The sequence below is a fragment of the Tabrizicola caldifontis genome, from assembly GCF_004762095.1.
In the GTDB taxonomy this organism is placed as follows: domain Bacteria; phylum Pseudomonadota; class Alphaproteobacteria; order Rhodobacterales; family Rhodobacteraceae; genus Tabrizicola; species Tabrizicola caldifontis.
This window is the reverse complement of the sequence record NZ_SIJH01000001.1, coordinates 1-55,739: the sequence shown is the minus strand read 5'-3', so window position 1 is coordinate 55,739 and position 55,739 is coordinate 1. Positions and strand designations below refer to the sequence as shown.

General features: G+C 65.2%; 52 protein-coding genes and 1 tRNA gene (1 of these 53 running past the window's edge). 24 read left to right on the top strand and 29 right to left on the bottom strand.

Features of this window, described 5'->3' with window-relative positions; genetic code table 11:
- Positions 1-1,710: the 5' portion of a S8 family serine peptidase gene (locus tag EYB42_RS00265; protein WP_167850863.1), read on the bottom strand. 504 nt of this gene lie to the left of the window's left edge; only the first 1,710 of its 2,214 coding nucleotides appear in the window; the start codon lies at positions 1,708-1,710; its stop codon lies off the left edge, out of view.
- A 179-nt stretch (positions 1,711-1,889) separates the two neighbouring features.
- On the opposite strand from EYB42_RS00265, the gene EYB42_RS00260 reads away from it, so the two are divergent.
- Together EYB42_RS00260 and EYB42_RS00255 are read left to right on the top strand one after the other, a co-directional pair.
- A tRNA-Arg gene (locus tag EYB42_RS00260) sits at positions 1,890-1,966 on the top strand.
- Between the two features lie 284 nt (positions 1,967-2,250).
- On the top strand, positions 2,251-2,934 hold the full coding sequence (locus tag EYB42_RS00255) for a D-lyxose/D-mannose family sugar isomerase (RefSeq protein ID WP_135446943.1): 684 nt from the start codon (positions 2,251-2,253) through the stop codon (positions 2,932-2,934).
- 50 nt (positions 2,935-2,984) lie between these two features.
- On the opposite strand, the gene EYB42_RS00250 is transcribed toward EYB42_RS00255, so the two are convergent.
- From EYB42_RS00250 to kynU, 3 genes are all read right to left on the bottom strand, one after another.
- On the bottom strand, positions 2,985-3,881 hold the full coding sequence (locus EYB42_RS00250) for a L,D-transpeptidase (RefSeq protein WP_135446941.1): 897 nt from the start codon (positions 3,879-3,881) through the stop codon (positions 2,985-2,987).
- A 181-nt stretch (positions 3,882-4,062) separates the two neighbouring features.
- A complete protein-coding gene (locus tag EYB42_RS00245) occupies positions 4,063-4,455 on the bottom strand; it encodes a RidA family protein (protein ID WP_135446939.1) in 393 nt (130 codons plus the stop codon).
- Positions 4,455-5,651 carry a kynureninase gene (gene kynU / locus EYB42_RS00240; RefSeq protein WP_135446937.1) on the bottom strand — a complete coding sequence of 399 codons (1,197 nt, stop codon included), beginning with the start codon at positions 5,649-5,651 and terminating at the stop codon, positions 4,455-4,457. Before kynU ends, EYB42_RS00245 begins: the two co-directional genes overlap by 1 nt.
- A 214-nt stretch (positions 5,652-5,865) precedes the next feature.
- On the opposite strand from kynU, the gene EYB42_RS00235 reads away from it, so the two are divergent.
- From EYB42_RS00235 to EYB42_RS00220, 4 genes are all read left to right on the top strand, one after another.
- On the top strand, positions 5,866-6,258 hold the full coding sequence (locus tag EYB42_RS00235; RefSeq protein WP_240783895.1) for a methyltransferase family protein: 393 nt from the start codon (positions 5,866-5,868) through the stop codon (positions 6,256-6,258).
- Between the two features lie 112 nt (positions 6,259-6,370).
- Positions 6,371-7,942: a Re/Si-specific NAD(P)(+) transhydrogenase subunit alpha gene (locus tag EYB42_RS00230; RefSeq protein ID WP_135446934.1), complete on the top strand. Its 1,572-nt coding sequence runs from the start codon at positions 6,371-6,373 to the stop codon at positions 7,940-7,942.
- Positions 7,943-7,952: 10 nt separating this feature from the next.
- Positions 7,953-9,386 carry an NAD(P)(+) transhydrogenase (Re/Si-specific) subunit beta gene (locus EYB42_RS00225; RefSeq protein WP_135446932.1) on the top strand — a complete coding sequence of 478 codons (1,434 nt, stop codon included), beginning with the start codon at positions 7,953-7,955 and terminating at the stop codon, positions 9,384-9,386.
- Positions 9,387-9,820: 434 nt separating this feature from the next.
- The gene (locus EYB42_RS00220) at positions 9,821-11,101 is read left to right on the top strand and encodes a DUF3422 family protein (RefSeq protein ID WP_135446930.1); all 1,281 of its coding nucleotides are present in this window, start codon (positions 9,821-9,823) and stop codon (positions 11,099-11,101) included.
- A 126-nt stretch (positions 11,102-11,227) separates the two neighbouring features.
- On the opposite strand, the gene EYB42_RS00215 is transcribed toward EYB42_RS00220, so the two are convergent.
- Positions 11,228-12,571 (bottom strand): NAD(P)/FAD-dependent oxidoreductase, encoded by a 1,344-nt coding sequence (locus EYB42_RS00215; RefSeq protein ID WP_135446928.1) that lies wholly within the window; start codon positions 12,569-12,571, stop codon positions 11,228-11,230.
- Between the two features lie 142 nt (positions 12,572-12,713).
- Positions 12,714-13,880 carry an acetylornithine deacetylase gene (gene argE, locus EYB42_RS00210; RefSeq protein ID WP_135446926.1) on the bottom strand — a complete coding sequence of 389 codons (1,167 nt, stop codon included), beginning with the start codon at positions 13,878-13,880 and terminating at the stop codon, positions 12,714-12,716.
- A 241-nt stretch (positions 13,881-14,121) separates the two neighbouring features.
- On the opposite strand from argE, the gene EYB42_RS00205 reads away from it, so the two are divergent.
- From EYB42_RS00205 to EYB42_RS00185, 5 genes are all read left to right on the top strand, one after another.
- A complete protein-coding gene (locus EYB42_RS00205) occupies positions 14,122-15,144 on the top strand; it encodes an ABC transporter ATP-binding protein (protein WP_135446924.1) in 1,023 nt (340 codons plus the stop codon).
- The gene (locus EYB42_RS00200) at positions 15,137-16,192 is read left to right on the top strand and encodes an ABC transporter ATP-binding protein (protein WP_135446922.1); all 1,056 of its coding nucleotides are present in this window, start codon (positions 15,137-15,139) and stop codon (positions 16,190-16,192) included. Before EYB42_RS00205 ends, EYB42_RS00200 begins: the two co-directional genes overlap by 8 nt.
- Positions 16,189-17,892, top strand: a complete 1,704-nt coding sequence (locus EYB42_RS00195) for a peptide ABC transporter substrate-binding protein (RefSeq protein ID WP_135446920.1) — start codon at positions 16,189-16,191, stop codon at positions 17,890-17,892. Before EYB42_RS00200 ends, EYB42_RS00195 begins: the two co-directional genes overlap by 4 nt.
- Positions 17,893-17,992: 100 nt before the next feature.
- Complete coding sequence (locus tag EYB42_RS00190; protein WP_135446918.1) at positions 17,993-19,000, top strand: ABC transporter permease; 1,008 nt, start codon at positions 17,993-17,995, stop codon at positions 18,998-19,000.
- Positions 18,993-19,904, top strand: a complete 912-nt coding sequence (locus EYB42_RS00185) for an ABC transporter permease (RefSeq protein ID WP_135446916.1) — start codon at positions 18,993-18,995, stop codon at positions 19,902-19,904. The genes EYB42_RS00190 and EYB42_RS00185 overlap by 8 nt, the downstream gene beginning before the upstream one ends.
- Positions 19,905-19,923: 19 nt before the next feature.
- Here the strand turns inward: EYB42_RS00185 and EYB42_RS00180 are convergent, their stop codons facing one another.
- The 4 genes from EYB42_RS00180 to alr form a co-directional block, all read right to left on the bottom strand.
- Positions 19,924-20,358 carry a paraquat-inducible protein A gene (locus tag EYB42_RS00180; protein WP_135446914.1) on the bottom strand — a complete coding sequence of 145 codons (435 nt, stop codon included), beginning with the start codon at positions 20,356-20,358 and terminating at the stop codon, positions 19,924-19,926.
- Between the two features lie 91 nt (positions 20,359-20,449).
- Entirely contained in the window at positions 20,450-21,196 is a 747-nt protein-coding gene (locus EYB42_RS00175) for an ABC transporter ATP-binding protein (protein WP_135446912.1), read from the bottom strand.
- Positions 21,193-21,969, bottom strand: coding sequence for an MlaE family ABC transporter permease (locus tag EYB42_RS00170; RefSeq protein WP_135446910.1), 777 nt, complete (start codon positions 21,967-21,969; stop codon positions 21,193-21,195). The genes EYB42_RS00175 and EYB42_RS00170 overlap by 4 nt, the downstream gene beginning before the upstream one ends.
- The gene (gene alr / locus EYB42_RS00165) at positions 21,966-23,015 is read right to left on the bottom strand and encodes an alanine racemase (protein ID WP_135446907.1); all 1,050 of its coding nucleotides are present in this window, start codon (positions 23,013-23,015) and stop codon (positions 21,966-21,968) included. Before alr ends, EYB42_RS00170 begins: the two co-directional genes overlap by 4 nt.
- A gap of 114 nt (positions 23,016-23,129) precedes the next feature.
- Between alr and EYB42_RS00160 the strand changes: the two genes are divergently transcribed.
- Positions 23,130-25,016: a heavy metal translocating P-type ATPase gene (locus tag EYB42_RS00160; protein WP_135446905.1), complete on the top strand. Its 1,887-nt coding sequence runs from the start codon at positions 23,130-23,132 to the stop codon at positions 25,014-25,016.
- Between the two features lie 238 nt (positions 25,017-25,254).
- Here EYB42_RS00160 and EYB42_RS00155 read toward each other — a convergent pair whose 3' ends face one another.
- The 7 genes from EYB42_RS00155 to EYB42_RS00125 all read right to left on the bottom strand — a co-directional run bounded on the left by EYB42_RS00155 (position 25,255) and on the right by EYB42_RS00125 (position 33,450).
- Positions 25,255-26,034 carry an L-fucose dehydrogenase gene (locus tag EYB42_RS00155; protein ID WP_135446903.1) on the bottom strand — a complete coding sequence of 260 codons (780 nt, stop codon included), beginning with the start codon at positions 26,032-26,034 and terminating at the stop codon, positions 25,255-25,257.
- Between the two features lie 145 nt (positions 26,035-26,179).
- Positions 26,180-27,688: a replicative DNA helicase gene (locus EYB42_RS00150; protein WP_394346475.1), complete on the bottom strand. Its 1,509-nt coding sequence runs from the start codon at positions 27,686-27,688 to the stop codon at positions 26,180-26,182.
- 218 nt (positions 27,689-27,906) lie between these two features.
- Entirely contained in the window at positions 27,907-28,584 is a 678-nt protein-coding gene (locus tag EYB42_RS00145) for an orotate phosphoribosyltransferase (protein ID WP_135446901.1), read from the bottom strand.
- 84 nt (positions 28,585-28,668) lie between these two features.
- Positions 28,669-29,709 (bottom strand): dihydroorotase, encoded by a 1,041-nt coding sequence (gene pyrC, locus EYB42_RS00140; RefSeq protein ID WP_135446899.1) that lies wholly within the window; start codon positions 29,707-29,709, stop codon positions 28,669-28,671.
- Positions 29,710-30,024: 315 nt separating this feature from the next.
- Positions 30,025-30,915 (bottom strand): phosphoadenosine phosphosulfate reductase, encoded by an 891-nt coding sequence (locus EYB42_RS00135; RefSeq protein ID WP_135446897.1) that lies wholly within the window; start codon positions 30,913-30,915, stop codon positions 30,025-30,027.
- 175 nt (positions 30,916-31,090) lie between these two features.
- Complete coding sequence (locus tag EYB42_RS00130; RefSeq protein ID WP_135446895.1) at positions 31,091-32,125, bottom strand: glycosyltransferase family 2 protein; 1,035 nt, start codon at positions 32,123-32,125, stop codon at positions 31,091-31,093.
- Positions 32,126-32,229: 104 nt separating this feature from the next.
- Positions 32,230-33,450 (bottom strand): acyl-CoA dehydrogenase, encoded by a 1,221-nt coding sequence (locus tag EYB42_RS00125; protein WP_135446893.1) that lies wholly within the window; start codon positions 33,448-33,450, stop codon positions 32,230-32,232.
- A gap of 89 nt (positions 33,451-33,539) precedes the next feature.
- Between EYB42_RS00125 and EYB42_RS00120 the strand changes: the two genes are divergently transcribed.
- The 6 genes from EYB42_RS00120 (at position 33,540) to EYB42_RS00095 (ending at position 41,116) form a co-directional block, all read left to right on the top strand.
- On the top strand, positions 33,540-34,418 hold the full coding sequence (locus EYB42_RS00120; RefSeq protein WP_135446891.1) for a LysR substrate-binding domain-containing protein: 879 nt from the start codon (positions 33,540-33,542) through the stop codon (positions 34,416-34,418).
- Positions 34,419-34,466: 48 nt separating this feature from the next.
- Entirely contained in the window at positions 34,467-35,372 is a 906-nt protein-coding gene (locus EYB42_RS00115) for an AAA family ATPase (RefSeq protein ID WP_135446889.1), read from the top strand.
- 2 nt (positions 35,373-35,374) lie between these two features.
- Positions 35,375-36,625, top strand: coding sequence for a vWA domain-containing protein (locus EYB42_RS00110; RefSeq protein ID WP_135446887.1), 1,251 nt, complete (start codon positions 35,375-35,377; stop codon positions 36,623-36,625).
- Between the two features lie 145 nt (positions 36,626-36,770).
- Positions 36,771-39,038 (top strand): OmpA family protein, encoded by a 2,268-nt coding sequence (locus EYB42_RS00105; RefSeq protein WP_135446885.1) that lies wholly within the window; start codon positions 36,771-36,773, stop codon positions 39,036-39,038.
- 96 nt (positions 39,039-39,134) lie between these two features.
- Entirely contained in the window at positions 39,135-40,121 is a 987-nt protein-coding gene (locus EYB42_RS00100; RefSeq protein ID WP_135446883.1) for an XdhC family protein, read from the top strand.
- Complete coding sequence (locus EYB42_RS00095) at positions 40,121-41,116, top strand: molybdopterin-binding protein (RefSeq protein WP_135446881.1); 996 nt, start codon at positions 40,121-40,123, stop codon at positions 41,114-41,116. Before EYB42_RS00100 ends, EYB42_RS00095 begins: the two co-directional genes overlap by 1 nt.
- A 49-nt stretch (positions 41,117-41,165) precedes the next feature.
- Here EYB42_RS00095 and infC read toward each other — a convergent pair whose 3' ends face one another.
- Positions 41,166-41,852, bottom strand: a complete 687-nt coding sequence (gene infC / locus EYB42_RS00090) for a translation initiation factor IF-3 (RefSeq protein WP_240783894.1) — start codon at positions 41,850-41,852, stop codon at positions 41,166-41,168.
- 66 nt (positions 41,853-41,918) lie between these two features.
- Between infC and EYB42_RS00085 the strand changes: the two genes are divergently transcribed.
- Positions 41,919-42,368 carry a hypothetical protein gene (locus tag EYB42_RS00085; protein WP_135446879.1) on the top strand — a complete coding sequence of 150 codons (450 nt, stop codon included), beginning with the start codon at positions 41,919-41,921 and terminating at the stop codon, positions 42,366-42,368.
- 84 nt (positions 42,369-42,452) lie between these two features.
- Here EYB42_RS00085 and EYB42_RS00080 read toward each other — a convergent pair whose 3' ends face one another.
- The 5 genes from EYB42_RS00080 to EYB42_RS00060 all read right to left on the bottom strand — a co-directional run bounded on the left by EYB42_RS00080 (position 42,453) and on the right by EYB42_RS00060 (position 46,469).
- Positions 42,453-43,283, bottom strand: coding sequence for a ferredoxin--NADP reductase (locus EYB42_RS00080; RefSeq protein ID WP_135446877.1), 831 nt, complete (start codon positions 43,281-43,283; stop codon positions 42,453-42,455).
- A 62-nt stretch (positions 43,284-43,345) separates the two neighbouring features.
- Entirely contained in the window at positions 43,346-43,747 is a 402-nt protein-coding gene (locus tag EYB42_RS00075) for a DUF934 domain-containing protein (RefSeq protein WP_135446874.1), read from the bottom strand.
- Positions 43,744-44,496 (bottom strand): phosphoadenylyl-sulfate reductase, encoded by a 753-nt coding sequence (locus EYB42_RS00070; protein WP_135446873.1) that lies wholly within the window; start codon positions 44,494-44,496, stop codon positions 43,744-43,746. Before EYB42_RS00070 ends, EYB42_RS00075 begins: the two co-directional genes overlap by 4 nt.
- The gene (locus tag EYB42_RS00065) at positions 44,486-46,156 is read right to left on the bottom strand and encodes a nitrite/sulfite reductase (protein ID WP_135446870.1); all 1,671 of its coding nucleotides are present in this window, start codon (positions 46,154-46,156) and stop codon (positions 44,486-44,488) included. Before EYB42_RS00065 ends, EYB42_RS00070 begins: the two co-directional genes overlap by 11 nt.
- Before the next feature lie 7 nt (positions 46,157-46,163).
- Positions 46,164-46,469 carry a DUF2849 domain-containing protein gene (locus tag EYB42_RS00060; RefSeq protein WP_135446868.1) on the bottom strand — a complete coding sequence of 102 codons (306 nt, stop codon included), beginning with the start codon at positions 46,467-46,469 and terminating at the stop codon, positions 46,164-46,166.
- 142 nt (positions 46,470-46,611) lie between these two features.
- Here EYB42_RS00060 and EYB42_RS00055 point away from each other — a divergent pair, with 142 nt between their 5' ends.
- Positions 46,612-47,073, top strand: a complete 462-nt coding sequence (locus tag EYB42_RS00055; RefSeq protein ID WP_135446866.1) for an Lrp/AsnC family transcriptional regulator — start codon at positions 46,612-46,614, stop codon at positions 47,071-47,073.
- 261 nt (positions 47,074-47,334) lie between these two features.
- Here the strand turns inward: EYB42_RS00055 and EYB42_RS00050 are convergent, their stop codons facing one another.
- The 6 genes from EYB42_RS00050 to ssb all read right to left on the bottom strand — a co-directional run bounded on the left by EYB42_RS00050 (position 47,335) and on the right by ssb (position 51,686).
- Complete coding sequence (locus EYB42_RS00050; RefSeq protein WP_135446864.1) at positions 47,335-48,516, bottom strand: cytochrome P450; 1,182 nt, start codon at positions 48,514-48,516, stop codon at positions 47,335-47,337.
- On the bottom strand, positions 48,516-49,448 hold the full coding sequence (locus EYB42_RS00045; RefSeq protein WP_135446862.1) for a DMT family transporter: 933 nt from the start codon (positions 49,446-49,448) through the stop codon (positions 48,516-48,518). Before EYB42_RS00045 ends, EYB42_RS00050 begins: the two co-directional genes overlap by 1 nt.
- Before the next feature lie 59 nt (positions 49,449-49,507).
- Positions 49,508-50,248 (bottom strand): triose-phosphate isomerase, encoded by a 741-nt coding sequence (gene tpiA / locus EYB42_RS00040; RefSeq protein WP_135446860.1) that lies wholly within the window; start codon positions 50,246-50,248, stop codon positions 49,508-49,510.
- 82 nt (positions 50,249-50,330) lie between these two features.
- Complete coding sequence (locus EYB42_RS00035; RefSeq protein WP_135446858.1) at positions 50,331-50,690, bottom strand: HesB/IscA family protein; 360 nt, start codon at positions 50,688-50,690, stop codon at positions 50,331-50,333.
- A 60-nt stretch (positions 50,691-50,750) separates the two neighbouring features.
- A complete protein-coding gene (locus tag EYB42_RS00030; RefSeq protein ID WP_135446856.1) occupies positions 50,751-51,104 on the bottom strand; it encodes an SUF system Fe-S cluster assembly protein in 354 nt (117 codons plus the stop codon).
- Between the two features lie 69 nt (positions 51,105-51,173).
- Positions 51,174-51,686: a single-stranded DNA-binding protein gene (gene ssb / locus EYB42_RS00025; protein WP_135446853.1), complete on the bottom strand. Its 513-nt coding sequence runs from the start codon at positions 51,684-51,686 to the stop codon at positions 51,174-51,176.
- Positions 51,687-51,936: 250 nt separating this feature from the next.
- Here ssb and EYB42_RS00020 point away from each other — a divergent pair, with 250 nt between their 5' ends.
- From EYB42_RS00020 to EYB42_RS00005, 4 genes are all read left to right on the top strand, one after another.
- Positions 51,937-52,527 carry a lytic transglycosylase domain-containing protein gene (locus EYB42_RS00020; RefSeq protein ID WP_135446851.1) on the top strand — a complete coding sequence of 197 codons (591 nt, stop codon included), beginning with the start codon at positions 51,937-51,939 and terminating at the stop codon, positions 52,525-52,527.
- Between the two features lie 350 nt (positions 52,528-52,877).
- Positions 52,878-53,768: a metal ABC transporter substrate-binding protein gene (locus EYB42_RS00015; RefSeq protein ID WP_135446849.1), complete on the top strand. Its 891-nt coding sequence runs from the start codon at positions 52,878-52,880 to the stop codon at positions 53,766-53,768.
- Positions 53,769-53,775: 7 nt separating this feature from the next.
- Complete coding sequence (locus EYB42_RS00010; protein ID WP_135446847.1) at positions 53,776-54,636, top strand: manganese/iron ABC transporter ATP-binding protein; 861 nt, start codon at positions 53,776-53,778, stop codon at positions 54,634-54,636.
- 154 nt (positions 54,637-54,790) lie between these two features.
- The gene (locus tag EYB42_RS00005) at positions 54,791-55,624 is read left to right on the top strand and encodes a metal ABC transporter permease (protein WP_135446845.1); all 834 of its coding nucleotides are present in this window, start codon (positions 54,791-54,793) and stop codon (positions 55,622-55,624) included.
- The last annotated feature ends 115 nt before the right edge of the window (positions 55,625-55,739 follow it).

The following is a 55,739-nucleotide window of genomic DNA, read 5'->3' as shown; positions in this document are numbered from 1 at the left end:
CAAGAGCTTCACCCCCATCTCGATGCGCGTTGCGCCGTCAGTCAGGGCTCGGCTCAGGCTGAAGCCGGCGGTCTGCGATCCTTCCGTCGGCAGCAGGATCGATGCTCTGGCAGTGCCATCCGGCGTGGTCAGGGTTGCCACGGGTCCGGCATGGGCGGCAAAGGGGGTGGCCAGCGCGGCGGGTTCGGCCATCCGTTCTGCCGTAAGGTTGCCGCCAAGGCCCTGCGCCAGCAGCCGACCTGCCTGTGCCCCGGGCCGTGCACCCGAAGCCAACGCAGCGCCGGGCATGACGAAACCTGCAGCCAGCGCATCGCGCACCCCGACCTCGGTTCCTGCCAGAGACCGTTCCACCGCATCGCCAAAGGCACTGCCGGTCCGCAGCGGCGGCGTGTCTGTGTGCAAGGCCATTCCGTTTGCCAGCGGCAGCGTGACCGCCCCGATCGGCCGCAGCGCGGCCTCGATATCCAGGAAGCCATGGCCGTAGATCACCGAATAATCCTTGAAGAACCCGGCGGCTAGTTCAACGCGATCATCGGCCGCGAAGCCGCTGAACAGGGTATCGGCCGAGGCAAGCAGCCGCACACGCAACTGGTGCGGTGTCAGGTCGGGGAAGGCTTCGGCCAGAAGGGCCAGCGCGCCTGCAACCTGTGGTGCGGCAAAGGACGAGCCAGTGGTTTCGTCATAAATCGCCCCGCCATAGACCGCTGCATCCCACGAGCCGTCGGCCACGATGCACCAGCGCGCCGACTGGTAGCAGGGCGAAGACAGCAGATGCACCGACGTCACATCCCCATCCAGCGACACGGTCGGCACGCCGTTGGCCACGGCCAGCCAGCCGGCTTCGAACTCTGGCCGCAGCCAGGGCAGGCCATCCATGATGCCGGATCCGCCGGTGTCCGCGTTTGCGACAGCGAAGACGACCACCCCTTCGGGGTCGGGGCCGGGGCGATTGACGGCATAGGCGTGCAGCGTGTTGTAGTAGGCCGCCCCGTCCGGGCCGGCGAAGGCCGCGTTGAAGCCCGACTGGTCGGCGGAAAGACCGCCATAGCCCCACGAATTGTTCCAGGCCACGGCCTTGGCAGTGATCGCCGCCTGGCCCAGTTCGCTCAGCTTGGTCCACTGTCCAGGGTCGCCGTAGTAGCCGAAGATCGCTGTCGCCCCCGGCGCGGTGCCGACAAAGTTCGGCGAAAATCCAAGCGCCACCGAGGCGACCGAGGTGCCGTGTTCGTCGTCGTAACAGACCGATGGTCCGCAGACGACCGCCGGCCCGTTTGACACGACGGTGACGCGCCCGGCCAGGCTTTCATGCGTGGCCGAGATGTGGCTGTCTGATATCGCGATCACCTGGCCTGTCCCGGTCAACCCTGCGGCATGTGCAAAGGCCGCCCCGGAAGAACGCAGGGGCTGGTTCGTGGCACCGGCAGGCACGCCGGGGTCGATGAACTGACGCAGCCAGGCGATTCCGGCACCGTTGTCGTATTCGGGCCGGGCCAGCAACGCCGCGAGACTGGCCGTCACCGCCGCTTCGTCGAACAGGTAGCCACGGCTCAGCAGCGAAATGGCGATGGGTGGTGGGGCTGCGAAGTCGGGCAGATACGCGGACAGGTCTGTTCCCCCGTCGCCGCCCCCGCCACAAGCGGCCAGAAGGGCAAGGCTGGAGAAGGAAAGCGGCAGTGCCGGGGCGCGCAGGATGCGAGGCAGCAGGGGCACGGAATATTCCTCAGGGTCGCTTGTGCGCCTTACTGCGCAATTCTGAAGAGATTCGGTCAAGAGCCCGATGCCCGATGCGCCCGCTCTGTCGCCACGGCGGGCGCTTTGGCAACAGACGGCTCTGGTCAACGCCGATTGCCGTTGAAACCGCCGTAACGTTCCGCTAAAGACCAGCGCAGGCACCCGTAGCTCAGCTGGATAGAGTGCTGCCCTCCGAAGGCAGAGGTCACAGGTTCGAATCCTGTCGGGTGCGCCATAAAATCAATGACTTGGCTGGAATAGCAGGGTGCGGGTCCGCCAAGGACTGCTGCCTGATCCTGCGGCATGTGCGAACGCTTTCCGGCGTCGTCGCGCACCCTGAGCAGCCCGGAAGGGACAGAGCGACCTCTGTGCTTTGCGTGGCCCGGCGGCAGACCCTGAGGCTCTGCCAGAACCCGGACTGGAGGTGCTTCACCGTGTTGCGGCGGCAGATGGCCCGCCTTGGGTGACAAGCTCTGCGAAATGGGGTCATCTTTCCGTGCGAATCCGTGAGAGGAAAAGATGAAACGATCCCGCATCAACGACATCATGCGCGCCGCAGACGAGATGATCCGCAGCCACGGCTTTGTCCTGCCGCCCTTTGCCTACTGGACACCCGACGAGTTCAAGGCCCGGAAAGAGGTTGCCCGCGCCCTGATCGATGCGCGCTGCGGCTGGGACATCACCGATTACGGCCAGGGCCGCTTTGACGAGATGGGGCTTTTCCTTTTCACGCTGCGCAACGGGCGGCTGGCCGACCTTAAGCGCGGCGGGGGCATGTGCTACGCGGAAAAGTTGCTGATCAGCCGCAAGGACCAGCTGTCGCCTATGCACACCCATGTCATAAAGGCCGAGGATATCATCAACCGCGGCGGCGCGACTCTGGTGATCGAACTTTACGGTTCGGACGACCTGGGGCGCTTTGCCGAGGACCGGGGCGGAACGGTCTTTTGCGACGGTATCGCGCGGTCTTATGGCCCGGGCGAGAAGCTGAAGCTGGCACCGGGTGAAAGCGTCACGCTGATGCCGGGTGACTGGCACGCCTTCTGGGGCGAAGGCGGCGACGTGCTGATCGGCGAGGTCTCGACCGTGAACGACGATCTGACCGACAATATCTTTGTCCAGCCCATCGGCCGCTTCGCCGATGTGGACGAGGACGAGCCTCCGCTGCACCTTCTGGTCAGTGACTATGATCGCTGGCTGTAAACGATGGGGGGCGCCCATGGCGCCCCCGTTTCATGTCTTCGGGTCGCGGATCAGTTCTCGGGCGCGGCAGGCGGGCAGACACCGTCGGTCAGGGCCGTTGCGCAGGCCGGTGCAGGGGCCGGCGCCGCAGCCGGGGTAGCCGCGGGGGTGCCGCCACCTGTGGCGATGGAAGGCGGCGGCAGGATGGTCAGCGCCGGCACCGCATTCGGCGGGATCACCGGCGCGGGCTTCGGCGTCTCGGCCTTCTTCGCCGGGGCCGGGGGGTTGGGGATGTAAAGGCCCTTCGGCATTTCGCCGTTCGCCGTCAGCACGATCACCTTTTCGCCGCCCTTCAGTCGGCCGTAGAGATCGATCACGTCCTGGTTGATCATGCGGATGCAGCCGGAAGAGGCATTGCGGCCGATCGACTGCCATTCCGGCGTGCCATGGATGCGGTAACCGTAATCCTTGCCGCCCGAAGTCAGATAGATCGCGCGCGCGCCCAGCGGATTGGTCGGCCCGCCCGGCTGGCCATTCGCCCATTTTGCCAGCTTCGGATCACGGGCAATCATCTCTTTCGGCGGGGTCCAGGTCGGCCAGGGTTTCTTGTCGGCGACGATCGCCTCTCCCGACCATTCGAACCCGGCCCGGCCCACGGAAATGCCGTAGCGGATTGCCTTGTTCTTGCCAGTCACGAAATACAGCAGTCGTGTCTTGGGGTTGATGATGATCGTCCCCGGCGCCTGATCCGTTTCATAGGTCACCACCTGCCGGCGGTGGCTTTCCGGGATCTGATCGACCGGCAGGGCCGGGATCTGGATCCCGGCATCCATCGTGGCGACATAGACGTTCTCTTCGGGCTTCGGCAGGTTCTGGTTCGAGGCCGAAGGGCTGATCGTCGGATCGACGCAGGCTGCCATGGCAATCAAGGCAAGGGCTGCGGGCAGGACCATCAGCCTGCGGGTCATGGAAATGTCAGTCTGGCGCATAAGGCACTCGCTTTCTTGCCCGCAGGCATCGGGCCTCCGGGAAACAATGTAGTGACGGTAACTTGGCCGTGAGGTTCCGTCAAACGGTGCATGGCCCCGGTCTGGATCACGGGCGCGTGAAATCCGGCGGAATTCGCGGCCAATCGGGAATTCCCCGGCCCTACCCGGCGGCTACCGCATCGACCTCGACCAGCAACGCCGGCGAAGCAAGGCCTGCCACGATCAGCAGAGTCGCCGCCGGAGGCGGCGCATCGCCCACCCATAAATCGCGCCGCGCGCGGTAGGTGGCCACCGCATCCGGGCTGTTCTCTGTCAGGTAGACGGTTATCTTCATCAGGTTGTCTCGCCCCATGCCGACCGCGGCAAGCGCCCGGTCAACATTGGCCAGGGCCACGTCCAGCTGCGCGGCCAGACCCACGGCCAGGGTGCCGTCGGGGTGGATGCCGATCTGGCCGGAAATCTCCAGCCGTCGGGTCGCGCCCTCGGCCAGCGCGATCTGGCTGTAGCGCGATGCGGGCTTCGGCATGGTCTCGGGTGAAAGGTGCCGGATCATCAGGTCACCGCCGCACGTTGCTTGAATTCTGGCCTGTCCCAGGTGCCGTAGTCCAGTATCCTTGTCAGGACATTCACCGCACGGGCCACGTCATCTTCATCGACGTAAAGGGGCGTGAACCCGAAGCGCAGGATGTCGGGGGCGCGGAAATCGCCGATCACCCCCTCGGCGATCAGCGCCTGCATGATCGCATAACCTTCGGGGTGGCGGAAAGACACCTGGCTGCCGCGCATCAGATGCGACCGGGGGGTGGCCAGTTGCAGCATCGGCGCGCGGCTTTCCACCCCCTTGATGAACTGGTCCTGGAGCCGCAGCGACTGGGCATGAACCTCATGCAGATCCACATCCTCCCATATCTCCAGCGCCGCCTCGAGGGCGGCCATCTGCAGGACCGGAGGCGTGCCGACCCGCATCCGCTCGATCCCCTGGCCGGGGCGGTAGGACAGGTCGAAGGCGAAAGGCGCCTCGTGCCCCAGCCAGCCCGAAAGGGCAGGGCGCGCAGCGTCGGCATGGCGCGGGGCAACATAGATGAAGGCCGGGCCGCCGGGGCCGGAGTTAAGGTATTTGTAAGTGCAGCCCACGGCGAAATCGGCCCTGGCGCCGACAAGATCGACGGTGATTGCGCCCGCGGAATGGGCCAGATCCCATACGGTTAGCGCGCCAAGTTCATGTGCGCGCCGGGTGATGTCGGCCATGTGATGCCGCCGCCCGGTGCGGTAATCGACCTCGGTCAGCATGACCACGGCGACGCTTTCGTCGATGGCCGACATCACCTCTTCGGGGGCAACGGTCTTCAGCCGGTATTGGCCGCCCAGTGTCCGGCACAGGCCCTCGGCCATGTAGAGGTCGGACGGAAAGTTGCCGGTATCCGACAGGATGACCCGGCGCTTCGGGTTCAGATCCAGTGCCGAGGCCAGCGCCTGATAGACCTTGATCGACAGCGTGTCGCCCAGAACCACCGTGCCGGCCTCGGCCCCGATCAGTCGGGCGATCCGGTCGCCCAGCATCCGCGGCTGCGCCATCCACCCGGCGTGGTTCCAGCCGCGGATCAGCATCTCGCCCCATTCGTTGCGCACCGCCGCATCCACCCGTGCCGGCACCGTCTTGACCATCGGCCCCAGTGAGTTGCCGTCCAGATACACCACACCTTCGGGCAGATGGAACTGGGCCTTCTTGGCGGCGAAATCGATTGGCATCGGCGGTCTCCTCTTCATCACCCGTTATCCGCTCTGTCGTGGCGAAAGCCAAGTGCTGCCGCATCGGGCAAGGGAAAGGCGGCTTGCGCCTCGCCCGGCGCTCTGTCTAGATCGCGGCCGGAGGACCTCCCGTGCGCGCGATCCTGTCCGAGATCGACATCCCGCCGACCTGATCCCGCCGACCTGGCTGGCGCTGCATGTGGCGGCGGCCTGGGTGCTGTCGTTGGTGTCGCCCGCTGTCCTTGGTGACGCGGGGGCGGCAGCGGGAAAGGTTCTGGTGTTACTGGGCGCGCTAATCATGGCCGCCGCAGTGACGCAGATGGCGCTGAGACGGACAACCGTCATTCCGCGCCGGATGCCCTCGACGCTGGTCACCACGGGGCTGTTCAGTTTTTCGCGCAATCCAATCTATCTTGCAGATGCAATCATCCTTCTTGGTGCCATCCTGTGGATGGATGCGATCCTGGCGCTGCCGCTGCTGGCAAGCTTCACCTGGCTGATCCAGACGCGCTTTATCATTGAGGAAGAGGCCCGCCTGACTGCTGCCTTCGGCCCCGAGTTCGGCCTGTGGGCGGCCCGGACCCGGCGTTGGCTGGGGCGAAAATGACGCGGGGCGCGGCGGAAGAACTGGGGTTTGAAATATTGTTGCGCGGTGATAAGTGGTCGCGTCAATTTATGACTCGGGGCGGGACACCAGCCCAGGCAAGCGGGGGAAAAGTGTGAAGATCGGAGCGTTGACGGAAATCTTCCCGGGGGAAAACCGGGTGGCTATGACGCCGGATTCGGCTGTGCAACTGGCAAAGCTGGGCCATACGACCTGCATCCAGTCCGGGGCAGGGGCTAAGGCCGGGTTTTCGGATGCTGCCTATGCCGCTGCTGGCGTCGAGGTGCTGCCTGATGCAAAGGCGGTGATTGCAGCGGCGGACGTGATCGTCAAGGTCAGGGGTCCGGATGCAACCGAACTCGCCACGCTTCAGGACGGTCAGACTCTGATCAGCTTTTTCTGGCCCGCGCAGAACCCCGACCTGCTGGAGGCGGCAGCAAAGAAGAACCTGACCGTGGTTGCCATGGACATGGTGCCCCGCATCAGCCGCGCGCAGAAGATGGATGCGCTGTCCTCGATGGCGAACCTCGCGGGCTATCGCGCGGTGATCGAGGCGGCGAACAACTTCGGTCGTTTCTTCACCGGCCAGGTCACGGCGGCCGGCAAGATCCCTCCTGCCAAGGTGCTGGTGGTCGGAGCAGGCGTTGCCGGTCTTGCCGCGATCGGGGCGAGCGTCAGCCTCGGCGCGATCACCCATGCCTTCGATGTGCGCCCCGAGGTGGCCGAACAGATCGAATCGATGGGCGCGAACTTCGTGTTCCTCGAATTCGAGCCGACCCAGGACGGGGCGGCCACGGGCGGCTATGCCGCGCCTTCCAGCCCCGAGTTCCGCGAAAAGCAGCTGGCCAAGTTCCGCGAGCTGGCGCCCGAGATGGACATCGTCATCACCACCGCCCTGATCCCGGGCCGGCCGGCGCCGAAGCTGTGGACCGAGGACATGGTCAGGATGATGAAGCCGGGGTCAGTCATCGTGGACCTCGCGGCGGAACGCGGTGGCAACTGCGACCTGACGGTGCCGGATCAGCGGATCGTCACCGACAACGGCGTCATCATCATCGGCTATACCGATTTCCCCAGCCGGATGGCGACGCAGGCCTCGACGCTTTATGCCACCAACATCCGGCACATGCTGGCGGATCTGACGCCGAAGAAGGACGGGATCATCCTGCATAACATGGAGGATGACGTGATCCGCGGCGCCACGGTGGCGCACATGGGGGCGGTGACCTATCCGCCGCCGCCGCCCAAGGTGCAGGCCATCGCCGCGGCAAAGCCCAAGGAAAAGCCGAAGGAACTGACGCCCGAGGAACGCCGCGCGCAGGAGGTCGCGGCCTTCAGGGCGCAGACCCGGCAGCAGGTCTTGCTTCTTGCGATCGGCGGCGGGCTGATGCTGCTGGCGGGGCTGTATGCTCCGGCCAGTTTCATGAGCCATTTCATCGTCTTCGTGCTGGCGGTCTTCGTCGGCTTCCAGGTGATCTGGAACGTTTCGCATTCGCTGCATACGCCGCTGATGGCGGTGACGAACGCGATCTCGTCGATCATCATCCTCGGCGCGCTGATGCAGATCGGCTCGGGGTCGTTCCTCGTGATCCTTCTCGCCGCGCTGGCGGTCTTCATGGCCGGGATCAACATCTTCGGCGGCTTCCTTGTCACCCGGCGCATGCTCGCCATGTTCCAGAAGTCGTAAGGGGACAGACATGGCTTACGGATTCACCACTGCGGCCTATGTCGTCGCCGCTGTTCTCTTCATCCTCTCGCTCGGGGGGCTTTCGGGCCAGGAAAGCGCCAAGCGCGCGGTCTGGTATGGCATCGTCGGCATGGCGCTGGCGGTCGCGGCCACGCTTTACGGCCCCGGCGCGGGCCTGTGGTGGCTGTCGGTCGTCCTGATCCTGGCCGGCGGCGCCATCGGCTGGGTCGTGGCGCAGCGCGTGCAGATGACCGAGATGCCGCAGCTTGTCGCCGCGATGCACAGCCTTGTCGGCCTTGCGGCGGTCTTCATCGGCTTCAACACCCACATCGAGCTGATCCGCATCGCCGGACTGGACGAGGCCGCCCGCGCCGCGCTGACCGGCTTTGCGGGGACCATCGCGCATAAGACCGGGGCCGAGGTGACGATCCTGAGGATCGAGACCTTCCTCGGCGTCTTCATCGGCGCAGTCACCTTCACCGGATCGGTCATCGCCTTCGGCAAGCTCGCGGGCAAGGTGGACAGCAAGGCCACCAAGCTGCCGGGCGGGCATCTGCTGAACGCGGGCGCGGCGCTCTTGTCGCTGGTCCTGCTGGTGGTCTATCTGCAATCCGGCTCTACCCTCGCGCTGATCGTGATGACGCTGGCGGCCTTCTTCATTGGCTACCACCTTATCATGGGGATCGGCGGCGCGGACATGCCGGTCGTCGTGTCGATGCTGAACAGCTATTCGGGTTGGGCGGCGGCGGCCATCGGCTTTTCGCTTTCGAACGATCTTCTGATCGTGGTGGGGGCGCTGGTGGGCTCTTCGGGTGCGATCCTGTCCTACATCATGTGCAAGGCGATGAACCGGTCCTTTATCAGCGTGATCCTCGGCGGCTTCGGCAACAGCACCGGCCCGGCGATGGAAGTCACGGGCGAACAGATCGCCATCGACGCCGAGGGCGTGGCCGCGGCGCTGAACGATGCGGACAGCATCATCATCGTGCCGGGCTACGGCATGGCGGTGGCCCAGGCGCAGCAGTCGGTGTCCGAACTCACCCGCAAGCTGCGCGCCAAGGGCAAGAATGTCCGCTTCGCCATTCACCCGGTCGCGGGGCGTCTGCCCGGGCACATGAACGTGCTTCTGGCCGAGGCCAAGGTGCCCTACGACATCGTGCTGGAAATGGACGAGATCAACGAGGACTTCCCCGAAACCGACGTGGCCATCGTCATCGGGTCGAACGACATCGTGAACCCGGCCGCGCAGGAAGACCCGAACAGCCCCATCGCCGGCATGCCGGTGCTGGAGGTCTGGAAGGCCAAGCAGGTGATCGTGTCCAAGCGCGGGCAGGGCACCGGCTATTCCGGCATCGAGAACCCGCTGTTCTACAAGGAGAACACGCGGATGTTCTACGGCGACGCGAAGAAAAGCATCGACAGCCTCTTGCCATTGATCGACTGATTCACGCAGGCCGGGCCTTCTGGTCCGGCCTGCACGCGCAGGGGCACAAACCTTTCCGACAATCACAGCTGACCAGATGCGGTGACCTGGCCGCAAGCCACCCCTCGTTCATCACGTCAGTCCCTTTGGTGGATATTTGTCGGTTTTGGATCGGGCAAACATGCCAGGGGCCAAGCCTTCAGCTTGCTCAGCCTCCCGGAGCGCTTCTGCCGGGGTCGTCTTGCCAGGCCAGGAATTCCGCCTGACGCAATTGAATTCCGCCTGACGCAATTGTCGTTGGATCCCCAAGCGTCAGCTTGCTGCGGGCCTCGGCCCTGCCTTTCCGCAGAGCGAAATTTGCAACACCTCGCCGGCATACCCTTGTATTCCGGCATTTTTCTGGAAAGCGTGCCAAGTACGGCCTACCTGTCACGCCGACCTGTTCGAGAAAACCGATGCCGATCGCCGACCATCCCCTGCGTTATGCCACCGTCAATGAACTGCACGCCAGGCCCTTTCCGGCGTTGCAGGTGCCATCGACCGCAGTCTATGTCGCGATCAAGGAGCCGGTTCAGGCGCACAACCGCGACCGGCAGAAGGATCTTGCCCATCTTGTGGCGCTGCTCGACCGGCACGGAAGCCAGCATCCCCAGCCCGGCGCCACCCATTTCCAGGGTCCGATCGGCCGCGCAGAGCTGAAGTGGGAAAGCCACACCGAATTCGTCACCTATTCCGCCTTTTCGCGCGGGCTGTCGAAGCGCCCGTTCGATCCGGCCGATGCCGAGGTGCTGCCCGAGGACTGGCTGGCCCAGGCACCCGGCAAGCGGCTGACTTCTGTCATGATCCGCATCGCGCCATTGCCTGCCTCGGACGCCGAGCTTCTGGCCCAACTGGACGAATGGTTCGTGCCCGAAAGCCTTGCCGTGTCCCGGGTGGTGGATGGCGCCGCCGTGATCGCGGGCGACTTCCGCATCGACCCGGCGGGTCACATGCGGTTTGCCGTGTTCGTGCGACCCGGCACAGGCCCGCGCCGTGTCGGCCGGATCGTGCAGCGCCTGTGCGAGATCGAAACCTATCGCGCGATGTCGATGCTGGGCTTGATGCGATCACGCGACCTGACGGCGCGGCTGAATGCACTTGATCCGCGCTTGTCGGCCCTGGTGTCGGGCCTCGACAATGCCGAACCTGCCCCCGAGGCGGCGCTGCATGACCTGCTTTCCATTTCGGCGGAACTGGAAAGCCTCGCCGTGCAGTTCTCGTTCCGCTTTGGGGCGACGGCGGCCTATGAGGCGATCGTGAACCAGCGGATCGAGGTGCTGCGCGAGCAGCGGATCGAGGGTCGGCAGACCTTTGGCGAATTCATGATGCGTCGTTACGACCCTGCCATGCGTACCGTGAAATCGGCCGAGGGGCGTTTGAAGGCCATGGCAGAGCGGGCAGAGCGGGCGGCAGAGCTGTTGCGCACCCGGGTGGATGTGGAACGTTCGGCGCAGAACCAGAAGCTTCTGGAATCGATGGACCGGCGGGCCGACCTGCAACTGCGGCTGCAACGCACGGTCGAGGGGCTTTCGACCGTGGCGATCAGCTACTACGCCGTCAACCTGATGGCCTACCTGCTGGAACCTTTGGCTTATCGGTTCGGCATCAGTCATGGCGCGCTCTTGTCCGGGCTGGTGCCAGTCGTGGTTCTGGGGGTCTGGCTGATGATCCGCCGCATCCGACATCACCTTAGCTAGGCCGACTGGGGCCCCCGCTTTGCCCCGTCTGCACCGGACCGGCGAGGAGTGAATAAGCCACCGAAGCGCCCGTGTGTTGCCGCGGGCCGGATGGTCAGCATATAGGGCGGGATTTCTGCCAGCGTCTCAGAGGCTTGGGCCTGGCGCAATCCTGGTGCCATCGGTGAACCGCTGGAACCGGAACCGCGACAGATCGTGGCCGACGTGGCCACCCGTCACCAGGTCGGCCACCACGCGCCCCATGCCCGGCCCGATGCCGAAGCCATGCCCGCTCATTCCCGTGGCGATCGTCAGGCCGGGAATCGGGCCATGGTCCACCACCGGCACGACATCGGGCATCGTGTCGATCATGCCGCCCCAGGCCGTGCGCAGCTTTGGCCGACCGAGTCCGGGAAAGGCGCGGGCAAAGGCGTCCTGCACCCGTCCCAGCGTGCCCAGGTTCGGCGCGGGGTTCAGGATGCGCATCGCCTCGAATGGGGTCGGCTGATCCTCGGCCCAGCGGCGGGGGGTGCTCCAGGCATCAGGAAAACCCTTCGGCGCACGCAGGCGGAAGCTGGACGATCGCCATTCCTTCTTCAGGATCGGTGTGTATACCCTGAACGATCGGAAGGCGTCGGGGCCGATGAAGAAGTCATGCTCGGCTCCTCCCGGCGCGATGGAATATCCCCCGTCCGCGCGCCGGCGAAAGGCGAAGTCGTCGTCGGCAGCGTTGCCGGGGAAGATCTCGGGCAAAGGTTCCGTGGCGGCGACCGAGGCAAGCACGGACAACTGCGGAATACCGATGCCGTGCCTGGCAAGGAACAGTCGCGACCACGCGCCCGCGACAACCACCACATGGTCACAGGCGACCCGGCCTGCCTCGGTCACCACACCGGCAACCCTGCCTGCTGCCAGGTCAAGGGCGCGAACCGCGCAGGCTTCCCGGATCGCCACCCCCATTTCGGCAGCGCGTGCGGCCAGCGCGGGAACAGCGGTCCATGGCTCGGCGCGGGCATCCGAAGGGGTGTAGATCGCTCCCTTCCAGGGGGCCACGGCACCCTTGAGCAGCGCTGCCGTCTCTGCCCCCGTCAACAGCCTGGTGTCGAGCTGGTGCGCCCGCGCATGATCCATCCAGGCCGCGAAGCCCGCCATTTCGCGTTCGGTCTTCGCCAGATACAGAACGCCGGTCTGCCGGAAGCCAAGCGCTTCGCCCATCTCGTGCGAAAGCGATTTCCAGATCGACAGGCTTTCCACCATGATCGGCAATTCGCCCGGATCCCGGCCCTGCTGGCGCACCCAGCCCCAGTTGCGGCTAGACTGTTCGCCGGCGATCCTGCCCTTTTCCAGCAGCAGGACGGAATAGCCCTTACGGCGCAGGAAGAAGGCCGTCATCACCCCAATGACACCGCCGCCGATCACCACGATATCGACACGTGGCGGCAAGGGGGCGGCAAAGCGGACAGGGTTTGCGTCGGTGATCGGGAAGGTCATGGCTCAGGATCTGCTGCAAGGTCCCCGCCGGTCCATCCGTCTTGCACAAATGGGGCAGGGCGGCGCGGGGCGACATGCGGTGCGCGACACCGCAGGGATAGACGTATCCGGTGCCCCTGCTGGGGTGGGGGGCGGAATGGCGTCATGCCAGCGCCTCGAGAAGCCGCTCCATGAACTGCTGGCCGGCCTCGAATTGGCTGATTTCAAGGTATTCATCGGGCTGATGTGCCTGGGCGATGTCGCCGGGGCCGCAGATGACGGCAGAATAGCCCGCCTGCTGGAACTGGCCGGCTTCAGTGCCATAGCTGACAACGCCGGTCGCGTTGTCGCCGGTAAGGCGGCGGACCAGGGCTTCTGCCTCGCCGTTCCTTTCGGGTTGCAGTCCCGGGACGCCGAAGAAGCGATCCAGGTGAATCGCAGCCTCGGGGCGGACCTTTCGCATCGCGGCCTCGATCTCGCGGACCCTTGCCTCGAACCGCGCCTCCCAGTCGGGGATCGACTCGCCCGGCACCACGCGCATCTCGACGGAAAAGTGGCAGTCGGCCGCCGTGATGTTGTGGGCCGTGCCTCCCCGGATCATGCCGACATGCAGCGTGGTGAAGGGCGGGTGAAAGGCGGCGGCCAGCGGCGTCGGCGTACGGGCCTGAAGCTCGGCGTTCACATCGTTCAGCCAGTCGATGAGCCGCGCCCCCTCCATGATCGCCGAGACGCCGTAGGGCAGCAGCGAGGAATGCACTTCATGGCCTTTCACATGCACATGATAGCCGGTGCCGCCCTTGTGCCCGGTGATCAGCCCCATGCGGCTGGGTTCGCCGATGATTGCGGCGCTGCCTTTCGGTACCACCTCCTGCATGGTGCGGATCATCGGCGGTGCACCGGTGCAGCCCACCTCCTCATCATAGGAAAGCGCAAGTTGCAGCGGCCGGCTTACGCCGCGGCGCTGCGCCTCGACCAGCGCCCGGACGGCCAATGCGACAAAGCCTTTCATGTCGCAGGTGCCGCGGCCATAAAGCCGCCCGTCACGTTCGCTGACCGTCCAGGGGTCGGTGGTCCAGCTCTGCCCGTCCACCGGCACCACGTCGGAATGGCCCGATAGAACCACGGCGCCTGCCTTCCATGGCCCGGCATGGGCAATCAGCGCGGCCTTCCGGCGGTCCTCGTTCCAGTGCCGGAAGCAGCGAACGCCGTGGCCTGACAGGTAACCCTCCAGCCAGTCGATAAGCCCGAGATTCGAATCGCGACTCACTGTCGGAAAGCTGACCAGCCGGTCAAGGATCTGACGCGACGTCAGTACCTGCATTTCGGGCATCGACACTTTCCCCAGATGTTGTGGCCAGCCTGTCGTCAGCCCCCGGAACTGTCAATATCTGGCGGAATGACCGGCAAATCGGTCAATCTGCCGGCAAGCTGCTGTGGAATCGCACGGCGAAACGGGATTGATAGAGTGCGGGAAATCGGGAACAGTGGCCCGAAGTGGCGGCAACCGAAAGTTGTCGATCCCAAAAAAGACGAACAAAAACAAGAACGAAGACGACACGGGGGAGCACTTGATGGCCGAAGGGGCCGCGCCAGTCCTTGACGTCAGGGGCCTTAAGACGGTTTTCCGCACCCGCGGGGGCGAAATCCATGCCGTGAACGACGTCAGCTTCCAGCTCAGGCGCGGCGAGCTTCTGGGCGTCGTGGGTGAAAGCGGCTCGGGCAAGTCGGTCACGATGATGTCGCTGATCCGGCTGCTTCCGTCGCCGCCGGCAGACATCCGCAAGGGCGAGGTGCTGCTGAACGGGCGGGATCTTCTGAAGATGTCGCCCGAGGCCCTGCGCGAAGTTCGGGGTGCGAGGGTCGGTTTCGTATTCCAGGATCCGATGACAAGCCTGAATCCGGTTTTCACTGTGGGCGACCAGATCATGGAGCCCCTGCGAGAACATCTGGGCATGACCAAGGAGATGGCCGAACGTCGGGCGGTGGAGCTTCTGGAGCTGGTCGGCATCCCGGACGCGCGGAAACGGCTGAAATCCTACCCGCACCAGTTTTCCGGCGGCATGCGCCAGCGGGTGATGATCGCCATCGCGCTGGCTTGCGACCCGGACGTGCTGATCGCTGACGAACCGACTACGGCGCTGGATGTGACGATCCAGGCGCAGATCCTGGAACTGGTGAAGGATCTTCGGCAGAAGCTTGGCATGGCGATCATCTGGATCACGCATGACCTGGGCGTGATTGCAGGCATCGCCGACAGGGTGATGGTGATGTATGGCGGGCAGGTGGTGGAACAGGCCCCGGTGGGCGAACTTTTCGCCAATCCGCAACATCCCTATACCCGCGCGCTTCTTCAGACTATCCCCAGGATCAATGGCCCGCGCGAGACGCGGCTGAAGGTGATCGAGGGCCAGCCGCCGATCCTCAGCGCACCCCTTGCCGCCTGCCCGTTCCGGGCCCGCTGCGAATATCGGCATGATGCTTGCGACCGGATGAACCCGGCGCGGCGGCCGGTGGATGGCCGCCCGGTGGGGCAGGGCCACGATGTCGCCTGCCACTGGCAGGCCCCCGCGCGGGTGGAGGCGGCCCATGCTTGACACGCGCCCGGCCCCGCTGGTCCAGGTCGAGGACCTGCGGATGTATTTCCCGATCTATACCGGGATACTGCGCCGCCATACTGGCAACGTGAAGGCGGTGGACGGGGTGAGCTTCTCGATCCAGGCGGGTGAGACCCTTGGTCTGGTTGGCGAGTCCGGCTGCGGCAAGTCTACCGTGGGCCGGGCGATGCTGCGGCTTTACGAACCCACCGGCGGTCGGGTGGTGATCGACGGCGACGATGTTGCGCATCTGCCACCCGAAGCCCTGCGCCGCAAACGCCCGACGATGCAGATGGTCTTTCAGGATCCGCAGGCCAGCCTGAACCCGAGGATGACGCTGGCGCAGATCATATCCGAGCCGCTGGACGAACACACCGACTGGTCGCGCGACAAGAAGATCGAGCGCGTGCACGAGCTGATGGACCAGGTCGGTCTGAACCGCCGCTTCATCAATCGCTATCCGCACGAATTCAGCGGTGGTCAGCGCCAGCGCATCGGCATCGCCCGGGCCTTGGCCCTGAACCCCAGGTTTATCGTCTGCGACGAACCGATCGCCGCGCTGGACGTGTCGATCCAGGCCCAGGTGGTGAACCTGCTCGAGGATCTGCAGGACCGGCTGGGGCTGACCTACCTGTTCATCAGTCACGACCTATCGATGGTTCGCCACCTGGCCGACCGTGTGGCGGTGATGTATCTCGGCCGGATTGCCGAACTGTCGCCCTCGGCCGACCTTTACGCCCGCCCGTTGCACCCCTATGCCGAGGCGCTGTTGTCGGCGGTGAACGAACCCGACCCGGCAATCGCGGCGCGGCGCAAGCGGATCATCCTGAAAGGTGACGTGCCTTCCCCGGCCAATCCGCCCGTCGGGTGCAATTTCTGCACCCGCTGCCCGAAGGTCATGGACATCTGCCGGCAGGTGAAACCCGATCTGGTCGAGGTCGAACCTGGCCGTCTGGTCGCCTGCCATCTTTTCGAAAGCCGACAAGCCGCCGGGACTACCGGCGCACCCGAGGCAACAGAGCGCAACCAACAAGGAGTGTCGCAATGAAACTGAGAACCGCCCTTCTGGGCGCCGCCGCTGCGGTGGCCTTCGCCCCCGCTGCCTTTGCCGAGCGCGGGGCCGACGGTCATGTGAACGTGCTGTATTGGCAGGCGCCTTCGATCCTGAACCCCTACCTCAGCTCGGGCACCAAGGATGTGGAAACCGCCTCGCTGGTCCTTGAGGGCCTGGCGGGCTTTGACGACAAGGGCGTGGTCTTCCCGCGTCTGGCCGAGTCGATTCCGACCGTGGAGAACGGCGGCATCACCGAGGATCTGACCCAGATCACCTGGAAGCTGAAGCCGGGCCTGCTGTGGTCGGACGGCACGCCCGTAACCTCGGCAGACGTCAAGTTCACCTGGGAATACTGCACGCATCCGGAAGGCGGCTGTGCCCAGGCCGCGCGCTATGAAGGGATCGAAAGCATCGAGACCCCGGACGATCTGACCATCGTGATCAAGTTCTCTGGCCCGAAGCCAAACCCCTACCAGGCCTTCGTGGGGGGCACCTCGCCCATCCTTCAGAAGGCCCAGTTCGAGAACTGCCTTGGCGCTGCAGCCTCGACCTGCACCGAACAGAACTTCAAGCCGATCGGCACGGGGCCCTTCGTCGTGACCGACTTCAAGGTGAACGACACCGTCAGCCTGGCGGCCAACCCCAACTATCGTGACCCGGCCAAACCGGCCTTTGCGACCATGACCGTAAAGGGGGGCGGCGACGCCGTGGCGGCTGCCCGTGCCGTACTGGAAACGGGCGAATTCGACTATGCCTGGAACACCCAGATCAACCCGCAACAGCAGGCGCAGATGTCGGCTGCCGGCAAGGGCGTGCTGCTGAACGGCTTCGGCACCCTGGTCGAGCGGATCGAGATGAACTTGACCAACCCCGACCCGGCCCTGCCGGAAGGTGAGCGTTCAACCACCAAGCATCCGCATCCGTTCCTGTCCGACATCCGCGTGCGCAAGGCCCTGTCGATGGCGATCGACCGGCAGATCCTGGTGGACATCGGCTATGGCAGCGCGGGTCGCCCAACCTGCAACCTGGTACCCGCGCCCGAGATGTTCGCGTCGGACAACACCGAGTGCATCCCGCAGGACATGGAAGGTGCCAAGGCGCTGCTGGAAGAAGCGGGATGGACCGACACCAACGGCGACGGAATCCGCGACAAGGACGGTCAGAAGCTGCGCATTCTTTACCAGACCTCGACCAACCCGGTCCGGCAGGACTTCCAGGCGGTCATCAAGGACTGGTGGACGGAACTGGGCGTGGAAGTCGAGCTGAAGAACATCGACGCCTCCGTGTTCTTCGGCGGTGACCCGGGCTCGCCCGACACCTTCCAGAAGTTCTATGCCGACGTCGAGATGTATGCCAACAACTTCGACGGCACCGATCCGGAACCCTATCTGGCACAGTACAAGTGCGACAAGATCCCGGGCCCGGAAAACCAGTGGCAGGGCGAAAACATCAACCGTTTCTGCGACCCTGCGTATGATGCGCTGGTGGATGAACTGGCGAAGACATCGGCCATGGAAGAACGCGCAGCCATTGCCAAGAAGCTGAACGACATGCTGACCAAGGATTCCTATGTCGTGGTCCCGCTGGTCGATCGCGGCCGTCTGTCGGCGGCCTCGAACACGCTGGGCGGCGTGGTCCTGAACACCTGGGACACCGAATTGTGGAACGCCCAGGACTGGTTCCGCGTGAAATGATCCTAACCTCGGGCGGGTCATCGACCCGTCCGGCCGGCGGGGGCCCCGGGGCTCCCGCCACCCTCTTTGCCGCTAGACTGCTGACCCGAGGCGCCCGCCCATGCTCACCTACACGCTGAGACGGCTTCTTTTGGCCATCCCGACGCTTCTGCTGATCAGTCTCGTCATCTTCCTGCTGGTCGATCTGGCCCCCGGATCGCCTGCCTCGGAAATCCCGCTGACCGTGCCGCCCGAGGTCCGCGCCAAGATCCTCGAGGCGCTGGGGGTGAACGAGCCGGTCCACATCCGCTATCTGCTGTGGCTCAAGCAGTTCTTCTGGGTGGAACCTCTGAACGGTTTCGACGCGATCTTCGGAACACATTACGCCGAAGGCATGCAGCGCATCATCAGCTACCAGAGCCGCAGCCCGGTCTTTCCGCTGATCGGCGAACGCCTGCCGCAGACCCTGACGGTCATCGGTACCGCCTATCTGGTCGGCGTGCTGATCGCCCTGCCGATCGGGATCTATTCCGCCTACCGGCAATATTCGCTGTTCGACCAGTTCGGCACCATGTTCGCGATGATCGGCTTTTCGGTGCCGACCTTTTTCACCGGCACGCTTTTCATCATCATCTTCGCGGTCTGGCTTGGCTGGTTCCCCACGAAATACAACACCACGCTGGTCGTGACCGACTGGGCAAGCTTCAAGGAACAGCTGCGCCAGATGGCGATGCCCGTGATGGTTCTGGGCCTTGCCAATGCCGCAGCGATCAGCCGCTACATGCGGTCCTCGATGCTGGAAAACATGAGCCAGGATTACGTCCGCACCGCGCGCGCGAAGGGGATGAGCGAAAGGACCGTCGTGCTGAAGCACGTCCTGCGCAATTCGCTGATTCCGGTCGTTACCGTCATCGCGCTGGGGATCCCGTCGATCTTCGGTGGCGCGATCATTACCGAGAACCTCTTCGGCGTGAACGGCATCGGCTCGGCGCTGATCCAGGCGATCCGCGGCAATGACCTTCCCATGGTTCAGACGCTGGCCTTCATCTTCGCAATCCTGATCGTGACCTTTAACCTGATTGCCGATCTTCTCTACGGCATGCTCGACCCGAGGATCCGCTATGACTGACACCGATCTTGGGGTGCCCCCGCCGGAATCGCTTCGGGCCGCGGTCTGGGCGCAGTTCCGCAAGCACCGCGGCGCGGTGTTCGGGCTGGTGGTTCTGACACTGCTGATCATCTTCTCGGTGGTGGGACCGCTGGTCTGGTCGCCCGAGAAGCTTTCGGTCGTCGAGGCGCTTAAGTCGAAGAACCTCGGCCCCAGTCTCGTTCATCCGATGGGCACCGACCAGCTGGGCCGCGACCAGATGCAGCGGATGATGGCCGCGGGACGCGTCAGCCTTGCGGTGGGCTTTGTCGCCATGGTGATCGCTATCTTCCTTGGCACGCTGATCGGCGTGCTGGCGGGGTATTTCAAGCGGCTTGACGGGCCGCTGATGCGCCTGACCGACATGTTCCTGGCGCTGCCGCTGATCCCGCTGTTGCTGGTCATGGTGATGCTTTTCCGCGATCGCATCGCCGGGGTTCTGGGGCCCGAGATGGGCGCCTTTGTCCTGATCGTCAGCGCCATCGGCATCACCAGCTGGATGCAGGCAGCGCGGATCGTGCGCGGCGAGGTTCTGGCGCTGAAAGAACGGGAATATGTGCTTGCCTCGCGGTCGATCGGTGCGCGGCCGTTCCGGGTGATCCTGCGCCACATCCTGCCGAACGTGGTCTCGCCGGTCATGGTGGCGGCGACGCTGGGCGTGGCCGAAGCGATCATCACCGAAAGTGTGCTCAGCTTCCTCGGCCTTGGCTTCCCGCCTGACTTCCCGACCTGGGGTCGGCTGCTTTACGAAGGGCTCGACTACTTCCAGTATTACCCGGAGCGGGTGATCTTCCCTGGGCTCGCGATCTCGCTCACGGTGCTTTCGGTCAATTACATCGGCGACGGACTGCGCGACGCGCTGGACCCGCGGATCCGAGGCAGGTGATGCCGGCGCACACCGGGCCTCAGTCCCGGCGTGAGCCTCGTTCGGTCTGCCATGCGATGAGGATGGACCCCAGGATGCACCCGGTGAACAGGTAAAGACCCCAGGCGGTTTCGACCGTCACATGGCCCGCACCCTTGGCGATGACGATGTAAAGTGAGACCAGGAACACTTCGGCCATGGCAAGTTTGCCAAGGATCTCCAGCGCCGGCAGCAGCCGCGGAGACAGGAGTTCCCAGTGCAGCAACGCCAGGCCGATCGTTTTTATGTAGGGGGCAAAAACAGCAAGGAAGGTCACGATCAGCGCGAAGGCCGGGTCGGACCGCCATAACGATTGCAATCCGGTCACGACCGAGATCTCGTCCATCCCGAAGACAGGCAGAAGCGCTGCGCGCAGAAGCGGCGCGAACCAGGCCACCGGGAACAGAATCAGCAGGGCAAGGTTGAAGTATTTCAAGGCGGGTCTCCCATGGCTGCCGTTGCACCGGGGCTTTCACACCCCTGGACCCCTGTGGGATATCTGGGCAGAGAGGAAGGGGCGGGTGGGGTCAGCGGATGCTTTCGATCGGCCCCTCCGCCCGGCCGTGGATGAACTGCTGCACATAGGGGTCTGGCGTCGCGTCCAATTCGCTGACCGGTCCGGTCCAGCGGATCACGCCGCCGTGCAGCATTGCCACGTTGTCGGCAATCGCGCGGACCGAGGACATGTCATGCGTGATCGTCATCGCGGTCGCCCCCATCTCGACCACGATCTCGCGGATCAGATCGTTGATGACGCCAGCCATGATCGGGTCGAGGCCGGTGGTCGGTTCGTCGAAGAAGATGATCTCTGGCTCGGCTGCGATGGCGCGGGCAAGGCCCACGCGCTTCTGCATGCCGCCTGAAAGTTCGGCAGGGTAGAGGTCGGCGGTCTCGGGCTTCAGGCCGACGCGGCGCAGCTTCTCGATCGCGACCTCGCGAGCCTGGGCTTTCGGCAAGGCATTCGCGCCGCGAATCAGCCGGAAGGCAACGTTTTCCCAGACCTTCAGCGAATCGAACAGAGCGCCCCCTTGGAAGAGCATCCCGAAGCGCGAAAGAAAGGCGTCGCGGTCGCCCTTGGTCACGTCCTGTCCGTCCAGAGTGATCGTTCCGCTGTCGGGGCGCACGAGGCCAAGGATGCATTTCAGAAGGACGGACTTCCCTGTGCCCGAGCCGCCGATGATCACCATCGAGGTGCCCGAGGCGATGGTGAGGTTCACCCCCTGCAAGACGCGGTTCTGGCCGAACCGTTTGTGGACATCGCGCAGCTCGATCATGAGGTGAAGAAGATCTCGGTCAGCACATAGTTCGATGCCAGGATCAGCACGCTGGCCGAGACTACTGCCGATTTTGTCGCCCGGCCCACGCCTTGAGCGCCGCGGGCCGAGTTCATGCCATGGTAGCAGCCCATCAGCGCGACGATGAAGCCGAAGACCGCGCCCTTGACCAGGCCCGAGCCCACATCCCAGACCTCGAGAAAGTCGGCGGTGTTCTTCAGATAGGTGGCCGAGTTGAAGTCCAGCCGCATGATCCCGACCAGCCAGCCGCCCATGATGCCGATGGCATCGCCCACCGCGACCAGCACCGGCATTGCAATGGTCGCAGCGACCACGCGGGGGACGGCCAGATACTTCAGGGGATTTGTGGACAGTGTCACCAGCGCGTCGATCTGTTCGGTAACCTTCATCGTGCCGATTTCGGCCGCAATGGAGGAGGCCACGCGCGCAGCCACCATCAACCCGCCGAGGACCGGGCCAAGTTCCCGCGTCATGCCGATTGCGACGATGCTTGGGACCACCGATTCCGCGTTGAACCGCGCGCCGCCGGCATAGATCTGCAGGGCCAGGGCGCCGCCGGTGAAGATCGCCGTCAGCCCGACCACCGGTAGCGAGAGCCAGCCGATCTGCAGCAGCGCCAGCCCGAATTCCCGCAGATAGTAGGGTGGGCGCAGGATGTGACCCAGAACCTGCGCGGTGAACAGCCCGACACGGCCGACCGCTGCAAGCGCCTCGAGGACCGGGCGGCCGATGGCGCCAAGGATTGCCGTCATGCGCCGCGCTCCTGCCAGCGACGCTGATAGCGCGGGCCAAGCGCGGTCAGAATTTCATAGCCGATTGTGCCAGCCACATCGGCAAGGCCATCTATCGTCTGGTTCGGACCAAGGATGTCAAGGCTGCCGGGCACTTCGCGCAGATGGGTGACATCGACGGTGATCGCATCCATCGACACGCGGCCGACCACGGGGCAGGGCACATCGCCATCCCAAAGCTGCACCCGGTTCGACAGGGTTCTGGGCAGACCGTCCGCATAGCCCGCTGCCACCGTGGCAATGACCGAAGGGCGATCGGCAATCCAGGTGCAACCGTAACCGACCGCCTCGCCCGGTTCGACCGTGCGGGTCTGGATCACCGGCAAGGACAGGCTGACAACGGGGTGTGCCGCAGCGTAGGGAAGCCCGCCATACAGCCCGATGCCGGGGCGCGTCAGGTCGAAATGCCAGCGCGGACCCAGCAGGATGCCCCCCGTCGCAGCCAGGCTGCGGGGCAGGCCGGTGCCGTCGGTCATCTGATGAAAGACGCGCAACTGCGCTTCGTTCAGCGGATGGTCAGGCTCGTCTGCGCAGGCCAGATGGCTCATCAGCAGTTCCGGGCCGGCCTCGACCAGGATCGATGCCACCGCCTGCCATTCCTGCATCTCGACGCCAAGACGGTTCATCCCGGTGTCGAGCTGCACCCCGAAGGGATGGCCAGGCAGCGCCTCGAGATGCCTCGTGATCTGCTCGAGGCTGTTCAGCATCGGCGTCAGATCCAGGTCGTGGATCATCTCGGTGTCGCCCGGGCAATGCCCCGAAAGAACCGCGATCTGCGGCCCCGGGCCTAGCGCCTGCCGGACGGCGGCGCCTTCTTCGGCGTAGGCCACGAAGAACCGCCGCGCCCCGGCCCGGGCCAGGGCACGCGCGACGCGCGTTACCCCCAACCCGTAGGCATCGGCCTTCACCACCGCAGCCGTCTGCACGCCCTGTCCGGTCATCCGGTCCAGCGCCCGCCAGTTCGCGGCAATGGCATCAAGATCAATCGTCAAGGTCGCGGTTGCCATGCCGGCTGTTTCGACCGGCAGGCTGGCGTGGTCAAGCGGAAAGAACCGGCCGGGCGGCACCTTGCGCTTTCTCTTGCCACGGGCAACTCTGCCGCCGAGCGGAGGGCAAGCAGCATGGCCAGCGAATCCGAACCACATGACGAAGCCGGCCTCTGGCTCACGGTGCTGTGCTGGATCGGTCTGGCCGTTGCCGCACTGGATGCCTTCCTGCAACCCCTTCCGGCCGGCCTGACCTGGGCAGCACTGGCGCTGGCCTACCTGACCGGTGGGGTGCCCGCTGCACGATCGGCCCTGGGCGATCTGTGGCAGAACCACAGGCTGGACATCGACCTTCTGATGGTTGTCGCCGCCTTGGCCGCGGCGGCCGTGGGGGCTGCGCTGGAAGGGGCCGTGCTGCTGGCGTTGTTCTCGCTGTCCAACACGCTGGAACATCGCGCCATGGGCAAGGCCCGACGTGCAGTCGAGGCGTTGATGCAGCTGCGCCCCGAGTTCGCCCTGCGCGAGGGGCCGGACGGCGTGACCGAGGTTCCTGTCGAAACCCTTGTCCCCGGCGACCGCGTCATCCTGCGCCCCGGCGCGCGGGTGCCGGTGGATGGCCGCGTCCTTGTCGGGACCGGTCATCTTGACGAAAGCACCGTCACCGGGGAATCGGAACCCGTGCGCAAGGCGCCCGGCAGTCCGGTGCACGAAGCCACGGTCAACCTGGACGCTATCCTGACGATCGAGGTCATCCGCAGCCTTGCTACCTCGACAGTGGCGCAGATGATCCGCCTGGTGACGGAGGCACAGGCGATGCGTTCGCCCTCGGAACGATTTTCCGACTGGTTTGGCCAGCGCTACACCATCGCAGTTCTAGGGGGCTCGATCCTGGCTTATTTCGGCTTCCGGCTGGCCGGATACGACAGTGGCGATGCACTTTACCGCGCGGCCACCGTACTGGTTGCCGCCAGCCCGTGTGCCGTGGTGATCTCGGTTCCTGCGGCGATCCTTTCCGCCCTTTCTGCTGCTGCTCGGGGCGGGGTGCTGTTCAAGGGGGGCGCCGCGCTGGAGGGCCTGGCAGAGGTGAAGACCTTCGCCTTCGACAAAACCGGCACGTTGACCACCGGTCGCGCTGGGGTGACCGGAGTGGTTGCGCTGGAGGGATCCGAGCACGACTTCCTGGCCCTTGCCGCCGGGCTCGAGGCGCACTCGGAACATCCGATCGCAGGGGCGATCCGGGCCGAGGCGGCAGCGCGCGGCATCACCCCTGCCGAGGTTTGGGATGTGCGCGCCCATCCCAGCGAAGGCATCACCGGGCAGGATGCGGAAGGCCCGCTATGGGCAGGAAATGCCCGCATGCTGGCGGCCATGGGCGCCACTCTGCCGGCCCGACTGTCCGGCATGGCAGATGGGTCCGAGACCCTTGTTGTCGTGGGCCGCGGGGCCAAGGTGCTGGGCGCGCTCACGGTTGCGGACGAGGCGCGCGAAACTTCGGCCGAGGCGGTCGCGGCCCTGCGCGAGGGTGGGGCGAGCATCCTGATGATGACCGGCGACCGGGCCGAGGTCGCCAGCCGCATTGGCAATGGGCTGGGTCTGCGGGCAGAGGAAATCCACGCGGCGCTGCTGCCCGCAGACAAGGTGGCTCTTGTCGATCGTGCGGCCCAGCGGGGAAGGGTGGCCTTCATCGGTGACGGGGTGAACGATGCCGCAGCCCTTGCCCGTGCCGATGTCGGCGTGGCGATGGGGGTTGCGGGCAGCGAGGTCGCGCTTCAGGCGGCCGACGTGGCGCTGATGGCCGAGGATCTGCGCAAGCTTGCCGCCGCCCGCAGGCTTGCGCTGCGCACGGCGCGCGTCATCCGGCAGAACCTGACACTGGCGCTTGGCGCGATGGTGCTGCTGGTGACCGGCAGCCTTTTCTTCGAACTGCCGTTGCCGCTTGCCGTTATTGGCCACGAAGGCGGCACGCTGCTTGTGGTGCTGAACGGTCTGCGCCTGCTTGCCGACCCGATCCGCGTGCGCTGAAATGCCGGCCTCGCGGGGCAGGGCCCGGCATCTGCTGTCTCATCCTGCGGTGCGGCGTGGATGGCCGCCCCCGCGTCCTGCCCGATCCGAAATTGACAGACCGGGTGACCGCGCCCTGCGCCTTCCCTTGTGTCGAGATTGAAGGAAATCCGGCGAAAGGTGGAGCCGCGATAAAAGCAATTTCACCCCAGAACGAACAATTATCATTGAAAAAATCGATACTCTGCCGTCCGATCTTCTATCGCCCGAGCGCCCGGTCCAGATGCACGTATCCGCCATCGACGAACAGCCATTGCCCGGTGGTATGGCTGGCCTTGTCGGAAAGCAGGAAGACGACTGTCGCCGCGATCTCCTCTGCCGTGGTCATCCTCTGGCCAAGCGGGATCCGTGCGGTGATCAGGGCCTCCTGACCGGCCGGATCATCGAAAGAGTCCAGCCATTTGCGATACATTGGCGTCATCACCTCCGCAGGGATCACCGCATTCACGCGCACGCCATCAGGTGCAAAGGCCGCCGCCCATTCCCGCGTCAGCCCAAGCTGGGCAGCCTTGGCCGCCACATAGGCCGATGTCCGGCCCTGACCCGTCAGCGCCGTCTTTGAGGAGATGTTGACGATGGACCCCTTGGCGGCCTTCAGATCACCCAGCGTCAGATGGGCAAGCGTATAGTAATGCACCAGATTCTGATCCAGTGACCGCCGGAAGGCCTCTGGTCCGGCCTCAAGCCCAACCCCGTCATTTGTGCCGGCATTGTTCACCAGCCCATCAATCCGTCCGTAGCGCGCGCGCACCTCTGTCACTGCCCGCCGGCAGTCCTCATCCCGTGACAGATCGGCCAGAATGACATGAGCGTTGGGCTGCAATTCCTTGAGTTCCGAAAGGAAATCTGTCTCTGGCTTGCGCCGGGCCAGGATCGCGGGCACCGCACCCTCTGCCGCCAGCGCCCGACTGATCGCCCCGCCAATCCCCGCGCCGCCGCCAGTGACGATGACCACCTTTCCCGCAAGACCCAGATCCATTCCCACCTCCTGTTTTCGTCAGACTGGCGAAATGGTTGCGAAAGGCAAGATGCAAACGCCTGCGCACTTTCTGCCGTCTTCTCAGACTGTTAGAGCCACCACTTGACCGACGGTTGGGTGAGGTCGGCGATGAATTCCGGAACTTTCAGAAACCACCCTCCGACCCGCCAGACCCCTGCCACGGCTTCGCCAGGTTGCCGAACCGGGTGAACCGGCCCTCGAAGGACAGCTCGACAGTCCCGATCGGACCGTGGCGCTGCTTGCCTATGATGACCTCGGCCTTGCCATGCACGCTTTCCATGAGTGCCTGCCATTGCGCCATCTTTTCCAGTTCATGGTCGCCGGGCTTTTCGCGTTCGCGGTAGTATTCCTCGCGGAAGACGAACATCACCACGTCCGCGTCCTGTTCGATTGACCCGGATTCCCGCAGGTCGGACAGCTGCGGTCGCTTGTCCTCGCGCGCCTCGACCTGACGGGACAACTGCGACAGCGCCACGACGGGGATGTTCAGCTCTTTGGCGATTGCTTTCAGTCCCTGCGTGATTTCAGAGACTTCCTGCACGCGGTTGTCCTTGGACGAACCCTTCAGAAGTTGCAGGTAGTCGATGAACAGCACATCCAGACCATGCGTCCGCTTCAGACGCCGCGCCCGGGCGGCGACCTGGGAAATCGGAAGCGCCGGTGTGTCATCGATGTAAAGTGGGCAGGATTCCAGCGCCTTGGCCGCCTCCACGAAACGTCGGAATTCGGCCTCGGTCATGTCGCCGCGGCGGATCTGTTCGGACGGAACTTCCGAGGCCTCGGACAGGATCCGCGCCGCAAGCTGCTCGGCGCTCATTTCAAGCGAGAAGAAGCCGACCACGCCCCCTTCCACAGCGCCTTCCGTGCCGTCGGGCAGGCGGCCACGCTTGTATGCCTTGGCGATGTTGAAGGCTATGTTCGTGGCCAGAGAGGTCTTGCCCATCGAGGGTCGCCCGGCAAGGATCAGCAGATCCGAAGGGTGCAGACCGCCAAGTTTTCTGTCCATGTCGATTAGACCGGTGGAGATTCCCGCCAGGCCCCCATCGCGCTGATAGGCGGCATTGGCAACATTCACCGCGTCTGTCACGGCCTTGAGAAAGCTTTGAAATCCGCGTTCGGCTACGCCTTGTTCGCCCAGTTTGTAAAGCCGCTGTTCCGCTTCGATGATCTGGTCTTTCGGCTCGGACGCGACCTCCACCCTTGCCGCCCTGGCCGCAATGTTGCGGCCCAGCTGGATAAGTTCCCGACGCACCGCCAGGTCATAGACCATCTGGGCATAATCCCTTGCGGCGTAGGCCGAAATCGCCGCCCCGGCAAGGCGCACCAGATAGGCCGGTCCGCCCAGTTCCTTCAGGCCGGGGTCGTCCTCGAGGAATGCCTTCAGCGTCACCGGCGAGGCAAGGGCATTCTTCTGGATCCGTGCGGCAGCGACTTCGAAGATGCGCTGGTGGACGGGATCGAAGAAATGCTCGGCCCGCACGAGCGCCGAGATGCGGTCAAACACCTCGTTGTTGGTAAGAATCGCGCCCAGAAGCTGCTGTTCGGCCTCGATGTTGTGCGGCAGAACCTCGGCTTCAGAGTCGCCCTGGGCTGCGGCCGGAACCATCGGCCTCAGTGCGGTGATCTCGGTCATGTCTGCCCCCTGCCGTGTTTGGCTGTTTCTTGTTGCATCCACCGGTTATCACGACCCTCGGTGGAATGGGTTGGGGGTAAGCTGTGCATAAGCTGCTTATCCACAATTTTCAGATTACCATATCTGGCGCATGTGTTGAAGGTCACGCCAACCTATCGCAAACGCACCACGGTCTTGCGCCGACCGCTACCGAAGCGTCCCGATGTCCGGGCGTGGAATCAGCCCGTTCGGGCGTCCTGCCAGGCGCGGGGAGCGTTCAGGAAGCTTTCCACCTCGGAAAGGGTTGCGGCGTCAAAGGTGCCTTGCGCCCGCGCCTCGGCCAGCACGTCCCACCAGGTGCAAAGGTGATGAAGTGTCACGCCGTGCGCGGCAAGCCTTGGCTCGGTATCGGGAAAGATTCCGTAATAGAAGATCACTGCCGTATGGCCACAGGTTGCGCCGGTTTCGCGGATCGCATCGACGAAGGAAAGTTTCGAGCCGCCGTCCGTGGTCAGATCCTCGACCAGAAGGACACGCTGTCCCTCAGTCATGGTGCCTTCGATCCGGGCGTTGCGACCGTATCCCTTGGGCTTCTTGCGAACGTAAGTCATGGGCAGGGCAAGGCGTTCGGCCACCAGCGCCGCAAAGGGGATACCGGCGGTCTCGCCCCCGGCGATGTTGTCGAACGCCTCCATCCCGGCTTCGCGCATCACGGTGATGGTCAGAAAGTCCATCAGTGTGGAACGGATGCGCGGGTAGGAAATGAGTTTGCGGCAGTCGATATATGTCGGTGAGGGAAGGCCCGAGGCCAGGGTGAAGGGTGTCTCGGCATTGAAGTGGACCGCCTTGATTTCCAGCAGGGCGCGGGCTGTCAGGCGGGCGATTTCGTCCTTGGGCGGGAAGGTCGAGGGGATCATGCGATGGTCCTTTCGGCGGGGCATGTCGTGCGCCTGCGTCTGCGTCTTGCGGTGATGACATTTGACGCAGGCATCGGGGGACGGTCAGGTCACGACGTGCCAGTGCACGGGAAAGCCGGGGTTGAAGACGGTGACGGGACCAGAGCCAGAGACGATCTTTTCGGGCCATGTGCATGGATCGGGCCGCTTTTCCAGGGTGATCGTGGCGGTGTTCACCGGCAGGCGGTAGAAGGCCGGGCCGTGGCGCGCCACGAAGCCTTCCAGCCGGTCGAGTGCGCTTTCCTCCTCGAAGACATGGGCAAGAAGGCTGAGGGTGTTGGTGGCAGTGAAACAGCCCGCGCAGCCGCAGGCGGCCTCTTTCAGCGCATCGACATGCGGCGCGCTGTCGGTGCCAAGGAAATAACAGGGGTTGCCAGAGGTTGCGGCACGGCGCAGGGCCAGGCGGTGCCTTTCCCGCTTTGCGACCGGCAGGCAGTAGTAATGCGGCCGGATCCCGCCCGCGAGGATGTGGTTCCGGTTCAGGATCAGGTGATGCGTGGTGATCGTCGCGGCAAGGTTTTCCCCGCCTTGGGCGGCATAGGCCACCCCTTCTTCGGTGGTGATGTGTTCCATCACCACGCGCAGCTCGGGCAGGCGGCGGCGCAGGGGATCAAGCACCGTGTCGATGAACACGGCTTCGCGGTCGAAGATATCGACTTCGGGTGTCGTGACCTCGCCATGGGTGCAAAGCGGCAGGCCGATTCGTGCCATGGTTTCCAGGACAGGCATGACCTTTGCCAGATCACGCACCCCCGATTGCGAATTGGTCGTGGCACCCGCCGGGTAAAGCTTTACCGCCTTCACCAGGCCCGAGGCCGCTGCACGTTCCACATCGGCCGGATCAGTGCCTTCGGTCAGATACAGCGTCATCAGCGGCTGGAATGCCATTCCCGGGGGCAGGGTGGCCATGATCCTGTCGTGGTAGGCACGTGCATCATCCAGCGTTACCACCGGCGGCACCAGATTGGGCATGACGATGGCGCGGGCGAAATGGCGGGCCGTTTCCGGCAGCACGGCCTGAAGCATCGCACCATCGCGCAGGTGCAGGTGCCAGTCGTCGGGGCGGGGCAGGGTCAGCGTTTGCATGGTGCCCCGGGTAACCCAAACCTCACGGTCTTTCCAGTGGCAAGGCGATGCATGACGAACACAGCCGCCCAGTTCGAGGGAATGGTTGCCGCCTTCCGGTCCTGGCCAGGCACCGGGCGTCCCTGCAGCCTCGGGAACGGGAAAGCGCCCCTCGGGGCCTGATCGCGGTCGCACCTGCGCAACAGGGTCTGCCAACCCTGCTGGCCGGGCCTTGACCTGGGTCCGCAGCATGGCCTGCCGCGTTTACGCCTGGGCTGGCAAGCCGAAGAACCTACGCCCCTTGCCGCGCGGCCTGGCTGCGGCCTCGTCAAAGGATCAGGCGCCGCCCGTAAGTTCCTCAAGCCGCCGGGCAAAGCGCGGGGCGTTCAGCCGCCGCGTGACCGAACGGCAGATCATGATTTCCCGCTGCCGGTTTCCCGACATGCGGGCCCGCGCCAGAATTGCCCGCAGATAGCTTGCATTCGACCGACGCCCGCGCCACAGCCACGCGAAGTAGGATGCGGAAAGCTTGCCGTCCATTGCCGCCTCGAGGATCCGGTCCAATACCTTCATCTCGATGAGCGTGTCCTCGGTGCCCTCGCCAGTGTAGCGGGCATAAAGCGGCGTGACCCACGGGCGATGGAACAGCGCGGCATGCATCGCGTCGGGCCGGTGCAGCGGGTCGTGGATCAGCCAGACCCGTTTGGCGCTTTCGATCATGTCCGGCGCATAGCCATAGCGGCTGCGGAAGTTGATCCGCCGGGCGATCCGGTGGCGTTCATCCCAGCCGGCAAGCGCAGGATCAAGCGTGGCGCGCGGGGCAACCAGCACCAGTTCGGCCCCCGGTGCCGTGATCGAATAGGCGGCCGCCGCATAGCCTGCCGGTCCGGCACCGTAGAAGATGACCTTGTCGAAATCCTCAAGGAAGCCGTCGTCAGAAAGCCGATCGAAATAGCGGAATACCGCAGGATCGCGCCACCAGGTTTCACCTTCGGAAAGAATGGTCAGCAGTGACCAGCCGCGCTGCTTGCAAAGCCTGTAGTGTTCGGGAAGTTTGTCTTCGCGTTCGCGCAGGTCGGCGGCATCTTCAAACGTCACCAGAAGAACAGGGCGTTCCTCGGCGAAAAAGGCATAGTGGCGCTGGCCGAGCGGCATGAAATCACCGTCGCCCTCGGCAATCTTCAGCATGGCGTGCTGCCATTCGGGTGCCGCAGAGATTTCGTTCATGTGCACCTTCGCATCGGGGCGAAAAATGCTGCCCCGGCCTTGGAATGTGAAGCGAAAAGCCAGTTTACACAAGGGTTTACACGCCAAAGTCACGCCCGATGCGCAAACAACGGATCGGCATTGTTTCGGTATTGCGGGCCGGCGCAACCATTGGGCAAAGGGAGGGGTGAGGCGATCAACCCCCGGTCGCGCGGGCCCCGTTCGCGGCCTTGCGGATCGCATCTGCGACCTCTTTCGGCAGAACGCGCGACGGCGGAGCCATGAGAAGCCGACCGTAAAGCGCGCGCCAGGGTTCCTCGGTCAGCAGGGCACGGACGCGCTGCCGTCGCCATGACAAGGCCGCGCCGTGCAGGCCGCCGAGGACGCTGTCCTGCATGAGTGCGGACCGAAGGCCCGAACTGTTCAGCGACAGGATGCTCCGGTCCTCGACATCGCAGAAGTTGCGGTCGATCCAGTAATCCATGCCCATCACCGAGCCCTCGCGGTTCGGCCGGCCCCGGTCGCATTTCAACAGGTAATCCTCTATCGAACCAAGCGCATAATGGTTCAGCTGCGCCAGACGGTAGTTGTCCTGCCCGAAGGCAGAGTAGACGCGGCCTGTCCGGTATTCCGCGGGAAGCCGCCGGCCCGAGCCATCGAACCAGCAGGCGCCATCAAGCCGGTCGGGGTTCGCTGCGCGTGGGCGATGCACCCCAAGCTTGCCGTAGCAGCCATCGTTGCGGAACAGGGTCTTGAACATCGCCGCCCGCCAGGGCCAGTGCAGAACGGCCGGTGCTGCGCGAGTGAAGGTCTCGGTGACCGTTCCGTCAGTCGCCACGACCCCCGCGTTGCCGAAAAGCCGCCAGGTCAACGGAATGGCCGTGGCCTGCGGCAGCGCCGCCAGCAAGGCCGGGATCGTCCGGTCGCCGGCGTGGACATTGATGAACTCATCGATGTCCAGGACGATCAGCCAGTCCGCCGTGCGCACCAGGGGGTGCCTGTCCGCCTGTTTCAGGGCCGCCCATTGCGGGCCTTCGTCATGGGGCCCCGGATTGCGGACATGGGTCAGCCAGCCCAGTTCGGCCAGCCGGTCCAGCATCTCGTCTGTTCCGTCCTCGCAATCGTTCGAGAACACGAGGAAATCGGTGATCCCGCAGGCCCGGTGATGCGCCAGCCATTCCAGCAGGAAGGCGCCCTCGTTCTTCACTGTCAGGACGGCCGTGATCTTCACGACCGCCTCCCCAGTCTTCCTTCAACTGTCCCCGCCGGAGGCATCCACCCTCTCCACCCGCGCCACGCCGCAGGCGTAGCACGGGCGAAGAAGCCCGGCCAAGCTCAGAAGAATGCCTGCAGCCCGGTGATCGCGCGGCCCAGGATCAGAGCATGGATGTCATGCGTTCCCTCGTAGGTGTTCACCGTCTCGAGGTTCACCATGTGGCGCATGATCTGGAAATCTTCCTGGATGCCGTTGCCGCCATGCATGTCGCGCGCCATCCGCGCCGCTTCCAGCGCCTTGCCGCAGTTGTTGCGCTTGACGATGGAAATCATCTCCGGCGCTGCGTTGGCTTCGTCCATCAGCCGCCCGACGCGCAAGGACGCCTGCAACCCCAGCGAAATCTCGGTCATGATGTTGGCAAGCTTCAGCTGGTAAAGCTGCGTTCCCGCGATCGGCTTGCCGAACTGCTTGCGGTCAAGCCCGTACTGCCGGGCGGCGTGCAGGCAGAACTCCGCGGCCCCCATGACGCCCCAGCTGATGCCATAGCGCGCCCGGTTCAGACATCCGAAGGGCCCCTTCAGACCTTCGACATGCGGCAGAAGCGCGTCCTCGCCGACCTCGACATCCTTCAGCACGATTTCGCCGGTGATGGATGCCCTAAGCGACAGCTTGCCCCCCACCTTCGGCGCCGACAGGCCCGTCATGCCCTTTTCCAGCACGAAGCCCTTGATCTTGCCGCCATGCGCCTCGGACTTGGCCCAGACCACGAAAACATCCGCGATGGGCGCGTTCGAAATCCACATCTTCGCGCCGTTCAGCACATAGCCGTTCGCCGTCTTCTTCGCCGTGGTCTTCATGCCCGCCGGGTCGGACCCCGCGTCGGGTTCTGTCAGGCCGAAGCAGCCGATCCATTCGCCGGTTGCGAGCTTGGGCAGGTATTTCTGCCGCTGCGCCTCGGTGCCATAGGCGTAGATCGGATACATCACCAGGCTCGACTGCACGCTCATCATGCTGCGATAGCCCGAATCGACCCGCTCCACCTCGCGCGCCACCAGCCCGTAGGCCACATAGGACGCGCCAAGCCCACCGTATTCCTCGGGGATCGTCACGCCCAGAAGCCCCATCTCGCCCATCTCGCGGAAGATGCCCGGGTCCGTCGTCTCCTCGCGGTAGGCAGCCACCACGCGCGGTTGCAGCTTTTCCTGCGCATAGGCGCGGGCCGCATCGCGCAGCATCCGCTCTTCTTCCGTCAGCTGATCGTTCAGCCGGAACGGATCCTCCCAGTCGAAATGCCCCAGATCCGGGGCATCCTTGGCCTTCAGTTTCGGTGCATCCAGCATGGTCAGACCTCCATTCGCTGACGGCAGTATTGCACAAAAGGGCAGGTGCCTGCTATCGAAAGCCCTGCACGGGTTCATGAGGGAAACTCATAATGCTGCCCCGCCGCTACCTGCCGCCGATCCCGGCCCTCATGGCGCTCGAGGCCGTCGATCGCCTCGGCACCGCCTCCGGGGCGGCACGCGAGTTGAACCTGACACAGGGTGCGATCAGCCGCGCGCTGCAAGGGCTGGAAAGCCAGCTCGGCGTGCCGCTCCTGATCCGCGAACGCCAACGCCTGCAGCTGACGCCGGCGGCGCGGGACTATGTGAACGAGGTGCGCAAGGCCCTGCATCTGCTGGCCTCGGCCTCGGTCACCCTCAGGGCGAACCCGATGGGAGGGTCGCTCAACCTCGCGATACTGCCCGCCTTCGGGATGCACTGGCTTGCCCCTCGCCTTGCGCGCTTTGCCCAAAGCCACCCCGAGGTGACGGTGAACCTGTCCACCCGCCTGCGCCCTTTCGATTTCGCTGGCACGACCTTCGATGCCGCCATTCACTACGGGCGGCAGGACTGGCCGGGTGTGGCTTACCTCAAACTCATGGACGAAGCGGTGATCGCTGTCGCCGCGCCGGGTCTGGCAGGGCTGACCCACGCGACGGACATCCTGTCTCATCCGCTTTTGCAGCTGGAAAGCCGCCCGGGCGACTGGGGGCGCTGGCTTGCGCATCACGGCCACCCGGGGCACAGGCCGGCGGGCATGATGTTCGACCAGTTCGCCACGCTGATCCAGGCCGCGATCCACGGCATGGGGCTGGCACTGGTTCCGACTTTCCTGATCGGGCGCGAGCTGGACGAGGGCCGGCTGGTTCCCGTCTTCGGCCCGCCCGTCGCTGCGCTTGGCAGCTACTATCTGGTCTGGCCGCAGGCCGGCCCCGACCGGGCGCCCCTGCGGTCGTTCCGTGACTGGCTGGCCGCTGAAACGGCTTGACCCTTGCGCAAGGCCCGGACAACCTGCCGCGACGGCCAGGAGGAACGATTGACCGCCATTCCCAGAGACATCGACGGTGTGGAAGCCTTGCTTGCAGGGCAGGGCTATGTCGCATCGCGCGCGCTGGCGACGGTGGTGTTCCTGGCGCTGAAACTTGGGCGTCCGCTTTTTCTGGAAGGCGAGGCAGGGGTCGGCAAGACGGAAATCGCCAAGACGCTGGCCTCCGCCCTGGGCCGCCGGCTGATCCGCCTGCAATGCTACGAGGGGCTTGATGCGGCTTCTGCCGTTGCCGAATGGAACTTTGCCGCACAGATGATCGCCATTCGCACCGCCGAGGCCACGGCCGACCGCGACACGCTGCAATCCGAGCTGTTCACCGAACGCTACCTGATCGAACGCCCGCTTCTTGCCGCCATGCGCCCCCAGCCCGGCGGCGCGCCGGTTCTTCTGATCGACGAACTAGACCGCACCGACGAACCCTTCGAGGCCTTCCTGCTGGAGGCACTGTCGGATTTCCAGGTGACCATCCCCGAACTTGGCACGATCCGGGCGCCTGAACCGCCCATTGTAATCCTTACCTCGAACCGCACGCGCGAGGTGCATGATGCTCTGAAACGCCGCTGCCTGTATCATTGGGTAGATTATCCCGGCTTCGATCGCGAACTTGCGATCCTGCACGCCCGCGTGCCCGAGGCCCAGGCGCAGCTTTCGCGCGAGGTGGTGGCCTTCGTCCAGCGCCTGCGCTCGGAAGACCTGTTCAAGAAACCGGGCGTGGCCGAAGCGATCGACTGGGCGAAATGTCTGCTGGCGCTGGATGTGATTGCGCTTTCGCCCGAGGTGATCGCCGACACGCTGGGCGCGATCCTGAAATACCAGGATGACATCGCGAAGATCCAGGGCGCCGAGGCCAGGCGCCTGCTGGACGAGGTCAGGCGCGAACTGGCTCCGGCCTGAGCATGGCGAGCTACGCCCAGCTTGACCTGCCCGAGGACGGCAAGCTTGCCGAGAATCTGGCCCACTTTGCCCGCGCCCTGCGCAAGGCGGGATTGCCGGTCGGTCCTGGTCGAACTCTGGACGCGGTGCGCGCCGTGGCGGCAGCGGGCTTTGCCCGGAAGGAGGATTTCTTCCACACCCTGCAGGCGGTCTTTGTTTCCCGACCCGAGGAACGCGCAACCTTTGCCCAGGTGTTCCGCCTGTTCTGGCGCGACCCGCGCTACATGGAACACATGATGAGCCTCATGCTGCCGCAGATCCGCGGCGTGCAGGAGGATCGCGCCGCCCAGGCCGCCGAAAAGCGCGCGGCCGAAGCGCTGCTGGACGGGCAGTTGCCGCCCATGCCCCAGACCGGCGAGGCGCCTGAACAGATCGAGATCGACGCCACCGCCACCCTGTCGGCCGAAGAACGGCTTAAGACCCTCGACTTCGAGCAGATGTCGGCCGAGGAGATCGCCGCAGCCAAACGGATGCTTGCGCGTCTTTCGCTGCCCGTGCCGCCACTGAGGATCCGCCGCACCGCGCCTTCGGCCCTGACCGCCCGGATCGATGCCCGCCGCACCCTGCGTCAGGCGCTGCGCCACGGAGGAGAGATCGCCAGCCTTGCCCACAAGGCCCCGGTCACGCGGTGGCCGAACCTTGTCGTGCTGTGCGACATTTCAGGGTCGATGACTGACTACAGCCGGATGGTGCTGCACTTCGTTCATGCTGTGGCCAACCGCAAGGGGCAGGGCTGGGCTAAGGTGCATGCCTTCACCTTCGGCACCCGGCTGACGAACATCACCCGCCACCTGCGTGCGCGCGACGTGGATGCCGCGCTGAAGGCAGCCGGGCAGGAGGCGCAGGACTGGTCGGGCGGCACACGCATCGGTCAGTCCCTGCATGTGTTCAATCGTGACTGGTCGCGCCGCGTGCTTGGGCAGGGGGCGGTGGTGCTGTTGATCACCGACGGGCTTGACCGTGACGATGCGGGGGTTCTGGCAAAAGAGGCCGAGCGTCTGCACCTGTCCTGCCGAAGGCTGATCTGGCTGAACCCGCTGCTGCGCTGGACCGGCTTTGCCCCGAAGGCCGCCGGCATCAGGGCGCTTCTGCCGCATGTGGACAGTTTTCGCGCAGGCCATTCCATTGCCTCGCTGGAAGCTCTGGGTCAGGCGCTGTCCGACCCCGGTGACCGTGGCCTGCGCGACAGGCTGCTGGCACGGATGCATGACTAGGCGCGGGCTTGCGCACCGGTTATCCTGTTGCAGGGCCTTGCTATGGCATATCAGCGCCTGGCTGCCTTAATTGGTCGGGCCGGGCTTTGACGGGAACGCTGCAGGTCTGCTGCATTGCCGGCATGGCCCTTCAATGTGAGGAACGATGATGAGAAAGCTTCTGATTTCCACGACGGCCCTGTCGGTCGCCATCAGCCCGGTGGGCACCATGCCCGTCCATGCACAGGTGCTGAACGACGATGGCTCTGTGACCGGGCCGGACGGGTCGGTGCTGTGCGTGCCTACGGCCGAGGCGCCCTGCGATCTGGAGGCCATCATCGAATCCCTGAAACAGGCCGAGGCTGCCGCGGCCCAGGCTGCCGCAGAGGCAGAGGCAGAAGCGGCCGCCCGGGCCGCCGAGGAGGCCGCAGCACAGGCCGCCGCCCAGGCGCAGGCCGAGGAAGAAGCCCGTGCTGCGGCCGAGGCGGAAGCCGAAGCGCGTGCTGCGGCAGAAGCGGCGGCGCTGGAAGCCGCCCTGGCCGAGGAACAGGCCCGCGCCGAAGCGGAAGCCGCCAGAGCCGAAGCCGAAGCGGCGGCGCAGGCGGCAGCAGAAGCTGCGGCACAGGCGCAGGCCGAAGCCGAAGCCGCCGCCCGGGCGGCCGAGGAAGCAGCTGCCAAGGCAGAAGCCGAGGCTGCCGCCCAGGCCGCCGCCGAGGCCGAAGCTGCCGCCCAGGCCGAGGCCGCAGCGCAGGCGCAGGCAGAAGCCGAGGCTGCGGCAGCCGCACAGGCCGCCCTGGAAGCCCAGATGCAGGCCGAGGCCGAAGCTGCCGACCGGGCTGCGGCCGAAGCTGCCGCACAGGCGGAAGCAGAGGCCGCCGCACAGGCGGAAGCCCCTGCCGAGGCCGTCGGCGAAGAGATTGTGCCTGAGGCACCGGCCGAAGGGGTGATCGTCGAACAGGCTGCGCCCGAGGCCCCGGCAGAGGAGGCGGTCGTTCAGGAAGCGGCGCCCCAGGCTCCGGCCGAAGAGTCGGTTGTCGAACAGGCGAATTCCGCACCTTCTGACGAGGGGATCGTCAACCCGGCCACTGGCGAGATCATCGATCCGGCAGTCGCGGCGGCCGCGCTGGCGGCGGCCGAGGCCGAACTGAAGACCGACGCGTCGGGGCAGCTCATCGATCCGGCGGCAGGCCTGAAGGTGGCAGAACAGGAACCCCTTGACATTACCCAGGCGGTCGATGCCCCTGTCGTCACCGAGGCCGAGGTTGAAAGCCTGACACAGCTTCTGACCTCAGATCCGACTGCGATCGAACCCGAGGCGATCGCCGCTGCGGCAGCTGTCGCGGCGGCGCCTGCCGAAGGCGCCGCTCAGACGACCGACGGCACTGTGCCCCCGATGCTGGCTCCGGCGGATCCTGCGGCGGTGGTCGCGGCCGTGACCGAAACCATTGCGCCGGATGCCGTGCGCAGCTCGGCCCAGGAATTCGCCGCCCCGCCCGTGGCCCTGTCCGGCGGCAAGAAAAGTGGTCTGTCCGACCTTGAGAAGGCGGGCCTGCTTGTGCTGGGCGCTTTGGCGGTTGGCGCGATCATCAAGTCGGCCAACAACGAACGCGAAGAGCGCCGCGTCGTTTCGAATACCGGAGACCGGGTGATTGTGCTGCGGCCGGATGGCACCTATCAGGTGCTCAAGGACGACGACACCGTGATCCGTCGCCCGGGTTCGACCGTGCGGACAGAAACCTTCAAGGACGGCTCGACCCGCACCATCATCGAACGCGAGGATGGCACTCAGGTCGTGACGATCCGCGACGCGACCGGCCGGGTGCTGCGCCGCGCGACCTATGACCGGCTGGGCCGCGAGATCATCCTGATCGACGATCTGGTCCGCGAAACCCCGGTTGTGGTGCGCGACCTGCCAAAGCCGGGGCGCAGGATCGTGATTTCGCCGAATGACAACGATGCGGCGCTGAAGCGCGAGCTGGCCGCGATAGAAGCGGAGCGGGCAGGTCGTAAGTTCAGCCTGCGCCAGATCCGCGAGATCCCGGAAGTGCGGGCTCTGGCGGCGGTGATTGATGTGCCCAACATCACCTTTGCGACCAATTCCTCGGTCGTGGCGGCCTCGGAAGCACGCAAACTGGCCGATCTGGGCCGGGTGATGCAGCGGCTTCTGGAGGTGAACCCTGGCGAGGTCTTCCTGATCGAAGGCCATACCGACGCCACGGGGCCGGCCGCGCTGAACCTGGCGCTGTCGGATCGGCGGGCGGAATCGGTGGCGCTGGCACTGACCGAATATTTCGGCATTCCGCCCGAGAACATGGTCGTTCAGGGCTATGGTGAAACCGAGCTGCTGATCGACACCCAGGCGAACGAGCCCCGCAATCGTCGGGTCGAGGTGCGGGTCATCACGCCGCTGATGCGCACCGCGCAGCTTCGCTGATCCTGGCCGAACCCGAATGGCGCCGCAGAGAGCCCACTCTGCGGCGCTTCCTTTTCTGCCGGCCCTTGCGCATACTTCGGTCCGAGGAGAACCCGCATGACCCAAGCCGCGCATGACCAGATTCCCGAAGCAGCGCTTGCCTGGCACCGGCAGGGCAAGGGTGCGGCGCTGGCGACCGTCGTGGAAACCTGGGGATCGGCCCCGCGTCAGGCGGGTAGCCAGCTGGCAGTCTCGGGTGCGGGCGAGATGGTCGGCTCGGTCTCGGGCGGCTGTGTCGAAGGGGCGGTGGTGACCGAGGCGTTGGAGGCGCTGGAAGACCGAAAGCCACGCCTTCTGACCTTTGGCGTCAGCGACGAGACCGCCTTTGCCGCGGGACTGGCCTGCGGTGGCACGATCCGCGTGCTGGTAGAGCCGGTGGGCGAAGGGGCCGAGGCCCTGCCCGAATCGCTGCTGGCCGATCTGGTCGCCGCGCGTGCGGCATCCCGCCCCGTGGCGCTGGTCACGCGGCCCGAGGGCTGGTCCCGCGCGCTGGTGGCCCCCGGCCAGGATGCGGCGGTCGATGCACGGCTGAAATCCGACCGCTCGGGGATGGAGGAGGACGGCCGCTTCATTGCCGTTCACAACCCGCCGCTGCGGCTGATCGTGGTGGGTGCGGTGCATATCGCCCAGCCGCTGCTTTCCATCGCGCGCGCCTGCGGCTATGTGCCAACCCTGATCGACCCGCGCGCTGCCTTCGGGTCGCAGACGCGGTTTCCCGGCGAGACGATCCTTGACGACTGGCCCGACGAGGCGTTGGCCCGACTTGCCCCCGATGGTCGTACGGCCATTGTCACCCTGACTCACGACCCCAAGCTGGACGACCCCGCGATCCGCTTTGCCTTGCGTTCGCCCGCCTTCTATCTTGGCTGTCTGGGTTCAAGGAAGACACATGCCAAACGGCTGGATCGCCTTGCCGCGGCGGGTTTCTCGCCTGACGAGATCGCGCGGATCCATGCGCCAGTCGGCCTGGATATCGGCGCCCGGACGCCTGCGGAAATCGCGGTGTCAATCATGGCGCAGATTACCCAGACCCTGCGGACCTGATGTATTTCGGCCCTGTCCCGCTTGCCGTGGCCGAAGGTGCGATCCTCGCCCATCCCGTGGCCGTGCCCGAAGGCCGCCTGCGCAAGGGGTGCAGGCTGGGCCCGGCAGAAATCTCGGCCCTTGCCGCGCTTGGCCTGACCGAGGTCATCGTCGCGCGGCTTGGCCCCGAAGACATGGACGAGGATGAAGCCGCCCTTGCCGTGGCCGAAGCACTGGTGCCCGATCCGGCGGCGGCGGGACTGCGGCTGAAACCGGTAGGCACCGGCCGCGTGAACCTTCATGCCACCGCCGCCGGCGTGGTGGAGGTTCTGCCCAATCTTGTGGATGCGCTGAACGCGGTCGATCCGATGATCACCCTGGCCACCGTGCCGCGATGGCAGCGCGTGGCCGCGGGCGAGATGGTCGCGACAGTGAAGATCATCGCCTACGGTGTGGCGCGCGCTGCCGTGGCGGCAGCTTGCGCCGCCGGTCGCGGAGCGCTGCGGCTTCACCCGGCGCGGCTGTCGTCGGCCATTCTGATCCAGACCGTGACCGGCGCCGATGACGGCAGCAGCGGCCACCGTGCCATCCAGTCGCGGCTTCAGGCGCTGGGGGTTGAGATGTGGCCCAAGCGCCTGGTGCCGCACCGCGAGGTCGATCTTGCCGCAGCCCTGGCCAGTGCTGCAGGGGCGGAGTTGATCCTGCTTCTGACCGCTTCGGCGACCTCTGACCTGAATGATGTCGCACCCGCAGCGCTGCGTCGCGCCGGTGGAAAGGTCGAGCGCTTCGGGATGCCGGTCGATCCGGGAAACCTGCTGTTCCTGGGCAGCCTGGTCGGTCGCCCGGTGATAGGCCTGCCAGGCTGCGCCCGCAGTCCCGCACTGAACGGGGCGGATTGGGTGATGGAGCGGGTAATCTGCGGGGTTCCGGTGACCGGAGCCGACATCGCCGCAATGGGGGTGGGGGGGCTGCTGAAGGAAATTCCGCAGCGCGGCCGGCTGCGCGAGGCGAAATGAAAACGGGGGCAGACTGCCCCCGCACTGCTTCGCACTCAGGCGGCGCGGCTCATTTCGGGGCGACCATCATCACCATCTGACGGCCTTCCAGCTTGGGCATAGACTCGATCTTTCCGGCGTCGCCCACGTCGGCGGCGACCCGGTTCAGCAGTTCCAGCCCAAGTTCCTGGTGCGCCATCTCGCGCCCGCGGAAGCGGAGCGTGACCTTCACCTTGTCGCCTTCCTCCAGGAACTTCAGCACGGAACGCATCTTCACGTCATAGTCATGCTTGTCGGTGCCCGGCCGGAACTTGATTTCCTTGATCTCGATGATCTTCTGCTTCTTGCGCGCTTCGGCCTCGCGCTTCTGCGTCTCGTACTTGAACTTGCCGAAGTCCATGATCTTGCAGACCGGCGGGACGGCATTCGGCGAAATCTCGACGAGGTCAAGTCCGGCCTCCTCGGCCATCTGCAGGGCTCGTGCCGGGGTCACCACACCGACATTTTCGCCATCCGCCCCGATCAGGCGGATTTCCGGGGCGCGGATGCGGTCGTTGATGCGCGGGCCGGTTTCGCGTTGCGGCGGGGCGTTGTGGGGTCTGCGGGCTATGGTGGTGGTCCTTCGTGCTGTTGCGTTGTGCGCGCGCAATCTAGACCCGAGCGCCTCGCCCTGCAACCCGGCAACCCAGTCCAGAAGCCGGATTTTCCGCAGCTTGCAGCCGATTTCCCTGTTCTCGGGCGGGGGCTGCCCTTTCAATTCCGGGTCCAAGCTGCCATATGACCCGCATCCGGGCCAGAGGCTCCGGTCAAAGGAGTATTTGACATGAACAGAACCGTAATCATCGGCGCCATCGTCGTCCTTCTGGCTGCGGGCGGCTATTACCAGTTCAGCTACAAGCCCGCTCAGGAGGCCGCCATGGCCGAAGAGGCGGCTCGCAAGGCCGCAGAAGCCGCGGCAGCCGAAGCTGCCGCCGCCGAAGCTGCCGCTGCCGCCGCTGCTGAAGAGGCTGCAAAAGCTGCCGCTGCCGCGCAGGCCGAGGCCGAGGCCCAGGCTGCCGCCCTGCAGGCGCAGCGCGAAGCCATCAGCAACCTGGCGCAGACCGCGCTGGATCCCAACGCCTTCAATCCCGATCAGGCGCGGGAGATGATCGATCAATCCTGGCTGGAACAGGCCGTGAAAGACCAGCTCAAGACCGCCATTGATGCGGCCGCGACCAATCCGGCTCTGGTGCCGGAGGTGATCGCCCAGGTTCGCGCCGCGCTTGGTCTCTGATCGGAAGCAACCGACGCAACGGCAAAGGGCCGCGGGGATTCCCGCGGCCCTTTTCGTTTTTGTCATCGGCAAGTTGCGGCGAACCTAGATCCCGTCGCCGACGAAAGCCTTTTCCACCACGAATTCCTTCGGATCGCTGTTGGCGCCTTCACGCAGGCCAAAGCCTTCGAGAATCGCTTTAACGTCGATGTTGAAGGCAAGGCTGCCGCAGACCATTGCGCGGTCCTCGGCGGGATTCATCGGCGGCAGGCCGAGATCGGCAAAGACCTTTCCCGAGGCAAGGTTGTCGGTCACCCGCCCCATGTGATGGAAGGGCTCGCGCGTGGTGGTGGGGTAGTAGATCAGCTTGCCGTCCACCATCTCGCCGATCAGCGGGTCATCCTTCAGGCTTTCCACCAGCTGCCGGCCGTATTCCAGCTCGGCCACCTCACGGCAGGTGTGCATCATGATGACCTGATCGTATTTCTCGTAGGTCTCGGGTTCGCGCATGAGGCTCGCGAAGGGGGCGATGCCGGTGCCGGTGGCCAGGAACCAGATCCGCTTGCCGGGCAGAAGCGCATCGTGGACCAGTGTGCCCACGGGCTTTGGGCGCAGGATGATCTCGTCCCCCGGCTTGATGTGCTGGAGCCGGCTGGTCAGCGGGCCGTCGGGCACCTTGATCGAGTAGAACTCCAATTCCTCGTCCCAGGCCGGCGAGGCGATGGAATAGGCCCGCAGCAGGGGTTTGCCCTTGTCGTCCAGAAGCCCGATCATCACGAACTCGCCAGAGCGGAAGCGCAGCGACTTCGGCCGGGTCACGCGGAAGGAAAACAGCCGGTCGGTCCAGTGCTTCACGCTGGTCACGGTCTGGGCATCGGGCAGATGCGGTTTGGCGGCGACGGGGCTTGCTTCGGTCATCAGGCTGATTTCGGTCATGTGGATCGATCCGGCCCTAGACCGGCTTTCTTTTCTTAGCGTTGATTCAGATCAGGCGGAAGTCAGGCGCGCAGCCGCGCCTGATAGTGATGCGCCTGCCAGTCGGCGCGGAAGCGCCATTGCGCCTCGGGCTGGCGCGCGGCGAGTTCGTCGGGGATCTCGGCCCCGTCGAAGCCCACCCGGCGCAGCATCGCATACTGGTCGGCGATCACCGGACCCAGCGCCAGCAGTTGCCCGCGGTAGCCCATCTCGCGCAGGCGGCGGGCAATGGTGAAGGCGCGGCCGTCGTTGAAGGCGGGGAAGGCCACGCGGATCAGGCTCAGCCGGTCGAGATGCCCGGCCAGCGCCGCCGGATCGTCGGTGATCGTCAGGTCCACCGCCGCCTGGTCGGTCAGATCGGCAAGGCCCACGACCTCGCGCTCGGGTGCCGGGGCAAAGCCCGCATCGGTCACGATCACGCTCATGCTGCGTTCTCCTTCGGGGTGCGCACGGCCTTGCCGTTGATGAAATGGATGCCGCATTCGGTCTTGCCCTGGCCCCGCCAGCGCCCGGCGCGGGGATCCTCTCCGGGCTTTACCGGGCTCGTGCAGGGCGCGCAGCCGATCGAGGGATAGCCTTTTGCCACCAGCGGATGCCGGGGCAGGCGGTTTTCGACCATGTATTCCTCGATGTCCTCGCGGCCCCAATGCGCAAGCGGATTGACCTTGATGCGGAAGTCCCCCTCGTTCTCGAAGAAGTCCAGTGTCCCGCGTTCCGCGTTCTGGAACCGCTTGCGCCCGGTGATCCAGCCGTCGAAGGGCGCGAGCGCGCGTTCCAGCGGCTCCACCTTGCGCACGGCGCAGCAGGCGTCGGTGTTGAACTGGTGCAGGGTCCCGTCCGGGTCCTCGAAGCTGACCCGTGCCGGATTGGCTCGAATTGTGCGGATGTCGCAGAGGTTCAGCTTCTCGGCCAGTTCCCGTTGATAATCCAGCGTTTCCTGGAACAGCATCCGGGTGTCGATGAACAGCACCGGCGTTTCCGGAGCGATGACGCTGACCAGATGCAGAAGCACGACCGACTCTGCCCCGAAGGAAGAGACAAGCGCGACCTGGCCCAGGTCTTCGTCCTTCAGTGCATGTTCCAGCACGGCGGTCGCCGAGTGGTGCTTGTAGCGCGCGTTCAGCGCCGCGACACGCTCGGCAACCGGGCCTTCGTGGCGCCCGTCACGCGGCATTCCGTTCCCCTTCGGCCTCGTAGAGTGCGGCCTTGAACGGTTCCATCCCGACCCGGCGGAAGGCTTGCAGGAAGGTTTCCGACGGCTCCAGTCGCAGGTCCAGATAGGCACGCAGGATGCGTTCGATGGCGGGCACGATCTCGTCATAGGCAAAGCCCGGGCCGGTCTTTTCGCCGATAACCGCGTCCTCGGTGCCATCGCCGCCAAGGGTGATCTGGTAATTCTCCACCCCCGCGCGGTCGAGGCCGAGGATGCCGATATGGCCGACATGGTGGTGCCCGCAGGCGTTGATGCAGCCCGAGATCTTGATCTTCAGCGGGCCGATCTCGTGCTCCAGCTTCAGCGCCTCGAAATGGGTGGCCAGTTCCTGCGCCACGGGGATCGAGCGGGCGGTGGCCAGCGCGCAATAGTCCATGCCGGGGCAGGCGATGATGTCGGACAGAAGGCCGACATTGGCGGTGCCGAGTCCGGCCTTGACCAGCGCCGCATGCAGCGCCGGCAGGTCGGACTTATGGACATGCGGCAGGATCACGTTCTGTTCGTGGCTGATCCGCAGGTCGGAATGACCATATCTTTCAGCAAGATCGGCGATGAGCCGCATCTGGTCGCTGGTCGCGTCGCCCGGCGTCTGGCCATGCGCCTTCAGGCTGATGGTGACGATGGCATACTGGTCGTTGCGGTGCCGGGTCAGGTTGGTGTCGGCCCAGGCGCGGAAGACCGGATCGGCCTTGTAGAATGCGTCATAGGCATCGGTCGGCGCGTTGCGGAAGGCAGGGGGCGCGAAGGCCTCGCGGATCTCGGCCAGCAGTTTCCGGTCCGCGCCGCCGAACTGGGCGCGCAGCTCTGCAAAGCGCGCCTCGATCATCTCGGTGATCGCTTCGCGGCCAGTCTCGTGCACGGTGATCTTGATGCGCGCCTTGTACTTGTTGTCGCGGCGGCCGAGCGCGTTGTAGACGCTGAGGATCGCCTCGACATAGGGCAGCAGGTCCGCCTCGGGCAGGAAGTCGCGGACGGTGACGCCGATCATCGGGGTCCGGCCAAGGCCTCCGCCGACGATGACCTCGAAACCGGGCTCGCCCGCCGCGTTGCGGACCATCCGCAGGCCGATGTCATGCGCCTTGGTCACGGCGCGGTCGTTGGGGCTGCCGGTGATGGCAATCTTGAACTTGCGCGGCAGGAACTGGAATTCCGGGTGGTCGGTGGACCATTGCCTCAGAAGTTCGGCGTAGGGGCGGGGGTCGGCAATTTCGTCGGCGGCGGCACCCGCGAAATGGTCGGCGGTGACGTTCCGCACGCAGTTGCCCGAGGTCTGGATCGCGTGCATCTGAACATCGGCCAGTGCCGAAAGGATCGCGGGCACGTCCGGCAGTTTCGGCCAGTTGAACTGGATGTTCTGCCGGGTGGTGAAATGGCCATAGCCCTTGTCCCAGGTGTCGGCGATGTAGGCCAGTTGCCGCATCTGCCGGGGCGAAAGCGAGCCGTAGGGGATCGCCACCCGCAGCATGTAGGCGTGCAGTTGCAGGTAAAGCCCGTTCATCAGGCGGAGCGGGCGGAACTCGTCCTCGGTCAGCGAGCCATCGAGACGGCGCTCGACCTGCTGGCTGAACTGCGCGACGCGGGCGCGGACGAAGGCTTCGTCGAAGTCGGAATAGGAATACATGCCTGCCTCAGTTCGCCAGATCGGCCTGCTTGCCGTGCGGATAGTTGGATGGGCCGCGGGTTCGGAAGACTTCGCGGAAATGGGTGGGTTCGGGCCCGTTCGGGCCGGGACGGGCATCGGCAAGATAGGCCCCGACCACGACCAGCTTCTGGGCATTTGCATGCAGAAGCCGCATCTGGGCATGGGCCTCGTCCTCGATCAGCTCGGCCTCGTGGTGGAACGGCGACCAGCGGTCATCTGCGGTCAGATAGACGACATCGCCTTCGCGCAGCAGGTTCGCGGTGACAACCTTGGGGGTGAAGCGGCGGCTCATCAGGGGCCTCGGGAACTGAAAACCTGCCCGGAATATAGAATAAATTCCCTCTTGGGGACCAGATACCCTTGCAGATAAGGACATCTGTTCCGATAATCCACAAAATGATGGCGTGTGTTCCGGGAATGGGAGGAAATCAGGGATGAGTGCCGCGCTGGACGATCTGGACCGGAAAATCCTGTCCGAACTTCAGGCTGATGCCGAGCAGTCGCTAGACGAGATCGCCCGCAAGGTGGGCTCGTCCAAGACGCCCGTCTGGAACCGGATCCGCAAGATGCGCGAACAGGGGGTAATCACCCGCACCACGGCAATCCTCGACCCCGAGTCGCTGGGGCTCGAGGCCTGTTTCTTCGTCCTGATCCGCACCTCCGAGCACGAGGCCGAATGGCAGCGCAAGTTCCTGAAGGCGCTGAAGGAACGCCCCGAAGTGCTGGAGGCACACCGGCTGGCTGGGGACATCGACTATATCCTGAAGGTGCGGGTGAAGAACGCACGGGCCTATGACACCTTCTATCAGGCGCTCATTTCCGAAGTGAAGATCTACAACGTGACTGCTCTGCTGAGCATGGAGGAGATCAAGTCAACCACCGTGCTGCCCATATAACCGGTGCGGGGGACGGGCGCGCCGTCGGCGCAGATCCTGTTTGTCGCTTCTGGCCGTTCCGGCCAACCGGCTTGTGCGGCGGGAGTTTCACACCCCCGCACCCCCCGTGGGATACGTGGGATATTTGTGCAGAGAGGAAGGGGCCTTCCTGTCCGCACAGATATCCCGGTGAGCGCGAGGTGGCAGCACCCGTCGTTCCAGATGAGGAGGCGCAGGCCGACGACAAGACGCATGGCTTGCGGCGCAAGCCGCGCAATCAGGTCAGCGCCGGACGCGCAGCGCACGAAGGCCGTGGAAGTGATAGACGTCGGCATATTCCGGCTTCCCGGTCAGACGCAGGCCGGGATGGCGCGCGAAAAGGATTGGCAGGGCAATTTGCAGTTCAAGCCGGGCGAGGGGGGCACCGACGCAGAAATGCAGACCCGCGCCGAAGCTGACATGTGGTCTGACCGGTCTTGCGGGCAGAAAGCGATCGGGGCTGTCCCATGCCCCGGGGTCGCGGTTTGCGGCTGCAAGCAGCAGGCCTACCTGGTCGCCACGGCGGAATGTGTGGCCCATGACCTCGACATCCTCGTAGGCCCAGCGGGTGAACATGTGCAGCGCCGGGTCGAAGCGCAGGATTTCCTCGACCGTTCCTTCCACCGCGTCCGGCCCCAGTGCCGAAGCCGGTGTGCCGGTTTCCAGCAGCACCTTCACCCCGTTGCCGATGGTGTGGACGGTCGCCTCGTGGCCGGCGTTCAACAGCAGGATGCAGGTGGTGATCAGCTCGTCCGTTGTCAGCTTTTCGCCCTCCATCTCGGCGGCGATCAGCTGGGTGATCAGGTCGTCGGCCGGCCGGGCGCGGCGCTGTTCGACATAGCCGCGCAGGAAGGCGACGAAATCTACGGTCGCGGCCACGGCGCGGTCCTCCATCTCGCGGGTGCGGCCGGCCATGTACATGCCGACCATCGCGTTCGACCAGCGCAGCAGGTCGGGAGCCATGGCCTCTGGCACACCCAGGAGACGCGCGATGATGCGAACGGGCAGCGGCTGGGCGAAGGCTTGCAGAAGGTCGAACTCGCCCTCCGGGAAGGCATCGCCAAGCTCGTGCGCAAGGGCCGCGATCTCGGGCCCAAGGCCGGCGATCCGGCGCGAGGTAAAGGCGCGCAGGACGAGGTTGCGCAGACGGGTATGGCGGGGAGGCTCGAGTTCCAGCATGGAATGGGCCTCGACCGCGTAGAAGGGGGCGAGATGCGGCGGGATCGGCTGCTGCTTTTCCGGGGGCACTTCGCGGCCAAACCGGCGGTCGCGGAAGATCGCGTTCACGGCGGCCGCATTGCCGGTACAGACCAGACTGTAGTCCTGCCAGTGGAAGAAGGGCCCGGCAGCGCGGGCGCGTTCGTAGAACGGGTAGGGGTTCTGGACGAAGGCGGGGTCGGTCGGGGATTGCGTCAGTGTCTGCATCAGGGGGCTCCGGTCGTGGTCCAGCGCTGGCCGATCAGTCCCTGGGCTATCAGTGCACCGGCAACGACGATGCCGGCGCCCAGCGTCTGCAACCAGTTCCACGGGCCGCCCAGCAGGAAGACGATCAGCATGGTATAGAAGGGCACCGCGTTCATGTGCATCGAGGCGGCGCCAATGCCGATCCGGCCGACCGAGACGATCCACAGAAGTTGGCTGATCGCCATGGAGCCGATACCGAAGATCGCAAGGCCGGCAAATTCTGCCGGACCGATCGCCTGCCACTGGGGCCAGTTGTCGCGCAACAGCCCATCCCCCAGCGCCGCAATCAGCGCCACCACGGCGCAGCCGGCCACCGTCACCGTGCTGCGGCCAAGAGGCGAAAGGTCCGGCAGGGCCTTCACCGTCTCGCGCGAGCCCCAAGTGTAGCACAGGACCGACGCCAGCGCGGCCAGAACGCCGATGCTGAAATCAAGGTTGCCCTCGGTGCCCGAGACCGCGATCAGCCCGCCCGCGACCGAGAGCAGCAGCCCCAGGGCAAGCGCCCGGGTAAAGGGGCGCCTGTCTGCCAGGCATTCCAGCAGGATGCCGGCGACGGGCATCACGGCCGTCACGATGGCCACGGTGACCGGATCGTTGAACTGCAGCGCGATGATGACGAAGAAGGATGCAAGGCCCAGGGTGACGAAGCCCACCCAGGCGCCGGTTCGCCAATCGGCCCGCAGAACCGTGTTGCGGCCCTCCCACAGCCACCAGACCGGCAGCAGGACCAGCGCGGCCAGCGTCGCCCGCCCCGCGGTCAGCGCGATGGGCGGCATGTGCGGGATGATCAGGTTCGCTGCAGGCAGGCCCGCGGCCCAGATTGCCATCGAGGCCAGACAGATTAGGTTCGCGGCAAGAAGCGCGCGTTGCGCGCCGGGGGAAATGGCGGTCATCGGCACAGGCTATCCTCGGGTGCGGTGCGGGCTGATCTGTCCGCGACGCGCGGATGTCGTCAGGCGGACAGGGCCGCGACAATCGCACCGAAATCGGCGGCTTTCAGACTTGCGCCCCCGACCAATGCGCCATCGACATGCGGAACGGCAAAGATATCCGAAGCGTTCGAGGGCTTGACCGAACCGCCGTACAGCAGACGCACCCCTGCAGCCTCATTCCCGATCAGGCCTGCCAGGCGGTTGCGCAGGAAGGCGTGAACCTCGGCAATCTCGTCCAGTGTCGGCGTGCGGCCTGTGCCGATGGCCCAGACCGGTTCGTAGGCGATGACCAGATTCGCCGCCGTCGCGCCCGTGGGGAACGACCCGTCAAGCTGACCCCCGATCACGTCGAGCGTTCGGCCCGCATCGCGTTCGGCCTCGGTCTCGCCGATGCAGACGATTGCGGTCAGCCCTGCCGCAAGGGCGGCCTCGGCCTTGGCTTTCACCAGGGCATCAGTCTCGCCATGGTCGGTGCGGCGTTCGGAATGGCCAAGGATCACATGGCTTGCCCCCGCATCGGCCAGCATGGCAGCCGAGATGTCGCCAGTATGTGCGCCTGAAGCCTTCGGGTGACAGTCCTGCCCTCCGACCTTCAGCGCGCTGCCCCGCGCCATGTCGGCCATGCGGGAGATCAGTGTGGCAGGAGGGCACAGAAGCATCTCACAGGCGGGTGCGGGATGAGTGGCAATCAGCGTTCGCACCTCGCCCAGGGCGGCCGCAGTCCCGTTCATCTTCCAGTTCCCGGCGGCGAGCTTCTTCATCGCATGATTCCCCTGTTGCCTTGCACGGGCCTGACCCGCGCGGCGACAGGAAAAGCCCATCGGGGCCGGCAGGGTCAAGGGGTCAGGCGGCCGAAGTGTCGCGGAACTTGATCGACTCGCCGCAGCCACAGGCCTCGACCACGTTCGGATTGCGGAAGGTGAACTTCGATTCCAGCAATGACGTCTCGTAGTCGATCTCGGTCCCGATCAGGAACATCTGCGCCATGGGTGCGATCATCACACGGGCGCCGTCCTGTTCGACCACCTCATCCAGCGGATTGATCGTGTCGGCATATTCCATCGTGTATTCCATGCCCGCGCAGCCGCCCTTCTTCACGCCGATGCGCAGACCCTTGTGACCGTCTCGCTGCATGAGGCGCGCGATCTGGCGGCGGGCTGCGGGGGTCAGGGTGACGGCGGCTTTTCCGGGAATGCCGAACATCTCAGATCCTTTCGATGATCCCGGAAGGTAATCCCGCCGGGGCAACCGTTCAAGGCCGCGTCACATGAAGCCCAGTTCCAGCCGCGCCTCGTCGGACATCATGTCCATGCCCCAGGGCGGGTCGAAGGTCATGTGCACATCGACCTGCTTGACGCCCGGCAGGGGTTCCACCGCATCGGCAACCCAGCCCGGCATTTCGCCCGCAACCGGACAGCCTGGGGCGGTCAGGGTCATGGTGATGTCCACCTCGTTCTCCGGGCTGATCTCGATCGTGTATACAAGACCCAGGTCGAAGATGTTCACCGGAATTTCCGGGTCGAACACGGTCCGGCAGGCTTCAACGATCTGCGGATACAGCGGATGGTCGGTGGTAGAGGGCTTGATCAGCGGCTTGCCCTCGATCTGGTCCTGCATCGTCCTCGCCCCGTCATGGGTTGTTGAGCGATTATATAGGGAATCGCCCCGTCGAGGTCCAGAGCCTGCCTAGAACGGGATTTCGTCGTCCATGTCGGACCGTCCCCCACCGCCTGCGGGACCGCCGAAATCACTGCGCCCGCCCTGCGATCCGCCGCCATAACCGCCGCTGCCGCCCTCGTCATAACCACCGCGGTCGTCGTATCCGCCGCCAGAGCCACCCCCTTCGCCACGGCCGCCCAACAGCGTAAGGTTCCCGGAATACGGGCGCAGAACGATTTCGGTCGTATATCTGTCCTGGCCGGACTGGTCCTGCCATTTCCGCGTTTCAAGCTGACCCTCGATATAGACGGTGCTGCCCTTGCGCAGATACTGTTCGGCGATCTTTCCCAGCGCCTCGTTGTAGATCGCGACCGAATGCCATTCGGTACGTTCCTTACGCTCGCCCGTGTTGCGGTCGCGCCAAGTTTCCGATGTTGCGATGCGCAGGTTGACCACCTTGCCGCCGTTCTGGAAGCTGCGCACCTCGGGGTCGCGGCCGAGGTTGCCGATGAGTATGACCTTGTTGACCGACCCCGCCATGCGATTCTCCCTGATCCGGCTTGCCACGGTCAGTGTCGCCGCAGCCTGGTTAACGAACCTATACCGACGCCAGAGGCGGCTGCAACTCGGCTTGCGTCGGTCCGTTTGCGTTGCGGGCGGCACAAGGCATCCGCATCTTCGGCCACCCGGGCGGATTCGCGGCTGGAAAAGTCTGGACAAGTCGCTATAGTCGGCAGGTCTGCAACTTGACGGGAACGGGCTCGTGAAGGGTTTCGGAACATCATTGGTCATGATCGCAGCAATTGGCGCCCTTGGGGGGGATCTCTTTGCCGCAAGAGCCGAGGGTCTGAAGCTTACCAGCTCGACCAAGTCGCGAAGCGCGATCTTCGAATCGCAGGCCAGGCTGATCGACGAGAGGCTTTCGAAACAATACAGCGGGTCGGTCAGGCTGACGCCTAACTACAAGAAGGGCGACGCCGTGGCCGCCGGAGAGGCGGTGCCGAAATTCCGCGGCAGCTACAAGGGCAAGTACCTGGAGGTCGCAAAGGCCGCCGCGCGCAAGCATGGCGTGCCCGAGGATCTGTTCCTGCGGCTTGTCCAGCAGGAATCGGGCTGGAACCCGTCGGCAGTAAGCCACAAGGGGGCGACCGGTCTTGCGCAGCTGATGCCGGGCACGGCACAGAAACTGGGTGTCGATATTGATGATCCGCACCAGAATCTTGAAGGCGGCGCGCGCTATCTGCGGATGATGTATGACCGCTTCGGCAGCTGGCGCCTGGCTCTGGCGGCATACAATGCGGGCCCCGGGGCGGTGGAACGCCACGATGGCATTCCGCCTTACGCCGAGACAGAGAATTACGTGAAGGCGATCCTGGGCTAGGCAGCATCCAGCTGGCGATCCGGTGGGCGCAGGTTGGATTGCCGCGCCGGTGCGCCGGCATGTCGCGCTTGGCGCTTGAGTTTCGTGCGCGCCGCAACGCAGAGGCGACGTTGTCCCTTGCCCGCCAGGCCTTGCCACAGACCCATCCGCCTTGGCGCAGCGACCAACGCCGCCAGACGGCCCGGCGCCCTTGGCGGTCTCTGTGCGCGAGACATTTCAGGACGCACCGCACGTCCCGCCGAATTCGGAATGGTGTTATCGGAATGACGGGACCCTGCCAGACGACGTGCCTTGCCTTGCCTTCTTGCAAATGCTTCTCATTTACAGTCTAGTATTGCAAGAGGAACCCGATGCCCAAGCCCCGTCTTGCCCTGATCGCCGCCCTGGCCCTTGCCGCCCTGCCGGCCAGGGCCGAGGACCGCCTGAAGGTCGTCACCACCTTCACCGTCATCGCCGACATGGCACGCAACGTCGCGGGTGAGGCTGTCGAGGTCGTCTCGATCACCAAGCCCGGGGCCGAAATCCACGGATATGAACCCACCCCGCGCGACATCGTGGGGGCCTCGGACGCCGATCTGGTCTTGTGGAACGGGCTGGGGTTGGAACGCTGGTTCGAGCAGTTCCTGAAAAACCTGGGCGAGGTGCCGTCGGCCACGCTGAGCGACGGGATCACGCCGATCCCGATATCTGCTGGCGACCACGAGGGCCGCGCGAACCCCCATGCCTGGATGAGCGTGGATAACGCGCTGATCTATGTGGACAACATCGAGAAAGCCCTGTCCGCCGTCGATCCTGCCAATGCGAGCACCTATGCCGCAAATGCCCGGGCCTACAAGGCCCGGCTGCGCGACGTGCTCGAGCCGCTCAGGGCACAGATCGCCGCCCTGCCGGAAGACCGCCGCTGGCTTGTCACCTGCGAGGGCGCCTTCAGCTATCTCGCCCGCGATCTGGGGCTGAAGGAGCTTTACCTCTGGCCGATCAACGCCGACCAGCAGGGCACGCCGCGCCAGGTGCAGGCGGTGATCGACGGGGTGCGCAAGCATGCCATTCCTGCCGTATTCTGCGAAAGCACCATCTCTCCCGCACCCGCCGAACAGGTTGCACGCGAGACCGGCGCAGCTTTCGGTGGCGTTCTTCATGTGGACAGCCTCTCGGCCGCAGATGGTCCGGTCCCGACCTACCTGGATCTTCTGCGGGTTACCACCGAAACCATCGTCCGGGGGCTGACAGCGGCGGAATGAGGCACCGATGCGCGATGTGATGGCAGAAACGACGACAGAGGGGATCCTCGCCGAACGGGTGACGGTAGCCTACCGCAATGGTGTGACCGCTCTGACTGATGCCAGCTTTTCCGTTCCGCAGGGGTCGATTGCCGCGCTGGTCGGGGTGAACGGGGCCGGAAAATCGACGCTGTTCAAGGCGATCATGGGCTTTGTGCCCCTGTCGCGTGGGCGCATCCGGCTGATGGGACTGCCGGTCGCGCGGGCGTTGCGGCAAAATCTGGTCGCCTATGTGCCACAGGCAGAAGAGGTGGACTGGTCCTTCCCGGTGCTGGTCGAGGATGTGGTGATGATGGGCCGTTACGGGCACATGGGCCTGCTGCGCCGCCCCTCGGCGACCGACAGGACAAAGGTGGACGAGGCGCTGGCGCGCGTCGGCCTTTCCGACCTGCGCCATCGCCAGATCGGAGAGCTGTCGGGCGGGCAGAGGAAGCGGGTCTTCCTTGCCCGTGCGCTGGCGCAGGAAAGCCGGATCATCCTGCTGGACGAACCTTTCACCGGCGTTGATGTCACCACCGAAAGCCAGATCGTCGCCCTGCTGCGCGACCTGCGGGACGAGGGGCATGTCATGCTGGTCTCGACCCACAATCTGGGCTCGGTGCCGGATTTCTGCGACCGGACGATCCTGGTCAAGGGTACGGTGCTTGCCCATGGCCCGACCGAAAGCGTTTTCACGCGCGAGAACCTTGAAAGGGCGTTCGGCGGCGTCCTGCGGCGCTATACGCTGGGCGGGACCGACCTGCACGAGGACGACGATGCTCGCGAGGTCAGCATCCTGACCGATGACGAACGCCCCTTCGTCCAGTATGGCCGGAAGGCGGGTGCATGAAGGCCGCATTGCGCCTTTGCCCCCCACGCCGTGGAAGGGAGAGGGGATGCACACACGCCAGGCCCGTTGCTCCAGTGCCGGGCCGGCGTTTCTGCTACCTTGCGATCCGGGAAAGGGTGGCACGCGCCATTCGTCCGAACGGAAGGGTCTGACGATGCTTGAACCCTTTGCCTACGGCTACATGACCAATGCGATGTGGGTGGCGGCCCTGGTCGGCGGGGTCTGCGGCTTTCTATCCGCCTATCTGATGCTGAAGGGCTGGTCCCTGATTGGCGACGCCCTTTCCCATTCGGTCGTGCCGGGCGTTGCGGGGGCCTACATCCTGGGCCTGCCATTTGCCCTTGGCGCCTTCCTTTCGGGCGGACTGGCAGCCGGGGCGATGCTGTTCCTGTCCTCCCGTTCGGGGTTGAAGACCGATACGGTGATCGGGCTGATCTTCACCGGCTTCTTCGGGCTTGGCCTGTTCCTGATCTCTGTCTTTCCGACATCGGTCTCGGTTCAGACCATCGTGATGGGCAACATCCTTTCGATCTCGCCGGCGGATACGGTGCAGCTGGTGCTGATCGGGGGAGTCTCGGCCGCCGTCCTTCTGGTCCTGTGGAAGGATCTGATGGTCACCTTCTTCGACGAGGCCCATGCCCGCACCATCGGCTTGCGCCCGGGCCTTCTGAAGGTGGTGTTCTTCACCCTGCTTTCCGCAGCGACCGTGGCCGCGATGCAGACGGTGGGGGCTTTCCTGGTCGTCGCCATGGTCGTGACGCCTGGTGCCACCGCCTATCTTCTGACTGACCGCTTCCCGCGCCTGCTGGCATTCTCCGCCGGAATCGGCGCCGCCACCGGCTTTGCCGGGGCCTACGCCAGCTATTTCCTCGACGGGGCCACCGGGGGCGTGATCGTGCTGTTGCAGGCTGCGCTTTTCGGCCTGGCTTTCGTGCTTGCACCGAAACACGGGCTGCTGGCCGCCCGCGCGCGGGGGAGGGCTGCGTAATGCGGAAGTCAAGCAGCTTTGAAGAGAGGATCGTAGGTCTTTCGGCGCTGGATCATGGTCCAGAGCACGGAGACGCGTCGGCGTGCGAGAGCGATGAGCGCCTGGGTGTGGTGTT

Excerpts from the sequence above, each read along its gene's own strand:
- EYB42_RS00050 (WP_135446864.1), bottom strand. The coding sequence starts at position 48,516 with ATGCAGACACTGACGCAATCCCCGACCGACCCCGCCTTCGTCCAGAAC.
- EYB42_RS00135 (WP_135446897.1), bottom strand. The coding sequence starts at position 30,915 with ATGAACGAAATCTCTGCGGCACCCGAATGGCAGCACGCCATGCTGAAG.
- EYB42_RS00110 (WP_135446887.1), top strand. The coding sequence starts at position 35,375 with ATGGCGAGCTACGCCCAGCTTGACCTGCCCGAGGACGGCAAGCTTGCC.
- EYB42_RS00160 (WP_135446905.1), top strand. The coding sequence starts at position 23,130 with ATGGCCAGCGAATCCGAACCACATGACGAAGCCGGCCTCTGGCTCACG.
- EYB42_RS00190 (WP_135446918.1), top strand. The coding sequence starts at position 17,993 with ATGCTCACCTACACGCTGAGACGGCTTCTTTTGGCCATCCCGACGCTT.
- EYB42_RS00080 (WP_135446877.1), bottom strand. The coding sequence starts at position 43,283 with ATGACCGAAATCAGCCTGATGACCGAAGCAAGCCCCGTCGCCGCCAAA.
- EYB42_RS00250 (WP_135446941.1), bottom strand. The coding sequence starts at position 3,881 with ATGACCCGCAGGCTGATGGTCCTGCCCGCAGCCCTTGCCTTGATTGCC.
- EYB42_RS00030 (WP_135446856.1), bottom strand. The coding sequence starts at position 51,104 with ATGCAGGACCAGATCGAGGGCAAGCCGCTGATCAAGCCCTCTACCACC.
- EYB42_RS00075 (WP_135446874.1), bottom strand. The coding sequence starts at position 43,747 with ATGAGCGTGATCGTGACCGATGCGGGCTTTGCCCCGGCACCCGAGCGC.
- tpiA (WP_135446860.1), bottom strand. The coding sequence starts at position 50,248 with ATGAAGAAGCTCGCCGCCGGGAACTGGAAGATGAACGGGACTGCGGCC.
- EYB42_RS00095 (WP_135446881.1), top strand. The coding sequence starts at position 40,121 with ATGTATTTCGGCCCTGTCCCGCTTGCCGTGGCCGAAGGTGCGATCCTC.
- EYB42_RS00225 (WP_135446932.1), top strand. The coding sequence starts at position 7,953 with ATGGCTTACGGATTCACCACTGCGGCCTATGTCGTCGCCGCTGTTCTC.
- EYB42_RS00200 (WP_135446922.1), top strand. The coding sequence starts at position 15,137 with ATGCTTGACACGCGCCCGGCCCCGCTGGTCCAGGTCGAGGACCTGCGG.
- EYB42_RS00060 (WP_135446868.1), bottom strand. The coding sequence starts at position 46,469 with ATGAGCCGCCGCTTCACCCCCAAGGTTGTCACCGCGAACCTGCTGCGC.
- EYB42_RS00125 (WP_135446893.1), bottom strand. The coding sequence starts at position 33,450 with ATGCTGGATGCACCGAAACTGAAGGCCAAGGATGCCCCGGATCTGGGG.
- argE (WP_135446926.1), bottom strand. The coding sequence starts at position 13,880 with ATGCCCGAAATGCAGGTACTGACGTCGCGTCAGATCCTTGACCGGCTG.
- EYB42_RS00010 (WP_135446847.1), top strand. The coding sequence starts at position 53,776 with ATGCGCGATGTGATGGCAGAAACGACGACAGAGGGGATCCTCGCCGAA.
- EYB42_RS00145 (WP_135446901.1), bottom strand. The coding sequence starts at position 28,584 with ATGATCCCCTCGACCTTCCCGCCCAAGGACGAAATCGCCCGCCTGACA.
- EYB42_RS00005 (WP_135446845.1), top strand. The coding sequence starts at position 54,791 with ATGCTTGAACCCTTTGCCTACGGCTACATGACCAATGCGATGTGGGTG.
- EYB42_RS00255 (WP_135446943.1), top strand. The coding sequence starts at position 2,251 with ATGAAACGATCCCGCATCAACGACATCATGCGCGCCGCAGACGAGATG.
- EYB42_RS00215 (WP_135446928.1), bottom strand. The coding sequence starts at position 12,571 with ATGACCTTCCCGATCACCGACGCAAACCCTGTCCGCTTTGCCGCCCCC.
- EYB42_RS00155 (WP_135446903.1), bottom strand. The coding sequence starts at position 26,034 with ATGGATCTGGGTCTTGCGGGAAAGGTGGTCATCGTCACTGGCGGCGGC.
- EYB42_RS00085 (WP_135446879.1), top strand. The coding sequence starts at position 41,919 with ATGAACAGAACCGTAATCATCGGCGCCATCGTCGTCCTTCTGGCTGCG.
- EYB42_RS00245 (WP_135446939.1), bottom strand. The coding sequence starts at position 4,455 with ATGATCCGGCACCTTTCACCCGAGACCATGCCGAAGCCCGCATCGCGC.
- pyrC (WP_135446899.1), bottom strand. The coding sequence starts at position 29,709 with ATGCAAACGCTGACCCTGCCCCGCCCCGACGACTGGCACCTGCACCTG.
- ssb (WP_135446853.1), bottom strand. The coding sequence starts at position 51,686 with ATGGCGGGGTCGGTCAACAAGGTCATACTCATCGGCAACCTCGGCCGC.
- EYB42_RS00185 (WP_135446916.1), top strand. The coding sequence starts at position 18,993 with ATGACTGACACCGATCTTGGGGTGCCCCCGCCGGAATCGCTTCGGGCC.
- EYB42_RS00055 (WP_135446866.1), top strand. The coding sequence starts at position 46,612 with ATGAGTGCCGCGCTGGACGATCTGGACCGGAAAATCCTGTCCGAACTT.
- EYB42_RS00100 (WP_135446883.1), top strand. The coding sequence starts at position 39,135 with ATGACCCAAGCCGCGCATGACCAGATTCCCGAAGCAGCGCTTGCCTGG.
- EYB42_RS00175 (WP_135446912.1), bottom strand. The coding sequence starts at position 21,196 with ATGATCGAGCTGCGCGATGTCCACAAACGGTTCGGCCAGAACCGCGTC.
- EYB42_RS00065 (WP_135446870.1), bottom strand. The coding sequence starts at position 46,156 with ATGTATTCCTATTCCGACTTCGACGAAGCCTTCGTCCGCGCCCGCGTC.
- alr (WP_135446907.1), bottom strand. The coding sequence starts at position 23,015 with ATGGCAACCGCGACCTTGACGATTGATCTTGATGCCATTGCCGCGAAC.
- EYB42_RS00220 (WP_135446930.1), top strand. The coding sequence starts at position 9,821 with ATGCCGATCGCCGACCATCCCCTGCGTTATGCCACCGTCAATGAACTG.
- EYB42_RS00070 (WP_135446873.1), bottom strand. The coding sequence starts at position 44,496 with ATGCCGCGTGACGGGCGCCACGAAGGCCCGGTTGCCGAGCGTGTCGCG.
- EYB42_RS00015 (WP_135446849.1), top strand. The coding sequence starts at position 52,878 with ATGCCCAAGCCCCGTCTTGCCCTGATCGCCGCCCTGGCCCTTGCCGCC.
- EYB42_RS00035 (WP_135446858.1), bottom strand. The coding sequence starts at position 50,690 with ATGTTCGGCATTCCCGGAAAAGCCGCCGTCACCCTGACCCCCGCAGCC.
- EYB42_RS00205 (WP_135446924.1), top strand. The coding sequence starts at position 14,122 with ATGGCCGAAGGGGCCGCGCCAGTCCTTGACGTCAGGGGCCTTAAGACG.
- EYB42_RS00170 (WP_135446910.1), bottom strand. The coding sequence starts at position 21,969 with ATGACGGCAATCCTTGGCGCCATCGGCCGCCCGGTCCTCGAGGCGCTT.
- EYB42_RS00195 (WP_135446920.1), top strand. The coding sequence starts at position 16,189 with ATGAAACTGAGAACCGCCCTTCTGGGCGCCGCCGCTGCGGTGGCCTTC.
- EYB42_RS00150 (WP_394346475.1), bottom strand. The coding sequence starts at position 27,688 with ATGACCGAGATCACCGCACTGAGGCCGATGGTTCCGGCCGCAGCCCAG.
- EYB42_RS00020 (WP_135446851.1), top strand. The coding sequence starts at position 51,937 with ATGATCGCAGCAATTGGCGCCCTTGGGGGGGATCTCTTTGCCGCAAGA.
- EYB42_RS00045 (WP_135446862.1), bottom strand. The coding sequence starts at position 49,448 with ATGACCGCCATTTCCCCCGGCGCGCAACGCGCGCTTCTTGCCGCGAAC.
- EYB42_RS00105 (WP_135446885.1), top strand. The coding sequence starts at position 36,771 with ATGATGAGAAAGCTTCTGATTTCCACGACGGCCCTGTCGGTCGCCATC.
- kynU (WP_135446937.1), bottom strand. The coding sequence starts at position 5,651 with ATGCCAATCGATTTCGCCGCCAAGAAGGCCCAGTTCCATCTGCCCGAA.